Source organism: Arthrobacter sp. K410C (assembly GCF_059090105.1).
On record NZ_JBNHFJ010000001.1, the window covers coordinates 968,768 to 1,021,799 of the forward strand.

General features: G+C 66.4%; 66 protein-coding genes and 1 pseudogene (2 of these 67 cut by a window edge). 42 read left to right on the top strand and 25 right to left on the bottom strand.

Annotated elements, in window-relative coordinates:
* The 4 genes from AC5RU7_RS04565 to AC5RU7_RS04580 all read left to right on the top strand — a co-directional run.
* Positions 1-958 carry the 3' portion of a Bug family tripartite tricarboxylate transporter substrate binding protein gene (locus AC5RU7_RS04565; protein WP_494051246.1) on the top strand. The gene continues 236 nt to the left of window position 1, outside the view, so the window shows 958 of its 1,194 coding nt (coding positions 237-1,194); the start codon falls outside the window, past its left edge; its stop codon occupies positions 956-958.
* Between the two features lie 8 nt (positions 959-966).
* Positions 967-2,919, top strand: coding sequence for a tripartite tricarboxylate transporter permease (locus AC5RU7_RS04570; RefSeq protein ID WP_494051247.1), 1,953 nt, complete (start codon positions 967-969; stop codon positions 2,917-2,919).
* 36 nt (positions 2,920-2,955) lie between these two features.
* Complete coding sequence (locus AC5RU7_RS04575) at positions 2,956-3,339, top strand: universal stress protein (protein ID WP_133349179.1); 384 nt, start codon at positions 2,956-2,958, stop codon at positions 3,337-3,339.
* Positions 3,340-3,643: 304 nt separating this feature from the next.
* Positions 3,644-5,089 (top strand): SLC13 family permease, encoded by a 1,446-nt coding sequence (locus tag AC5RU7_RS04580; protein ID WP_494051248.1) that lies wholly within the window; start codon positions 3,644-3,646, stop codon positions 5,087-5,089.
* 25 nt (positions 5,090-5,114) lie between these two features.
* Here AC5RU7_RS04580 and AC5RU7_RS04585 read toward each other — a convergent pair whose 3' ends face one another.
* Positions 5,115-5,351: a hypothetical protein gene (locus tag AC5RU7_RS04585; protein ID WP_494051249.1), complete on the bottom strand. Its 237-nt coding sequence runs from the start codon at positions 5,349-5,351 to the stop codon at positions 5,115-5,117.
* A 333-nt stretch (positions 5,352-5,684) separates the two neighbouring features.
* On the opposite strand from AC5RU7_RS04585, the gene AC5RU7_RS04590 reads away from it, so the two are divergent.
* The 3 genes from AC5RU7_RS04590 to AC5RU7_RS04600 all read left to right on the top strand — a co-directional run bounded on the left by AC5RU7_RS04590 (position 5,685) and on the right by AC5RU7_RS04600 (position 8,188).
* Complete coding sequence (locus tag AC5RU7_RS04590) at positions 5,685-6,443, top strand: GAF and ANTAR domain-containing protein (RefSeq protein ID WP_494051250.1); 759 nt, start codon at positions 5,685-5,687, stop codon at positions 6,441-6,443.
* A gap of 597 nt (positions 6,444-7,040) precedes the next feature.
* Complete coding sequence (locus tag AC5RU7_RS04595; protein WP_494051251.1) at positions 7,041-7,568, top strand: hypothetical protein; 528 nt, start codon at positions 7,041-7,043, stop codon at positions 7,566-7,568.
* A gap of 353 nt (positions 7,569-7,921) precedes the next feature.
* Positions 7,922-8,188: a hypothetical protein gene (locus tag AC5RU7_RS04600; RefSeq protein ID WP_494051252.1), complete on the top strand. Its 267-nt coding sequence runs from the start codon at positions 7,922-7,924 to the stop codon at positions 8,186-8,188.
* Here AC5RU7_RS04600 and AC5RU7_RS04605 read toward each other — a convergent pair.
* Both AC5RU7_RS04605 and AC5RU7_RS04610 read right to left on the bottom strand, forming a co-directional pair.
* A complete protein-coding gene (locus AC5RU7_RS04605) occupies positions 8,185-9,120 on the bottom strand; it encodes a diacylglycerol/lipid kinase family protein (RefSeq protein WP_494051253.1) in 936 nt (311 codons plus the stop codon). The genes AC5RU7_RS04600 and AC5RU7_RS04605 overlap by 4 nt on opposite strands.
* A 515-nt stretch (positions 9,121-9,635) precedes the next feature.
* Positions 9,636-10,358 (bottom strand): TetR/AcrR family transcriptional regulator C-terminal domain-containing protein, encoded by a 723-nt coding sequence (locus AC5RU7_RS04610; RefSeq protein ID WP_494051254.1) that lies wholly within the window; start codon positions 10,356-10,358, stop codon positions 9,636-9,638.
* 202 nt (positions 10,359-10,560) lie between these two features.
* On the opposite strand from AC5RU7_RS04610, the gene AC5RU7_RS04615 reads away from it, so the two are divergent.
* Genes AC5RU7_RS04615 through AC5RU7_RS04630 form a run of 4 tightly spaced genes read left to right on the top strand, consistent with a single transcriptional unit; the run spans position 10,561 to position 12,818 of the window.
* A complete protein-coding gene (locus tag AC5RU7_RS04615) occupies positions 10,561-10,812 on the top strand; it encodes a hypothetical protein (RefSeq protein ID WP_494051255.1) in 252 nt (83 codons plus the stop codon).
* Positions 10,813-10,858: 46 nt separating this feature from the next.
* The gene (locus AC5RU7_RS04620) at positions 10,859-11,755 is read left to right on the top strand and encodes a diacylglycerol/lipid kinase family protein (RefSeq protein WP_494051256.1); all 897 of its coding nucleotides are present in this window, start codon (positions 10,859-10,861) and stop codon (positions 11,753-11,755) included.
* A 15-nt stretch (positions 11,756-11,770) separates the two neighbouring features.
* Positions 11,771-12,619 (top strand): alpha/beta fold hydrolase, encoded by an 849-nt coding sequence (locus AC5RU7_RS04625; protein WP_494051257.1) that lies wholly within the window; start codon positions 11,771-11,773, stop codon positions 12,617-12,619.
* 46 nt (positions 12,620-12,665) lie between these two features.
* Positions 12,666-12,818 (top strand): hypothetical protein, encoded by a 153-nt coding sequence (locus AC5RU7_RS04630; protein WP_494051258.1) that lies wholly within the window; start codon positions 12,666-12,668, stop codon positions 12,816-12,818.
* 96 nt (positions 12,819-12,914) lie between these two features.
* On the opposite strand, the gene AC5RU7_RS04635 is transcribed toward AC5RU7_RS04630, so the two are convergent.
* Genes AC5RU7_RS04635 through AC5RU7_RS04650 form a run of 4 tightly spaced genes read right to left on the bottom strand, consistent with a single transcriptional unit; the run spans position 12,915 to position 15,503 of the window.
* Positions 12,915-13,127, bottom strand: a complete 213-nt coding sequence (locus AC5RU7_RS04635) for a hypothetical protein (RefSeq protein ID WP_494010111.1) — start codon at positions 13,125-13,127, stop codon at positions 12,915-12,917.
* A 12-nt stretch (positions 13,128-13,139) separates the two neighbouring features.
* Positions 13,140-13,547, bottom strand: coding sequence for a four-helix bundle copper-binding protein (locus AC5RU7_RS04640; RefSeq protein ID WP_494051259.1), 408 nt, complete (start codon positions 13,545-13,547; stop codon positions 13,140-13,142).
* Between the two features lie 53 nt (positions 13,548-13,600).
* Positions 13,601-14,119, bottom strand: coding sequence for a hypothetical protein (locus AC5RU7_RS04645; RefSeq protein WP_494051260.1), 519 nt, complete (start codon positions 14,117-14,119; stop codon positions 13,601-13,603).
* 46 nt (positions 14,120-14,165) lie between these two features.
* Positions 14,166-15,503 (bottom strand): DUF2254 domain-containing protein, encoded by a 1,338-nt coding sequence (locus AC5RU7_RS04650; RefSeq protein ID WP_494051261.1) that lies wholly within the window; start codon positions 15,501-15,503, stop codon positions 14,166-14,168.
* A gap of 191 nt (positions 15,504-15,694) precedes the next feature.
* On the opposite strand from AC5RU7_RS04650, the gene AC5RU7_RS04655 reads away from it, so the two are divergent.
* Positions 15,695-16,213 (top strand): DUF421 domain-containing protein, encoded by a 519-nt coding sequence (locus AC5RU7_RS04655; protein ID WP_494051262.1) that lies wholly within the window; start codon positions 15,695-15,697, stop codon positions 16,211-16,213.
* A gap of 5 nt (positions 16,214-16,218) precedes the next feature.
* A complete protein-coding gene (locus AC5RU7_RS04660; RefSeq protein WP_494051263.1) occupies positions 16,219-16,914 on the top strand; it encodes a hypothetical protein in 696 nt (231 codons plus the stop codon).
* A 93-nt stretch (positions 16,915-17,007) separates the two neighbouring features.
* Here AC5RU7_RS04660 and AC5RU7_RS04665 read toward each other — a convergent pair whose 3' ends face one another.
* Positions 17,008-17,445, bottom strand: a complete 438-nt coding sequence (locus AC5RU7_RS04665) for a hypothetical protein (protein ID WP_494051264.1) — start codon at positions 17,443-17,445, stop codon at positions 17,008-17,010.
* A gap of 484 nt (positions 17,446-17,929) precedes the next feature.
* Here AC5RU7_RS04665 and AC5RU7_RS04670 point away from each other — a divergent pair, with 484 nt between their 5' ends.
* A complete protein-coding gene (locus tag AC5RU7_RS04670) occupies positions 17,930-18,256 on the top strand; it encodes a DUF3040 domain-containing protein (RefSeq protein ID WP_494010104.1) in 327 nt (108 codons plus the stop codon).
* A gap of 13 nt (positions 18,257-18,269) precedes the next feature.
* Here AC5RU7_RS04670 and AC5RU7_RS04675 read toward each other — a convergent pair whose 3' ends face one another.
* Both AC5RU7_RS04675 and AC5RU7_RS04680 read right to left on the bottom strand, forming a co-directional pair.
* On the bottom strand, positions 18,270-19,892 hold the full coding sequence (locus AC5RU7_RS04675) for an ABC transporter permease (RefSeq protein ID WP_494051265.1): 1,623 nt from the start codon (positions 19,890-19,892) through the stop codon (positions 18,270-18,272).
* Complete coding sequence (locus tag AC5RU7_RS04680; RefSeq protein WP_494051266.1) at positions 19,892-20,875, bottom strand: ABC transporter ATP-binding protein; 984 nt, start codon at positions 20,873-20,875, stop codon at positions 19,892-19,894. Before AC5RU7_RS04680 ends, AC5RU7_RS04675 begins: the two co-directional genes overlap by 1 nt.
* 217 nt (positions 20,876-21,092) lie before the next feature.
* Between AC5RU7_RS04680 and AC5RU7_RS04685 the strand changes: the two genes are divergently transcribed.
* The 6 genes from AC5RU7_RS04685 (at position 21,093) to AC5RU7_RS04710 (ending at position 26,224) form a co-directional block, all read left to right on the top strand.
* A complete protein-coding gene (locus AC5RU7_RS04685; protein ID WP_494051267.1) occupies positions 21,093-22,382 on the top strand; it encodes a serine/threonine-protein kinase in 1,290 nt (429 codons plus the stop codon).
* Positions 22,379-22,876, top strand: a complete 498-nt coding sequence (locus tag AC5RU7_RS04690) for a hypothetical protein (protein ID WP_494051268.1) — start codon at positions 22,379-22,381, stop codon at positions 22,874-22,876. The genes AC5RU7_RS04685 and AC5RU7_RS04690 overlap by 4 nt, the downstream gene beginning before the upstream one ends.
* Before the next feature lie 60 nt (positions 22,877-22,936).
* Positions 22,937-24,403, top strand: coding sequence for a TrkH family potassium uptake protein (locus tag AC5RU7_RS04695; protein WP_494051269.1), 1,467 nt, complete (start codon positions 22,937-22,939; stop codon positions 24,401-24,403).
* Positions 24,396-25,088: a potassium channel family protein gene (locus AC5RU7_RS04700; RefSeq protein ID WP_494051270.1), complete on the top strand. Its 693-nt coding sequence runs from the start codon at positions 24,396-24,398 to the stop codon at positions 25,086-25,088. The genes AC5RU7_RS04695 and AC5RU7_RS04700 overlap by 8 nt, the downstream gene beginning before the upstream one ends.
* Before the next feature lie 116 nt (positions 25,089-25,204).
* Complete coding sequence (locus tag AC5RU7_RS04705) at positions 25,205-25,405, top strand: DUF2795 domain-containing protein (protein ID WP_494010097.1); 201 nt, start codon at positions 25,205-25,207, stop codon at positions 25,403-25,405.
* A gap of 69 nt (positions 25,406-25,474) precedes the next feature.
* The gene (locus tag AC5RU7_RS04710) at positions 25,475-26,224 is read left to right on the top strand and encodes an ABC transporter permease (RefSeq protein ID WP_494051271.1); all 750 of its coding nucleotides are present in this window, start codon (positions 25,475-25,477) and stop codon (positions 26,222-26,224) included.
* Here the strand turns inward: AC5RU7_RS04710 and AC5RU7_RS04715 are convergent.
* From AC5RU7_RS04715 to AC5RU7_RS04740, 6 genes and pseudogenes are all read right to left on the bottom strand, one after another.
* Positions 26,221-26,343 carry a hypothetical protein gene (locus AC5RU7_RS04715; protein WP_494051272.1) on the bottom strand — a complete coding sequence of 41 codons (123 nt, stop codon included), beginning with the start codon at positions 26,341-26,343 and terminating at the stop codon, positions 26,221-26,223. The two genes, AC5RU7_RS04710 and AC5RU7_RS04715, sit on opposite strands and share 4 nt — an antisense overlap.
* A complete protein-coding gene (locus tag AC5RU7_RS04720) occupies positions 26,340-27,728 on the bottom strand; it encodes a phosphoribosyltransferase family protein (RefSeq protein WP_494051273.1) in 1,389 nt (462 codons plus the stop codon). The genes AC5RU7_RS04715 and AC5RU7_RS04720 overlap by 4 nt, the downstream gene beginning before the upstream one ends.
* A gap of 148 nt (positions 27,729-27,876) precedes the next feature.
* The gene (locus AC5RU7_RS04725; RefSeq protein ID WP_494051274.1) at positions 27,877-29,046 is read right to left on the bottom strand and encodes a carboxylate-amine ligase; all 1,170 of its coding nucleotides are present in this window, start codon (positions 29,044-29,046) and stop codon (positions 27,877-27,879) included.
* Positions 29,027-29,557, bottom strand: coding sequence for a M20/M25/M40 family metallo-hydrolase (locus AC5RU7_RS04730; RefSeq protein WP_494051275.1), 531 nt, complete (start codon positions 29,555-29,557; stop codon positions 29,027-29,029). Before AC5RU7_RS04730 ends, AC5RU7_RS04725 begins: the two co-directional genes overlap by 20 nt.
* Positions 29,482-30,579: pseudogene (locus AC5RU7_RS04735) on the bottom strand (M20/M25/M40 family metallo-hydrolase); the annotation flags it as partial. The pseudogene AC5RU7_RS04735 and the gene AC5RU7_RS04730, both read right to left, overlap by 76 nt.
* 14 nt (positions 30,580-30,593) lie before the next feature.
* The gene (locus AC5RU7_RS04740; protein ID WP_494051276.1) at positions 30,594-30,965 is read right to left on the bottom strand and encodes a DUF8129 domain-containing protein; all 372 of its coding nucleotides are present in this window, start codon (positions 30,963-30,965) and stop codon (positions 30,594-30,596) included.
* A gap of 308 nt (positions 30,966-31,273) precedes the next feature.
* Between AC5RU7_RS04740 and AC5RU7_RS04745 the strand changes: the two genes are divergently transcribed.
* The 4 genes from AC5RU7_RS04745 to AC5RU7_RS04760 all read left to right on the top strand — a co-directional run bounded on the left by AC5RU7_RS04745 (position 31,274) and on the right by AC5RU7_RS04760 (position 32,829).
* Entirely contained in the window at positions 31,274-31,558 is a 285-nt protein-coding gene (locus tag AC5RU7_RS04745) for a DUF1540 domain-containing protein (RefSeq protein ID WP_494051277.1), read from the top strand.
* Positions 31,559-31,824: 266 nt separating this feature from the next.
* Positions 31,825-32,082: a hypothetical protein gene (locus tag AC5RU7_RS04750; RefSeq protein WP_494051278.1), complete on the top strand. Its 258-nt coding sequence runs from the start codon at positions 31,825-31,827 to the stop codon at positions 32,080-32,082.
* Positions 32,082-32,519 (top strand): hypothetical protein, encoded by a 438-nt coding sequence (locus tag AC5RU7_RS04755; RefSeq protein WP_494051279.1) that lies wholly within the window; start codon positions 32,082-32,084, stop codon positions 32,517-32,519. The genes AC5RU7_RS04750 and AC5RU7_RS04755 overlap by 1 nt, the downstream gene beginning before the upstream one ends.
* Before the next feature lie 52 nt (positions 32,520-32,571).
* Positions 32,572-32,829 (top strand): hypothetical protein, encoded by a 258-nt coding sequence (locus AC5RU7_RS04760; RefSeq protein ID WP_494051280.1) that lies wholly within the window; start codon positions 32,572-32,574, stop codon positions 32,827-32,829.
* A gap of 36 nt (positions 32,830-32,865) precedes the next feature.
* Here AC5RU7_RS04760 and AC5RU7_RS04765 read toward each other — a convergent pair whose 3' ends face one another.
* Together AC5RU7_RS04765 and AC5RU7_RS04770 are read right to left on the bottom strand one after the other, a co-directional pair.
* Positions 32,866-33,612, bottom strand: a complete 747-nt coding sequence (locus tag AC5RU7_RS04765; protein WP_494051281.1) for a GAF and ANTAR domain-containing protein — start codon at positions 33,610-33,612, stop codon at positions 32,866-32,868.
* 284 nt (positions 33,613-33,896) lie between these two features.
* The gene (locus AC5RU7_RS04770) at positions 33,897-34,391 is read right to left on the bottom strand and encodes a DUF2243 domain-containing protein (protein WP_494051282.1); all 495 of its coding nucleotides are present in this window, start codon (positions 34,389-34,391) and stop codon (positions 33,897-33,899) included.
* A 220-nt stretch (positions 34,392-34,611) separates the two neighbouring features.
* On the opposite strand from AC5RU7_RS04770, the gene AC5RU7_RS04775 reads away from it, so the two are divergent.
* Together AC5RU7_RS04775 and AC5RU7_RS04780 are read left to right on the top strand one after the other, a co-directional pair.
* Positions 34,612-35,760 carry a zinc-dependent alcohol dehydrogenase gene (locus tag AC5RU7_RS04775; protein ID WP_494051283.1) on the top strand — a complete coding sequence of 383 codons (1,149 nt, stop codon included), beginning with the start codon at positions 34,612-34,614 and terminating at the stop codon, positions 35,758-35,760.
* 19 nt (positions 35,761-35,779) lie between these two features.
* Positions 35,780-36,361, top strand: coding sequence for a hypothetical protein (locus tag AC5RU7_RS04780; protein ID WP_494051284.1), 582 nt, complete (start codon positions 35,780-35,782; stop codon positions 36,359-36,361).
* 173 nt (positions 36,362-36,534) lie between these two features.
* Here AC5RU7_RS04780 and AC5RU7_RS04785 read toward each other — a convergent pair whose 3' ends face one another.
* Both AC5RU7_RS04785 and AC5RU7_RS04790 read right to left on the bottom strand, forming a co-directional pair.
* Positions 36,535-36,879, bottom strand: a complete 345-nt coding sequence (locus tag AC5RU7_RS04785; RefSeq protein WP_494051285.1) for a hypothetical protein — start codon at positions 36,877-36,879, stop codon at positions 36,535-36,537.
* A gap of 80 nt (positions 36,880-36,959) precedes the next feature.
* A complete protein-coding gene (locus AC5RU7_RS04790) occupies positions 36,960-37,709 on the bottom strand; it encodes a TetR/AcrR family transcriptional regulator C-terminal domain-containing protein (RefSeq protein ID WP_494051286.1) in 750 nt (249 codons plus the stop codon).
* A 382-nt stretch (positions 37,710-38,091) separates the two neighbouring features.
* Here AC5RU7_RS04790 and AC5RU7_RS04795 point away from each other — a divergent pair, with 382 nt between their 5' ends.
* From AC5RU7_RS04795 to AC5RU7_RS04810, 4 genes are all read left to right on the top strand, one after another.
* Positions 38,092-38,343 (top strand): hypothetical protein, encoded by a 252-nt coding sequence (locus AC5RU7_RS04795; RefSeq protein ID WP_494051287.1) that lies wholly within the window; start codon positions 38,092-38,094, stop codon positions 38,341-38,343.
* A 338-nt stretch (positions 38,344-38,681) separates the two neighbouring features.
* Positions 38,682-38,822 (top strand): hypothetical protein, encoded by a 141-nt coding sequence (locus AC5RU7_RS04800; RefSeq protein WP_494051288.1) that lies wholly within the window; start codon positions 38,682-38,684, stop codon positions 38,820-38,822.
* A gap of 30 nt (positions 38,823-38,852) precedes the next feature.
* Complete coding sequence (locus AC5RU7_RS04805; RefSeq protein WP_494051289.1) at positions 38,853-39,089, top strand: hypothetical protein; 237 nt, start codon at positions 38,853-38,855, stop codon at positions 39,087-39,089.
* 2 nt (positions 39,090-39,091) lie between these two features.
* Positions 39,092-39,424 (top strand): ANTAR domain-containing protein, encoded by a 333-nt coding sequence (locus AC5RU7_RS04810; protein WP_494051290.1) that lies wholly within the window; start codon positions 39,092-39,094, stop codon positions 39,422-39,424.
* Between the two features lie 278 nt (positions 39,425-39,702).
* On the opposite strand, the gene chrA is transcribed toward AC5RU7_RS04810, so the two are convergent.
* From chrA to AC5RU7_RS04825, 3 genes are all read right to left on the bottom strand, one after another.
* Positions 39,703-40,911 carry a chromate efflux transporter gene (gene chrA / locus AC5RU7_RS04815; RefSeq protein WP_494051291.1) on the bottom strand — a complete coding sequence of 403 codons (1,209 nt, stop codon included), beginning with the start codon at positions 40,909-40,911 and terminating at the stop codon, positions 39,703-39,705.
* The gene (locus tag AC5RU7_RS04820; protein WP_494051292.1) at positions 40,908-41,276 is read right to left on the bottom strand and encodes an ArsR/SmtB family transcription factor; all 369 of its coding nucleotides are present in this window, start codon (positions 41,274-41,276) and stop codon (positions 40,908-40,910) included. The genes chrA and AC5RU7_RS04820 overlap by 4 nt, the downstream gene beginning before the upstream one ends.
* A gap of 73 nt (positions 41,277-41,349) precedes the next feature.
* Complete coding sequence (locus AC5RU7_RS04825) at positions 41,350-42,090, bottom strand: aquaporin (RefSeq protein ID WP_494051293.1); 741 nt, start codon at positions 42,088-42,090, stop codon at positions 41,350-41,352.
* Positions 42,091-42,136: 46 nt separating this feature from the next.
* On the opposite strand from AC5RU7_RS04825, the gene AC5RU7_RS04830 reads away from it, so the two are divergent.
* From AC5RU7_RS04830 to AC5RU7_RS04870, 9 genes are all read left to right on the top strand, one after another.
* Positions 42,137-42,811, top strand: coding sequence for an arsenate reductase/protein-tyrosine-phosphatase family protein (locus tag AC5RU7_RS04830; protein ID WP_494051294.1), 675 nt, complete (start codon positions 42,137-42,139; stop codon positions 42,809-42,811).
* Positions 42,812-42,953: 142 nt separating this feature from the next.
* The gene (locus tag AC5RU7_RS04835) at positions 42,954-43,388 is read left to right on the top strand and encodes an arsenate reductase ArsC (protein WP_494051295.1); all 435 of its coding nucleotides are present in this window, start codon (positions 42,954-42,956) and stop codon (positions 43,386-43,388) included.
* Between the two features lie 15 nt (positions 43,389-43,403).
* Complete coding sequence (gene trxB, locus AC5RU7_RS04840; protein ID WP_494051296.1) at positions 43,404-44,381, top strand: thioredoxin-disulfide reductase; 978 nt, start codon at positions 43,404-43,406, stop codon at positions 44,379-44,381.
* 140 nt (positions 44,382-44,521) lie between these two features.
* Complete coding sequence (locus tag AC5RU7_RS04845; RefSeq protein WP_494051297.1) at positions 44,522-45,913, top strand: FAD-dependent oxidoreductase; 1,392 nt, start codon at positions 44,522-44,524, stop codon at positions 45,911-45,913.
* A gap of 25 nt (positions 45,914-45,938) precedes the next feature.
* Positions 45,939-46,379, top strand: a complete 441-nt coding sequence (locus AC5RU7_RS04850) for an arsenate-mycothiol transferase ArsC (protein WP_494051298.1) — start codon at positions 45,939-45,941, stop codon at positions 46,377-46,379.
* Between the two features lie 12 nt (positions 46,380-46,391).
* Positions 46,392-46,877: a universal stress protein gene (locus AC5RU7_RS04855; protein ID WP_494051299.1), complete on the top strand. Its 486-nt coding sequence runs from the start codon at positions 46,392-46,394 to the stop codon at positions 46,875-46,877.
* 143 nt (positions 46,878-47,020) lie between these two features.
* The gene (locus tag AC5RU7_RS04860) at positions 47,021-47,245 is read left to right on the top strand and encodes a hypothetical protein (RefSeq protein ID WP_494051300.1); all 225 of its coding nucleotides are present in this window, start codon (positions 47,021-47,023) and stop codon (positions 47,243-47,245) included.
* An 89-nt stretch (positions 47,246-47,334) separates the two neighbouring features.
* On the top strand, positions 47,335-47,580 hold the full coding sequence (locus AC5RU7_RS04865; RefSeq protein ID WP_494051301.1) for a hypothetical protein: 246 nt from the start codon (positions 47,335-47,337) through the stop codon (positions 47,578-47,580).
* Between the two features lie 69 nt (positions 47,581-47,649).
* Complete coding sequence (locus AC5RU7_RS04870; RefSeq protein WP_461172356.1) at positions 47,650-47,913, top strand: GlsB/YeaQ/YmgE family stress response membrane protein; 264 nt, start codon at positions 47,650-47,652, stop codon at positions 47,911-47,913.
* Positions 47,914-48,012: 99 nt separating this feature from the next.
* On the opposite strand, the gene nhaA is transcribed toward AC5RU7_RS04870, so the two are convergent.
* Together nhaA and AC5RU7_RS04880 are read right to left on the bottom strand one after the other, a co-directional pair.
* Positions 48,013-49,365, bottom strand: a complete 1,353-nt coding sequence (gene nhaA / locus AC5RU7_RS04875) for a Na+/H+ antiporter NhaA (protein WP_494051302.1) — start codon at positions 49,363-49,365, stop codon at positions 48,013-48,015.
* A gap of 148 nt (positions 49,366-49,513) precedes the next feature.
* Entirely contained in the window at positions 49,514-50,188 is a 675-nt protein-coding gene (locus AC5RU7_RS04880; protein ID WP_494051303.1) for a PAS and ANTAR domain-containing protein, read from the bottom strand.
* 290 nt (positions 50,189-50,478) lie between these two features.
* Between AC5RU7_RS04880 and AC5RU7_RS04885 the strand changes: the two genes are divergently transcribed.
* The 3 genes in view from AC5RU7_RS04885 to AC5RU7_RS04895 are tightly spaced (at most 58 nt apart) and all read left to right on the top strand, a layout consistent with a single transcriptional unit that may run on beyond the window.
* Positions 50,479-50,646, top strand: a complete 168-nt coding sequence (locus AC5RU7_RS04885; protein ID WP_494051304.1) for a hypothetical protein — start codon at positions 50,479-50,481, stop codon at positions 50,644-50,646.
* A 58-nt stretch (positions 50,647-50,704) separates the two neighbouring features.
* Positions 50,705-52,846: a heavy metal translocating P-type ATPase gene (locus tag AC5RU7_RS04890; RefSeq protein ID WP_494051305.1), complete on the top strand. Its 2,142-nt coding sequence runs from the start codon at positions 50,705-50,707 to the stop codon at positions 52,844-52,846.
* A 41-nt stretch (positions 52,847-52,887) separates the two neighbouring features.
* A protein-coding gene (locus AC5RU7_RS04895) for a hypothetical protein (protein ID WP_494051306.1) crosses the window boundary here: on the top strand, positions 52,888-53,032 show its beginning. It continues 344 nt past the right edge of the window; 145 of the gene's 489 nt are visible here — the first part of the coding sequence; its start codon is at positions 52,888-52,890; its stop codon lies off the right edge, out of view.

Here is a 53,032-nt window from a genome sequence, read left to right on the forward strand (position 1 = left end):
CGGCGGCGGCACAGACACCTGGGCCCGGTTCATCGGCACCGAGCTGACCAACTACGTGCCCGGTCGCCCCGGGTTCGCGCCCGTCAACGAACCCGGCGGCGAAGGCATCTCCGGCACCAACAAGTTCGCCCGGTCCGCGAAGACGGACGGCACCGAGGTCCTGGTGGGCACCGCGTCAACGGTGGTGCCCTGGGTCCTGGGACGCACCGCGGTGAAGTACTCCTTCGAAAACCTGCAGCCCGTCGTCGTTAATGGCACCGGCGGTGTGATCTACGCACGGACCGAAGCAGGCGTCACCGGCGTCCAGGACCTCATCAACCGGGACAAGCCTCTCGAGTTCGGCGGCATCAGCGCCACCGGCTTGGACATCACCACCCTGGTGGCCTTCGACCTTCTCGAAGCCGACGTAACGTCCACCTTCGGCTTTGAAGGCCGCGGCCCGGTGAACCTGGCGCTGCAGCGCGGCGAAATTGACCTGGACTACCAGACCACGTCAGCCTACGGCTCCGCCGTCGAAGGCATAGCCAAGGAGGGTAAGGCCACCGTGCTGATGTCCTTCGGCCAGCTGGACGGGTCCGGGGAGGTCGTCCGGGACCCCAACTTCCCGGACGTCCCCACCGTCCCCGAGGCCTACGAACAACTGCACGGCAAGAAGCCCTCCGGCGAGAAGTTCGACGCCTACAAAACCCTCTTGGGCCTGACCTACACATACCAGAAGGGCCTCTGGGTCCCGGAAAAAACCCCCGAAAAGGCCGTAACGCTGCTCCGCGAATCAAGCGAAAAGCTCGGCACCGACCAGGACTTCCAGGCCAAAGCAGCCAAGGTCCTCGGCGGATACCCCCTGGTGGCGGACGCCGACATGGCTGACCGGGTCAGGGCCGCATACACCGTCAGCAGTTCCGTCAGGACCTACGTCAAGGACCTGCTCGAGAGCACATACAACATCCACGTTGAATAAGGACCACCATGCTTGATTCCGCTATGGCAGCGCTGGCATCACTTGCTGATCCGTCCCTGCTGCTGATGCTCCTGATCGGCGTTGTTGCCGGTCTCGTCATGGGCCTCATCCCGGGACTGGGCGGCACCGGCGCCGTCGCGATCCTCCTGCCCATCACCTTCGGCATGGAACCGCCCCAGGCGCTCGCGCTCCTGATCGGCGCCCTCGCCGTCGTCCATACTTCCGACACCGTCTCGGCCGTGCTGCTCGGCGCGCCGGGCTCAGCCTCCGCGAGCGTCACCATGCTCGACGGCTACTCCATGGCCAGGAAAGGCCAGGCCGCCAGGGCATTGACACTGGCCTTCCTGTCCTCAATGGCCGGCGGCATCATCGGCGCCATCGGCCTGACCCTTGCCATTCCGCTGGCCCGGCCCCTGGTCCTCTCCTTCGCCAGCCCCGAACTGTTCATGCTGACGGTCCTCGGCGTCGCCCTCGCCGCCGTGCTGTCCCGCGGCAACATCATCAAGGGCATCTCGGCCGGCCTGCTGGGCCTGGTCCTCGGCATGGTGGGCACCTCCCCCACCACCGCGGAGGAGCGGTTCACCTTCGGCAGCCTGTTCCTGGGTGACGGACTCTCCCTCGTCGCTGTAGCGCTGGGCATTTTCGGCCTGGCCGAGATCGCCTCCCGCGCCAGCCAGCGGCGCGGCCAGAAGGAGAACATCACCCTCGGCGGCGGCTGGGGCAAGGGCATCCGCGAATGGCTGTCCCACTGGAGCCAGGTGATCCGCGGCGCCCTGATCGGCATCTGGGCGGGCGTCCTGCCGGGCGTCGGTGCCACCGCCGGCACGTGGCTGGCATACGGCCAGGCCGTCGCCACCGCCAAGGACAAGCGAAAGTTCGGCAAGGGCGACCCCCGCGGCATCGTCGGACCCGAAAGCGCCAACAACTCCGTGGAAGCCGGAGACCTTATCCCCACCCTGCTGTTCGGGATCCCCGGCGGCGTCCCCTCGGCCATGCTCCTGGGAATGCTCCTCACCTATGGCATCCAGCCGGGCCCGTCCATCATCACCGAGCATCTGGACCTGATGTACCTCATCGTGTGGTCCTTCGCCATCGCTTCCATCCTCGGCGCCCTGTTCTGCTTCCTCAGCGTCAAGCAGCTCGCCAAGCTCACCAAGGTCCCCTTCGCCGTCCTCGCCGCAGGCCTCGTTGCCGTCATGCTGCTGGGTTCCTTCCAGGAGGGCGGACAGCTCGGCGACCTGTGGGTGATGATCATCCTCGGCGTGTTCGGCTGGCTCCTGAAGTCCACCGGCTTCCCGCGTGCACCGTTCCTGATCGGCTTCGTCCTGGCCATCCCGCTGGAGCGCTACTACTTCCTCACGGACAGCCTCTACAACGGCCTTGACTGGATGGCACGCCCCGGCGTGCTGGTGTTCCTCGCCATCCTGGTGCTGCCCATCATTTGGGCCTTCATCAAGTTCATCCGTGCCCGCCGCAACACCAACCTCGACGACGGCCACCGCGACGAGCGTCCCGAAGACGACGAGAGCCCGCTGAAGAACTCCACCTGGTCCCTCGCCGCCGCCTTCGCCGCGGCGCTGATCGCCTCGCAGTCGTTCTCACCCGAGGCGCGCCTGGTGCCGCAGCTGGTGAGCATCGGCGGGCTGGTCTTCTCCGGCATCCTGCTCTTCACCGAGATCCGGACCCGGCTCCGGGCCAGGACCGCCGGGGCAGGATGGACGCTCGACGCAGGCTTCGCGATGAAGACCTTCCTGTGGATGACAGCCTTCCTCGCCCTCACCGCCGGGTTCGGCTACCTCGTGGCCGTCACGGTGTTCATCCCGGCGTTCCTGCTGATCGTTGCCAGGGCCCGGCTGAAGGTGGCCATCATCTATACGGTGGCGCTGTACGTGGTGCTGCTCGCCCTGCCCTCACTCCTCCCTATCGACCTGCCGCAGGGCTGGCTCAACACGCTCATCTAGCGGCGCCCGCCCCACCTAACGGAAAGAAGCATGACAATGACGGTTCTCGTTGCCTACGCCCCGGCCCCCGAAGGCCGGGAAGCCCTCACCCAGGGCATCGCCGAAGCAGTCCTTCGGAAGTCCGACCTCCTGATCGTCAACGTGGGCCGAGGCCACCACGGCCTCGAACCGCAGGAAATGAAGGACATCGAAAGCCAGCTGCAGGCCGCCGGACGCGAACTGACGGTTGAATCCTCGGTCCTCTCCGACCCCGGTGACGCCGTCATCCAGATCGCGCAGGACAGGGACGTGGACATGATCGTCGTGGGCCTGCGGCACCGTTCCATGGTGGGCAAGCTCATCCTGGGCAGCACGGTCCAGCGGATCCTGCTGGACGCCACCTGCCCGGTCCTCGCCGTCCGCGCGGACCGGCTGAACTAACAGTCCGGACCGTTCGACGGCGGTCCACACCGGCAGCCGGCACCCACCGGCAGGCGTACCCCCACCCCGCATTCCATCGCAACAGGAACCCCGAAGGACGGGCGCGGGGGGACGGGCACGCCGCTGAAGGAGGCAGGCGGACCCGTGGTCCTCCTGCCTCCTTCCCCATGTCCAGACATGCAGCAATAAAAGGAACGATCCCCTTGCCCACCACCCGACTCCAGCCAGGCACCCGGGCCCCCTTCCTGCACAGTGACGGCGTCACAGTATGCCGGCGTACACCCCAAGCCACGAGGAGTGAATCTTGACCAAGACAGCGGAACGCACCATAGACACCACACCCTCAACCAAGGACGAGGCCAAGGAGCACGGCACCCGGCGGCGGCGCCGTATGCTACTGGTGGCAGTGGCCGGTTTCCTGATTTTGGGCGTGGCCGCGCTCGTGCTGGGCGGCAACCTCTTCGGCCCGGCTGCAGCCACCGAATCGGAGCCGACCTTGACCGCCACACAACTCATCCCGCTCGCCATCCTCGTGGTGATGTTCGTCGTCGCCACCAAGTGGCCGCTGAACATTGGCGTCATGGGGCTGGTGGCCTCGTTCGGCGTCGGCTACTTCATGCTCGGCATGAGCGACAAGGAAATCCTGGCGGAATTCCCCGCGAGCATCGTCCTGACCATCATCGGCGTCACCTACTTCTTCAGCATGGCGCAGCGGAACGGGACCATCGACATCGTCGTACAGTCCTGCGTGCGCCTGGTCCGGGGCAAGACCATGGTGCTGCCCTGGGTGTTCTTCCTGCTCGCCGCGGCCCTGACGGCGCTGGGCACCTTCTCGCCTGCTGCCGTCGCGCTGCTCGCACCCGCGGCGATCGGCTTCGCCTACGAGTCCCGCATCCACCCTGTGGTGATGGGCGCGTTCATCATCAACGGCGCCCATGCCGGCGGTTTCTCGCCGCTGTCCGTGGCGGGCGTGCTGGTGCACAACATTGCCGAAGAGAACGGCTTCCCCATTTCGCAGGGACCGCTCTTCGCCGCCAGCTTCGCCATCAACCTGATCCTGTCCGTGCTCACCATCGTCGTCTTCGCCATGCTCCGCAGGCTCCGGGAGGGTGAAGGCCGCCACATGGACCTGGACACGTCCAAGACTGTCAGGCCCCGCGGCCAGCAGATTCTGACCCTCGTGCTGATCGCGGTCATGCTCGTCTGCACCCTGGGCTTCCACATGCCGATCGGCTTCGTGGCGCTCACCGCCGGGCTGGTGCTGGCGCTGATCAATATCAAGGAACACCAGACCTTCATCGGCGGGATTTCCTGGTCCACGGTCCTGCTGGTGGCCGGCATGATCACCTACGTCTCGCTGCTGCAGCACGTCGGTGTCATCGACACGCTCGCCGAGATGGCGTTAGCGCTGGGCGCTCCGTTGCTGATCGCCCTGGTGCTCTGTTTCGTCATCGGCATCGGGTCCGCCTTTGCGTCCTCCACCGCCCTGCTGACCGCTTTCATCCCGATGGCCGGTCCGCTGCTGGCTACCAGTTCGCTCAGCGCCTCCGGGACGGTGGCGGCCCTGGCCGTCGCCGCCACCGTCGTCGACGTCTCGCCCTTCTCCACGGACGGCGCCCTCGTGGTAGCCAACGCCCGCGAAGACGACCGCCAGCGCGTCTACCGCCAGCTGATGATCTACGCCGGCGCCGTCGTACTGGCCGGACCGGTCCTCGCCTGGGCACTGCTGGTACCCACGGGCGTCATGTAGCCGCGCCCAACCGGAAAGCGCCCCCCTACTTTTCCGCCAAGTCGTCCGCCACGCGGCGCAGATCCTGGACCCAGCCGGTTGACCGGTTAGTTCCACTCACACCGGCCTCAAAGTTCGCCAGCGCCTCCGCCATGAGTTCCAGCGCTTGCGCCACGTTTGTTTTGACCGCGGTATAACCTTCATCCGCGCGGGGGTCGGTCGATGCAGACAGCAGCAGCTCCGCCCCGGATTTGATGACCAGTGAGGCTTCGTATTCGTTCACGCTGATACCCCGCATCTTCGAAATGTTCGACGGTTTGGACAGGTGCTCCGCCAGCCCAACCATACCCCCGGGCCGGCGGACGCCGGCAGAAGCCTATCCCCTGCCCTCTCAAGCAAGCCCGGCATGGCAACCGCGAGAGGGCAGGGGTGGGCGGACCGGAAATCGAGTAGCCGCCACTGGTGCGTCCCCCCTGCCTGGCGGGTACCGTCGGAAGAGGGTTCAGCCAGCAGCCCGTGACTGGTTGTGGGCTGTCAGGGAGTTCATTTTTTGGGCACGGAACTAAGGAAACATACGGCACGCCATCCCGGAAGGCCCGCCGAGGGAGGCGGTATTGTGCTGACGCCCCGCTGGCAGCCGACACCGTACCGGAGGAGGCACGCAGCGCCCGCCGGGATCCTGTTGGATCTTCGGGCGGAAAGCCCCGCCGCATCCCTGAACCTGCTCCTTGAAGCCGCGTCAACAACCCTTCAGGAAGTGGTGGGATCCCCGTTCGACTGTGCCATGACCCTGCCACGGCGCCGCGGAAACCAGCAGGCGGTGGGATCAAACGACAGCGCACTGGGATTGGCCAGAGGAGAACAGGAACACGGGATCGGTCCAGTGTCCCAGGCACTTGCCGGAAGGGTGGCAGCCATCGCCAACGGGTACCTGCCGCATCCTGATTGGCCTGACTACTGGCGCATCCTGAAGCAGGCCGGCTACCGCTCAATGCTGTCCGTCCCTGTGCCACTGGGTTCCGGACGTTTCGCCGCGCTCACCCTTCTCTCTGCCCGGGACAACGTCTTCACCGCATCCGTCACCGCCACTGCCACGGCATTCGGCAGGAGAGCAGGCAACAGCTACGTGATCGCCGAGGAATTCAGGTCCGCCCGCTCCGGCGCCGACCAGTTGCGGTCAGCTTTGGACAGCCGCCCCATCATCGACGCCGCCTGCGGCGTGATCATGGCGCAGAACAAGTGCTCCTACGAGGCCGCTTTCGAGATCCTGGCCAAGGCCTCAAGCCACAGGAACATCAAGGTCCGGACGGTGGCGGAAGGCATTCTGCGCAACGTTTCCGGTGAGTCTTCCACCGCACACCTCGACCGGCGGTAAGTGTCTGCACCTCACCTCACGTCGATGAAGACCGGATTCGCGTAGCCGTCGCTGCCGCGGAGGCGGACGTAGCAGGATTCCTGCACATCCCTTATGACGTGCCTGGACGTGGTGGTCGCCCACGAGCCATTTCAGCAAACAACGGAGGACATCGGAGTGCAGGGACCGCCCAGCTCAAGAACCGCACAATAAATCCCAAGAATGGCGATAACCCCTTTTCTTCGGCCTCGTTGCTTTCTAGGGTGGCCTTCACAGGGACTCCTTCAGGAGGACCAGCGGGCAGGATGCCGCAACCAGTACCAAGGGGAACAGGTGATGGACAGGGTAAGCCCAAGCACTCCGCTTGCAATGAAGCAGTCAACCTCACCGGCAGCGCCCGCCACGGACCGGCCGCATGTTCCCGTGCCCCCTCAAGCACCGACCCGAAAGGCGATCAGCCGCGAGCACCAGTTGCGGCAGCTCATCAACGACCTCTCCGACCTTGCAGCCAAACACCGCCCGCCGCAGCGGCAGAACCAAGCCAGCGCGTAGGGCCGCCCCGCGGTCAGCGAGGAGGGCGCTCTAGGTAGGAGGCGCAGCAGGGCGCATAGTGGGACTATGACAAGTCCTTACACCCGGGGTGATTCCTTCAGTTGCGGGGTCTCCCGCGAACACATCGAACGAGCCCTCGTATCCTCCGGGGCGACGGACGTTATCTTCAGTCAACGCGGCACCCGGAGCGCCATCGCGTTCAGGGGCGGCGGGAGGCAGTTCCGTATCGTCATCTCATTGCCGCAACCGGATGCGGCTTTGCCGATCCGGAAGGATGCAGCGGAGGGCCCTGCCGGCGAAGCGAAAGGAAAGGTCCTCGATCGCGCTGCCCGCAGGATGTGGCACGCCACGGCCATGGGAATCGATGCCAAGCTCGGAGCGGTGGCGGCAGGGGCCGCCAGCCTTGAATCAGAGTTCCTCGCCCACGTGGTCCTCCCCGGGAACCGCACTGTCCTGGACGAGCTCGAGCCCGTCATCGACTCGGCCTACCGGTCTGGACTGCGCCCCTCGTTTGGCAATACCGCGCCGTCTTTGCCGGCTGCAGACCAGCAGTTGTCCACCGTTCTCCCGCACCGGCGCACGCCGGCGATATAGCGCCGTGGCTGCCAAATATCTTGCATAAGCCCTGCGCCCCGTAAAGGCGCTTTTAGGGCGTACACTCAGGACTACCTCGGGAGGTCGTGACTGGACATCCGGTTCCCCGAGAAAAGAGCCCGTTTCCTGCCAGCACCCGCGAATCTGGGGAGCACGTAGATCGAGTCGCCTCGATGCTGACACCGCAGCTACTGGACAACGAGGGCGGACGTGACCGGAGCGCTTCGGCGAAACGGGAACCGGCAGCCATCCCAGACAGGCGATCCAGGCCCGGGTCCCTAAGCCCCAGTCACAGCCGTTCCGCGCTTTTCCGCGGATCCGGCAGTGCATCTCAAGGAACGTTGGCAGACGACATGACCGACAGCAGCATCCGCAACCAGTGGCACAGGCTTCCCTCGCCGGTAACCCAATGGCTGGTCGACAACCCCGGCTGCGTCATCCTCCCTCGGACCCTGTCTGCGGAGATCAGTGCCGCGACCGGTGAACCCCTGAGTGTTGACCCGCACGGCGAAACCACGCTCAGCCAGGATGACGTGGACTTCATCCGGATGAAGTCCCACGAGGCACAAAGCGGGGAGCCATCCACCGATTACCAGTTCTTTGACTCGGTGCAGCCCTAGCCCGGCGTCCGCCCGTAGGCCCCTAGCGGTGTGCTGATCAGATCGTGGCCAGCGTGCTTGGCGCTTTCCACCAGGACACGGGTCCCTGCCGGGACGTGCACAACTTCGCCGTCGATCTGGCACGGAACAGCGTCCCGCGTGGTGAAGGCATAGCTGCTGACGCTGGGCTGGTTTCCCAGCCCCAGCGTGACGGCGCGCAGGGTCATCAGTGCCATCTTAAGCAGCCCGGCGTGGGGCAGGGTTACCACCTCGAACCGCCCGTCGTCGGGCTGGTTCGATTCGCTCACGGTTCCGTACTTGGCCATCCGCGAAATGTTGGCCAAAATCAGGCTGTCGAAGCGGGCGGTGGAACCGTCGTCGCGGACCAGATCGAATGGTTTCAGCGCCCTGAGCGTCCGGGCGACGGAGAGGAGCTCGAGGATTTTCCCCTTTCCGCCCTGTTCAATTCCGATTGCCATCAGCGGTGTGAGCCCGAACCCCACATAGGAGTGGGCATACCGCGCCTCATCCTTGGGGGTTCCGCCGAACGTGACGCGCAGGAGGTCGATGCGGCGGACCCTGTTCTCTCGGATGGCCTCCGCCAGGGGCTTGACCGGCAGGCTCCGGTGGTGGTCGTTGGCATTACCCGCCGGAAGCACGGTACACACTGCATTGCTGCCGGGCACGTCCATCACCCCGTTGACTACCTCGTTGTACCCGCCGTCGCCGCTGACAGAAACAATCAGCGGGGCACCCCGCCCGGCCACGGAGCGCGCCAAATCGCGGGCGTGTCCTGAAAAATTCGTCGCCAGCAGCTCTATGCCGAGATCCGGCACGCCTGCTGCAAGGTCCCGCTGCACCTCATCGATCCGATCAGACATTCCGGGCCTGTTCGGATTGAAAACCAAGGTAATCCGGTCGTAATGGGCTGCCGGCGCCCGTTCATCGGCCATTGTGGATCGCTCCCAATCCCAGTTGCTTCAATTCCAGCCTAGCCGGTCACCCTGCGCCGGTGCGCCCAGGCCGTTGCCCTGCCGCGCAACGCACAAAAATTCGGACCCATCCTTCGGGTTTGTTGCTACGAACTGCCTTGGGAGCCGGTTCCTATTGCCCCCGGCGCCGAGCGTAAACACAGTTGGCAGGGCTTTACCTAGCAGGAGGTTTACAGACATGAGCGCGAATTGCACCCGGTTTCTTTCCGAATGCATCACCCGCGACCCGGAGAAGCAGTCGGGCCTCCGCGAAGGCGAACTGTACGGGGTGTACCTGAGCTGGTGCCTGCTCAACGGCGAGAAGCCGTGCCCTGACACGTCACTGTGGGCGGCTATGAGCCAGCAGGGGCACCGGGAGTCACAGAGTGCGGCAGGGCAGAGGGTGTGGCCAGGGCTGTCGATGACAGGGCCGGCGGCGGTGGACTACATTCTGGCGAGCCAACCCAGTTTGCTTTGATTCCTGAGAGCCGCGTGAACTAGCCGCTGGAGTGGTCTCCGCGTTTGGCGGCAGGTCCCGCCAGCTGTGCGGCGAGGCCGGAGAGCAGGATGCTCAACCCCTGGTCCAGCTCGGCGTCGCCGTCGTACTCGGCGAGGACCGGACCCAACGCACGCAGATGTGGAAAGTCCTTGCTCGGGAGGCGGTGCAGGCCCAGGCGCAGGATGGCTTCATTCTCGTCCGGATCCACGATGTATTCCTGCAGTTCGTTGAGGATGTGTCCGTAGAGGAAGCCGTAATAGGCGCGGTAGACGTGCAGGGCGTGGGCCGGGGAGAACCCGGCCTCTATCAGCAGGGAAAGAATCTGCTCCAGCGGGCGCAGCGTACCCAGCGGACGCAAGCCCAATGGAGTGGACAGGGGCCTGGTGACCAGCAGCGGCACGACGTTGGGATGACGCAGCGCCAGGAGCCGCAAATCGTGTCCGATCCTGCGAAGCTGGGCCTGCCAGTCCGGGTCGTCAGGAAAAATGGCCAGTTCATCGAGCACCACTTCGGTCACCCCGTCCAGCAGGGCTGCGCGGTTGGCGGCATAGCGGTAGAGACTCATGGGGTCGCGTCCCAGCTCCTGGCCCAGGCGACGCATGGTGAGGGCCTCAAGGCCTTCGGCGTCCACCAGCGCCAATGCGGTGGAGAGGACGAGTTCCCTGTTCAAGCGGGCCTTGGGCGGCTTGCTATGATTCAAGGTTTTCCGCTGGGAAGCCATGAAGATCCGTTCCTGTTGAGCATGCGGGCCCTCTGGAGGATCGCAATGTTGCTTATCCCTTAGTCTACGCGTAAAGTCTACAACGTAGATAACTTCCGGCAATGTTCCGGTACTACCCTCAATGTCCTGTGCAAGGCATTTGAGTTGGAAACCGCTGTAGCCGAACGGCGAACAACTGCACCGCAGTGAAACGAGCCCTTCAATGGCACATTCACACTTCGACCAGTTCCTCAGCGAAGCCACATACTCAGATCCGGATTCCGACTCCACCCTGGACGGAGACTCCCTGTACGGCCTCTACACCAGCTGGTGCTGCCTGTCCGGGAAGACTCCCCAGGTGGAGCGCAGTTTCTGGGCTGCCATGAACGAGCGCGTCCTCACCGGGCAGCGTTTGAAAATGAAAGGCCCGGCTGCTGCGGACTATATTTTGTCCAGCTACCAGGCCGTGGTCTAGTCCCTGAATTCGACCGCATGACCATAAAAGACCCACGGAGCACACCTTGAGTACTGCACGGACTTTTCAAAGAATCGTCGTTATTTTCAACCCCAACAGCACCGGCGACGCGCCCAAGCTTGCCGCTGATCTCCGGTCCCGGCTTGCCGTGCTTCTCCCCTACCCTGCGGACGTCCAGCTTCGACCCACCGACCATGCGGGCCACGCCGTCGAACTTGCCCGCGAAGCCGCTCAGGGTGGCCAGGATGTCCTGGTCGTCTCCGTCAGCGGAGATGGCGGCTACAACGAAGTGGTCAATGGCGTCATGCAGGCAGGCAACCCCAACGCTGTCTGCGCGGTTATGGCCGCCGGCAACGCCAACGACCACCACCGCACCATAGCCACCCGGCCGCTGGAGGAAGCCATCGCCGGCGGCAGCGTGCGCCGCATCGACCTCCTTCGTATCCGCACCGGCAACAGTGGAGATGCCGCTGACTACGCGCACTCCTACATCGGATTCGGCCTGACCCCGGTCATGGCCATCGATTTGGAGAAGGGCAGCAAAGGAGCGCTGAAAGAGATGTTCTCTGTGATGCGCACCTTTTCAAAATTCAAGCCCTTTGAAATCCGGCAAGCCGACGGAAAACGCCGCAAGTTCGACAGCCTCGTCCTGGCCAACATCCCCGAAATGGCAAAATACGCCACCCTAAGCGAGGCCGACGAAATGGCGGCCGACGGGACGTTCGAAGTGGTGCTTCTCCCCCACCGGTCAAAGCTCCGCGTTCTGTTGACCGCTCTGCGGGCCACCACCCAGGGCTTGGGAGACCAGCCCAGCGTCAGCAGCTACCGGTTCACCACCCTTAAACCCATTCCGTACCAAATCGACGGAGAAGTGAAATCCGTTGCCGCCAATACGCCGGTGACGATCGAATGTGCGCCTGCCGCCCTGGCGACTCTAGGCTAAGGCAGGGCCGCCTTGATGACTGTATTGAAAGGAACACCGGTGAACGCCACGGGCGACAAAAAAGGGGAAGCCGAACCTGCATCCCGCGGGAGAGTGCTCGCGTGGTTGCGCCAGCCGCTGAGGCCAAGAGTGGTCACCGCCGCGTCCTTGACCTCCCACGTGCACTTCCTGGAAGGTCCGCCCTCGTCCTCCGGCCTTGTCTTCGTGCTGCTCCACGGCATCGGCATGTCCCACCGCTACTACCGGAAACTTCAGCTCCGCCTGGCACAGCACGGGGACGTCCACGCCATAGACCTTCCCGGCTTCGGCGGTACACCCACTCCGGACCGGCAACTTGGCGTCGCCGACTACGCACACCACATCGCGGCGGTCCTTGAAAAGGTGGGTGTTTCCCGGGCAGTGGTGGTGGGCCACTCGATGGGTACCCAGTTCGCCGCTGAGCTCGCGGTGCAACGCCCTGACCTTGTTTCCCATGTGGCGCTCCTGGGGCCGGTAGTGGATCCGGAACGCCGTACCGTCCTCCAGCAATCCCTTGCCCTGGGGCGTGATTCACTCATGGAAAGCCCCATGGGCAATGCCATGGTCTTCAGCGACTACGTCCGCTCGGGGATGCGCTGGTACCTCACCGAGCTTCCCGTCATGATGGCCTACGGCCTTCAAGCCACCGTTGCCCTGGTAAGCCAGCCGGTGCTCGTGGTCCGCGGGTCGCGGGACCCGGTAGCGCCGCGGAACTGGTGCCACAAACTCGCCGCCACCGCTCCGGACGGGCGCTTCCTGGAAATACCGGGCAAGCCCCACATCGTTCAGCACGGAGCCGCAGCCCACACTGCCGCCGCTATCATCGCCCTGACCAGCGGCAATTGATCCTGCCGCGGGCACAAGGGGCACCCCCGCGGGCTAGGATGCCAGCATGGGACTCATCATCACGCTGCTTATTATCTGGCTTGTTCTGTCGATTCTAGGCTTCATTATCGAGGGCCTAATATGGCTGGCGTTCATCGGTTTGGTGTTGTTCGCCGCCACCGTGGTGTGGGGCTGGCTGAAGCGCAGGGCCCGCACGTAGGGCCCGCGCACCACCTCCCGCCCGCAGGACCTCAGGCCCCGGCCGGCCCCCCAATCCGTACCGGCCCGGGCCTGATGCCGTCCTGGCCGGCGGGTGTCAGGCCCGCCGCTGGTCGAAGCAGAATCCGCACGCGCAGCGGTAGGTGAGCAGGACGCCGTCGTCCTTCCCGTCGGGAACCCCCGCGGCTGCCGCGTGGCCCGCGGACACCAACTGCATCTCCTCGCCGCAGTGCATGTGCGTGGCCAGCATCCGCCGCAGCTGTGGGTCTTCCGGATGCCTCGTATGAACTGCTTTCTTAAGCTGTGCCATGACCGCTTCCTTTCAGCCCAGCGAAGCGAGGAGGTCGGCGCAGGCCTGCTCACAGCGTCGGCACGCTTCAGCGCACACCTCGCAGTGCCGGTGCATGGAGGCATGCTGCCCGCACTCCTCCGCGCAGGCCCTGCACGCAGCCCGGCATGCCTCGAGCACTGCGCGGGTCATCTCCGGGTCTGGGCCAGTCTGCCGGGTGAGGATCTTTCCGGTGGCCACGCAGATGTCCACGCAGTCGAGGTTGGTGCGGATGCACTTAGTCAGCTCGGCAACCATCTCTTCGCTGAGGCAGGCGTCCGCGCACGCAGTACAGGTCTGGGCGCACTCAAAGCACGCCTGGATGCATTCGGTGAGTTTGGCGTTGTCGATGTTTCGGGAACCCTGGGGGTGGGCGTCAAGCATGGATTGAACATGTGTCATTGGTCTGTCTTTCCAGGTTTGCCAGCGTTGGTGGATTGAAACAGCGGGCGTTTTTATGTCCGGCTGACCGAAAGCTGGATGACCGTGAGCGCGGGAAGGTCCGGCTCGGACGGCATACCGGGGGAAAGAACCTCGCCACCTGTCTCCTGCAAGAGCATGGAGGGCTCATTCACATCGCCCGTCCTGAGCGGAACCGGTTCGCCGCGGGGTGCCTGCCGGCGTTCGCAGCAGCCCCGCTCCATGGACTGGGGGTCCAGCATCGGGCCGGCATGGTGGGTCACGGGGACAACCGAAGAGTCCGACGACGGCGGGGCACCCTGGCCCAGGGAGGTTGAGCCCAGCGCGGGTGCTTCGGTCAGCGGCCCGGCAGGGTCAACGGACTGGGCGGGCGCCGTCAGGAAGGGTCCGTGCCCCACAAGGGCATAGCGGCTGCCATGCGTGTAGGAGGCCGCTCCCGCCACGAGGAGGGCCAGGAGAATGCACACGAAGATGCTTCGCAGCGATACAAGGCGGCGAAGAATTTCCTGCGGAGTGCAGTAGACCGTGGCCATCGACCACTTCCTGGTGGACACCTGATAAGCCTAGCTTCGTATCCGTGCCGGACAGGTCACACCTGCATTACTTTTGCATCCCGGCCTGCACAGCGGCAGCCTGGGACTCGGCTTTTTCCAGGAGCCTCTGCCGTTCCGGGACCGAGTAGCCAGCGGCGCTGATGGCGCTGCGCATGCGGTTCAGGTGGTCCAGGATCGCCGCCCGGTGCCTTCCTCCCCGGTCGCAGCATGCGAGTTCGCGCAGGAGTTCCAGCAGGCGGTCTGCCACCACCGGATCCGCGGCGCCGTAGTGCCTTGTCTGGTTCATAGCCATGCCCAGCAAGTCCTGGAGCGCCGGAAGTGCCAGCACCACCCGGACGCGCCCGTCATCGTCGGTGATGTGCTCCGGGCCGGTTTCCCTGTCCACCAGCCGGCAGAGCAGGGCCGAGAGGTGCCCGATAACGTGTACCGCCGTGGTTGGGTCGTTGATGCCCGGGGAAAGCGCCCTGGTGGCGACGTCCACAAGCTGCCGGAAGCCGAACCCCACATCCTGAACACTGGTGCGTTCGAACCCGGTGGCCACGGCCGCGTTAACGGCGTCGCCCAGCATCATCCTGTCTTCCGGCCGCGTGCGCGCTGCCGGCTCCAGCGGCCATGCGGTCGCGAACGGGACGCCCTTCACCAGTGAGCTGCCCGGCTCCTTGTCCAGCCGCACCACAGCGCCTGACTCAACCGCCGCGTGCAAGAGCGCGTCCTTGTCGAACGAGGTGAGGAAGCCTGAGGACGCGGCTGTGATAGGGAAGCTGGCAACTCCCGGAAGCGGATCCGGCCCTTGGACCGGGCGGTCCTCCGGAAAGACCCGGTCAATGGTTTCCTGGGTTTCCATGTTGACTTTGCGCATCATGGTTTCCACCCGGATCTCCCGCGTAAGGTGCGCGAGAAAGAGCACCAGCCCCATCACACTGGCGATGGCAAGGGCGAACGCCACGGTAACCGAGATTTCCGGCACGAAGGGCGAATTTCCGCTGCCTTCGTCGCGGACGCTGCGGAGGACGGTCAGGGCGAACGCGAAGGCGGCCAGGAAGAGCGCCAGGGTGCCGTGCACGAACCGGTCAGCAGTGAAGGTCCGCAACAGCCGGGGCGAGAACTGGCTGCTGGCCAACTGCAATGACACCACGGTCAGGGAGAAGGTCAGGGACGTCACAGTGATCAGGGACCCCGCGATGGCCTGCAGGACAGACCGCCCCGCCTCCGGACCTCCACTAAAAAGAAAAACGCTTACGCTTTCGGGCAGTTGCCCGTCAACTTCCGAATCAAGGGCCGGCAGCGCTATACCGAGCGACACTGCCAGCGCGACCGCCAACGCAGGCAATGGCCACAGCTGGGTCCGGAGCGCATCCATCCAATGCGCCGCCCGCCCGTTCATGTGTCGTCCACCTGCTTTGAGGCTGCCTCAGCCATGGGCTCGCACTCTCCTTCGAGGGCCGGTGACGGGCTGGCACGTCACCAACCCCGTGTTGGCCTGCCGACGCCGGAACCAGCGATACTAAGCGTACTGTCCATAGCCGTCAGATGTCCGCGTTCCCTGCCACCTGCCTACCGAAGGAGCTTGACATTATGTGGTTTGATTCCTGGCCGGAGATTCTGCGCGTACTGGTTGTGGGTTCGGCTTCCTACGCTGCCGTAGTGGTCCTGCTACGGGTCTCGGGCAAAAGGACCTTGGGACAACTGAACGCTTTTGATTTCATTGTGACGGTCGCTTTCGGGTCCACTCTTGCCACCATCCTGCTCAGCCCGGATGTGGCCTTCTTTGAGGGGATGGCCGCGCTGGTGATGCTTGCAGGCCTTCAGTTCGTCATCGCGTGGGCGTCGGCCCACGTCACGGGCGCACGGTCCGCGGTAACGTCACGGCCTGTGGCGCTGGTGTTGTCCGGGGAACTCCAGCACGCCCAGTTGCGGAGGAACCGGCTGAGTGACTCCGAAATCCTGCAGGCGGTGCGCGCCACGGGCTCCGGGGACCTTGCGGACATCGCGGTGGTGGTGCTTGAAACCAACGGGACCATGAGTGTCATCCCCAAGAACAAACTTGGCAGCGGGTCGGCCCTCAGTGGCGTTCTCGGGACTCCGGGTTCCTGATCCCCGTGGCAAGCCAGGACATCCCTGACGATTCCCCGGTTCCGCAGGCAAGCGACGCCAGGCTGGGCAAGGCGGAGGCCCTCGCCGGTCGGCTCGACAAGCCGATGGGGATATTGGGTGTCATCTTCCTCTTCGTAGTGCTGGGCCAGCTGGTGGCGAAAGACCCCGCACTGGCGAGCGCCTTCACGGTGATCGGTTGGCTCTTCTGGGCGGTGTTCGTCCTCGAATTCCTGCTCCGCGCCTACATCGCCGCATTCGGCAGGGATTTCTGGCGCAAGAACTGGTGGCAGGTGATTTTCCTGCTGGTACCGTTCCTGCGGTTCTTCCGGGCCCTTCACGCATTCAGACTGGTCCGCTTCGCCAGGCTGGCCCGCTACGGATCAATCCTCTCCGCGGGTGTCCGCGGTTCGCGTTCTGCAGGCAAGCTCCTGACCAGCAGGATCGGCTGGCTCGCCGCCGTGACCGCCGTCGTCATCCTGGCAACCAGCCAGTTCCTCTACGCCACCGGCGAGCACAGCTCCTACGCGGATTCCCTCTATGAATCAGCCATGGCTGCGATCACCGGCAGCGGGATCACCGGCACCAGCTTCTCCGCCCGCCTCATCCAGGTGCTGATGGCCATCTACTCCGTTGTGGTGTTCGCGACGCTCGCGGGTACCTTGGGCGCCTACTTTCTGCGTCAGAAAGATTCGGATAATTGACACAGGCCGGGACGCCTCGAGCTAATGCGACCACCACCTCGTGGGCCCGGCGCTGGGTGCACGGACGTGCCTTTGACGTGATGCTGCCCGGCCCTATTCAGGCACATAGGGTGCGTGTTGCTCCAAAGTGCCGTCGACAACAGCCACATCAAAGCTCGCCGTCTCACCCTCTGCCTGGATTGTCAGGTCCGTCCGCGCACCGGGCCTGGCCTCTGTGCTGGTGAGGACAAACCGCGAAGTGTCGAATTCCACCTTCCCGCCAGCCGGAATGGTCACAGGCAACTCGTCGTCATTGTCCCCGATGACCAGATCAACGTCCTCGCCCGTGGTGTTGAAGATCGTTCCAAGAATCCGGCCGGGTTCATTCTCGGCTGCAGTAACAATAAAGACGCTCCGCAATTCAAGGCCGGCAAAATCCTTGTTCGACCCCACAGCGACCGCGTAGTGATCCTCGTCAGCGGGGGGTGTGCACCCCACCAGTAGCAGCAGCAGCGCCAGCACTGCTGTGAGAATATTCGCTGACTTCTCCATCAAGAGTGTCCTCCAATCTCAGCCGGCTGCCGATCAGGCAGAGTTCGCGGCGTGCTCAGCGGCGCGGGAATGGATGCGTCGGATAGGCGTACCCTGGGGCCCCGTGACGTATGAGATCGCGTCCACCGGGATAAATGGCTTCTCAGCGGACGCGTTCTTCTTCGGGATCGATGAGAAGGTCATCGACTGTTCCAATGTCTGCTCCGTCGCGGTCCTCAATGTGAGGAGGCCCACGGCACCATGCCACATCCTTTCTGGGGGTCCTTGCCGCCTGGGCGGTCCCACGACGTGTCAACGCTGTATCGGGGACGCCGGGTGATGATGCTCCCTTTAACCGTAGGTCCGTCCCGGGCCACGGGCCGTTACAAGGGCGTCAAGAATGCTGCAGTGCCATCACGACTGAGTAACACCCCTTTGTCCGGACGAACCGGGTGCCTAGCCTGAATAGTGAAGGCATTTCCAGGGCCAAAGAAGGCGAAGTCCAATGCCACTGTCCGACGAAGAGCGCAGGCGCCTTGAGGAGCTTGAGAACCTTCTGAGCGCCCAGGATCCCTCCCTGGCCCGGAACCTGGAAGCAGGCAAACCGGCCGGATCGGTCCCGCGCCGGATGATACTCGCCATCCTCGCGGTCCTGGCGGGCCTGGTACTCGTCGTCGTGGGCGTCGCAACGCAGATACTGCTGATCGGTATTGCCGGCTTTGTGCTCGAGTGCGCTGCTGCCTACTGGCTTCTGGATGGGCTGGGAATTTCGTCCTGGAAAGTCGAACCTCCTGCCCGCTCGCGTGCCGGAAAGGGAAAGGACTTCCGGTAACCCCTGCGGCCCCTTAGTACCCGGCCAGGTCGCGCTCGCGCACAAGGCGGCCGGCCGCCGCGGCCAGGGCGACGGCGACGGCGGCGAGCAGCACGGCGCCGGCCGGGTCGAATGCCTCGGCGGGCATCGCGGACGAATGCCGGAACGGGCTCAGGTCCTGCAGCCACACCGGCAGCCCCAGCAGGTCCCCGAACTGGCCCAGTACCAGCCCCACGGCCAGGAATCCCCAGCCCACCGCACTGGTCCACCGCGACGCCAGCGCGAACACCAGCACCGTCACCGCGGGAAAGACCAGCGCCGCCGGAACATGGGCCAGTGCCGCCGCAAAGACGGTGGCGGCGCTGCTGCCCCCGGCTTGGGAGACGGTGAGCACAGCGGCCGCCGCGGCTCCCGCGGCGGCCGCGACCGCCGTCGTGGTGATGACGGCGACGGCGAGTGTCCCGGCCAGCCAACGGAGGCGCGACGCCGGAACGGCCAGGAGCAGCTCGGCCCGCCCCTCGGCTTCTTCCGCCCTCAGCCGCAGCACCGCCTGGATTCCCGCGGCAGCCGCCAGTACTCCGACAATGCCGAGCATGGCCGTGGTGAACAGGTCCACCATGGCCGACTCCCCCGGAACCAGGCGGCCCATCAGTTCCATCAGCGCGCGGTTGCCAGCCAGCGCATCCTGGACCACCGGGCCCAGTCCGCCGGCCACTGACCCCATCACGGCCGCGGTGAAGCACCAGCTGGCCACACTTCCGCGCTGCAGCCTCCATGCGAGCCCGGGCATCGACACTAAGTCCGGGCGGGCGTGCTCCGGGCCCGACTCGTTGGCCGCGATATAGCTGGCACCCAGGTCCCGCTCCCGGCGGAGCACCACGGCCGCCGCCCCCAGAATCAAGGCGGCACTGGCCAGGACCAGCAGCGGCAGCGGATCGGCCTCCGTGAACGGCCGGATGCGCTGGCCCCAGCCGATGGGCGAGAACAAAGAGGGCCAGGTGGGGGTGACCTGCAGGGTTGAGAGATCGGCGGTTCCGAGGGCGTCTCCGGCGCCCCGGACCATGTAGGCGGCACCCACCAGCGCTGCACCAGTTCCGTTGGCAGTGCGGGCGGACGGCATCACCTGGGCCACCAGCGCCGCGGCGCCCACGAAGAACAGTCCCACGGCACCCACAGCCGCCCCCGCCAGGAAGGAACCCTCAACAGGCAGGCCAGCCCCTGCGAAACCACCGGCCACAGCCAGGGCGAGGACCACGTTGGCGCAGGTTCCAAGCAGCAGGGTGGCTTGCAGCGGCGCAGCCCGGGTCACGCCCGTGGAGCCGAGGAGTTCGAGGCGGCCCTGGTCCTCATCCGCGCGAGTGTGCCTGACCACCAGGAACGTGCCCATCAGCCCCGCCAGAACCGCGGTGAAGGAATAGCCCTGGAAGAACGTGACCGCGCCGGAGCTGATGCCGTCCGGGAGGCCGCGCAGGAACAGGAAAGCCGGACTGGCGGCGGCCACGGCAACCAGGGCGGCCCGCTCATTGTCCGCCGCGAACTGGATGGTGATGGCTGTGGCTGCGGCATACCCCAGCCCGGCAATGCCCACGATCCACGCGGCCAGGATTGCCCAGTCACGCCGTGCCTGGAGCAGTGCCAGGCGCAGGACGGCGCCCATCAGAGCACCTGGCCCTGCTGGGCCTGGTTCTGCTCGGCGTTGTTCTGCTGGGCCTGGATCTGCGGGGCCTGGATCTGCGGGGCGGGCGGCTGGTCGCTGTAATGCCGCAGGAACAGCTCTTCCAACGACGGCGGCGCGGCCGTGATGCCGGTGACGCCCGCCGACGCGAGCGCGTCCAGCACGGCACCGAGGTGGGTGGCGTCGGCGTCGAACTCGATGACGTCCCCGTCGGTCCGCACGTCGTGGAAGCCCTGCAGGGCCGCCAGCACATCCGGCTCCACGGCAGCGGTCACCCGGAAGCGGGTTCGCGTCAGGTGCCGTAGTTCGGCCAGGGTCCCCGACTCCACCGCGGTCCCGGACCGGATGATGGTCACCCGGTCACACAGCTGTTCCACTTCCGCCAGGATGTGGCTGGACAGCAGCACCGTGGCCCCCTCGCCGGTGACCCGCCGGACATGCCGGCGGAAGACGGCGTCCATCACCGGGTCCAGGCCCGAACTGGGCTCATCCAGCAGGTACAGCCTGGCGCGGCGGGAAAACGCGGCGATCAGTGCTGCCTTTTGCCTGTTCCCTTTGGAATAGGTGCGGGCCTTCCGCCGCGGATCGAAGTCGAATTCCTCGATCAGCTGCCGGCGCAGGGCTTCGTCGGCCCCGCCGCGGAGCCCGGCCAGCAAGTCTATGACCTCGCCGCCGGACAAGTTGGGCCAGAGCGTCACGTCTCCGGGAACGTAGGCGACGTCCTGGTGCGCCCGGACCGGTTCGGCCCAGGGGTCGATCCCGAAAACCCTGGCGGTTCCGGAGCTGGGCTTGATCAGCCCCAGGAGGATTCGGAGGGTGGTGGACTTTCCGGCGCCGTTGGGCCCGAGGAAGCCGTGGACCTCGCCGGGCAGGACAGTCAGGTCCAGGCCTGTCAGCGCGGTGGTCCGCCCGAAGTTCTTCACAAGTCCAGAGGTGTGGACAACGGGGGTTGAATCTGTGTGCATGGCGGTTCCGTTCGTGGTCTCGCAGCTCACGCCCCAGGCGGCTGCCAGGTACGTGCCGCAGGCGTGCAGGTCTGCGGGCCGACCAGGCTTCCCGGCTCTCCGGTCCACATCATACAAGCGGCAGATGTGCCGCGGTAGAGGCCTTCGCAGCTGCCTCGAGACCCCCTGCTGCAGGGGGCGATGCGCCTAGAGTGGATGCAGACGGAAGGCGGCAACCATGACCGAACACACGGCAACCGGCCTGGCCGGGACCGTCCTGGGCGGGCGCTACAGGGTGGACGAAGTGCTGGGCCACGGCGGGATGGGGAGCGTATACCGGGGGACCGACCAGGTTCTGGACCGGCCGGTGGCGCTGAAGATTTTCCGCGACGACATCACCGACGCCAACGAGCTCGCGAGGCAGCAGTCGGAGGCCCGGATGCTGGCGCAGCTGAACCACCATGGCCTCGTCACGCTCTTCGACACCGGCACGCTGGTCCGCGGGCAGCGCGAAGTGCCGTTCCTGGTCATGGAACTGGTGCAGGGAACAGACCTCCACCGGCAGCTGGCGGACGGGCCGTTGGCCGGTAATGACGCCGCGCGGCTGGGAGCCGAACTGGCCGAGGCACTGCACTACATCCACCAGCGCGGCGTGGTGCACCGGGACGTGAAGCCTGCCAACATCCTCCTCACCCGCTACGCGGCCGACGCCCCGCTCCGCCCCAAGCTTGCCGATTTCGGCATCGCGCGGATGCTCGACGGCGTCCGGGTCACCGCAACCAACATGGTCCCCGGAACGGCTGCCTACCTGAGTCCGGAGCAGGCAAGGGGCGACGCGGTGGGGCCGCCGGCTGATATCTATTCGCTGGGCCTTGTCCTGCTGGAAGCACTCACTGGGAGCGTGGCATTTCCCGGGCCGCCCATGGAAGCCGCCGTCGCCCGGCTCTCCCGCGGCCCGCGCATCCCCGACGGTCTGGGGCCGCAGTGGACGTCGCTGCTCACGGCCATGACGTCGAGGAACCCGCAGGACCGGCCCGCTGCGGCGGATGTGGCGGCAACGATGGGCGCCGCAGCCGGTTGGGCGCTTCCCGCCGAAGGGGCGAAGGGTTCGCCAGCCGCGGAGACATCGTTTCCGGCAACCCGTGTCCTGGACGCGGGCGCTGCCCTGCCGCAGCCGGCCAGCCCGGCAGCGGCTGCCCGGCTTCCCCTTCTGCCGGAACACCAGGCAACCAATGCCACCTCCTGGCAGCCTGCCCCGCAGATGCCGTCCCACGCGCCGGCCTCCGCCGGGGAAAAGCCGGCCCGCCAGGCGGGGCCCTCGCGGCGCCAGTGGCGGAAGCCTGCTGTCTTGCGCGGCAGCCGGTTGTGGATCCTGGCCGCGGCGGCCGCCGTCGTCGTGGTCCTCGCCGTGGTGTTGCTGACGTCAATCCGGCAGCCGGGGCCAGGCCCGGCGGAAACTCCGGGCCCCACGATTCCGGGGCAGCTGGGCGAACACTTCAAGGAACTGGAAGAGAGCGTCACGCCATGAGGCACACCCCGGTCCGAAGATTCACGGCCCTGATCCTGGCCGCCTGCCTTGGCCTTTGGCTCCTGGCCGGATGTTCCGCCGGACCCGACCTGGACGGCGGGGTGGCCGAACAGCTGCAGCAGCGGGTAGCCGTGGCCAAGCAGCACGCGGCCCAGCAGGACTTTCCCGCGGCCCGGGCCGAGCTTCAGCAGCTGAGCCAGGACGTGGCGACGGCAGCCGGACAGGGCCGGATGTCCGAGCAGCGGAAGAGCCGGATCGAGGCCGCGATCAGTAGCATCCGCAATGATCTGGCGGCAGCCGCGGCTCCTGCCCCGCAGCCTTCCGCCCCGGCGACCCTGACCGAGGAGCAGCTGGAACAGGCGGAGGAGGCCAGGAAGGAAGCCGAGGAACAGCGGGAGAAGGCCCAGGAGGAAGCCGAGGAACTGCGCAAGGAAGCGGAAAAGAAGCTGGAAGAGGCGCAGAAGGAAGCCGAGAAAAAACGCGGCAACGGCTGATACCTGCGTTGGCCCCTGCCCTTCCAGCAACGTACTGCCCCAGGTGGTACGGTGACGCCTATGCATTTGAAGGCCTACCAGCGCGGCCCCACGCCACCGCACCGGAGGCGAAAACCAAGCCTAATTCTTGCTGGCTACAGCCGCTCTGTCGCAGCCTTCCAGAACCAGCAGCTCTCCACCCTGCAAAAGCTCGTGCGGCGCCTGCTGCCTCGGCACCCTGCCCAGCTCATCGTCCTCGGGTTTGCGCTAGTTATCGCCGTTGGAACCGGGCTGTTGATGCTGCCGATCGCGAGGAACGGCGGCGGCGGCGCATCCTTCCTGGAGGCCCTGTTCACCGCGACGTCGGCCGTTTGCGTGACGGGACTGGTGACCGTGGACACCCCGGTGTTCTGGAGCGGCTTCGGGCAAGTGGTGATCCTGGCCCTGATCCAGGTGGGTGGTTTCGGCGTGATGTCCTTCGGCACCCTGCTGGGCGTCCTGACCGCCCGGCGGCTGGGCCTGCGCTCCAAAATGCTGGCCGCCGCGGAAACCAAGAGCGCCGGCTTCGGCGACGTCCGCCGGGTCCTGCTGGGTGTCTTCATCATCACCCTGCTCGTTGAGGTCACGCTGGCCCTGGTGCTGATGCTGCGGTTCCTGCTCAGCTACGGCTACTCCCCCGGCGAGGCACTGTGGCACGGGGTGTTCCACTCGATCTCCGCCTTCAACAATGCCGGGTTTGCGCTGTACTCGGACAATCTCATGGGGTTCGTGAGCGATCCCTGGGTATGCCTGCCCATTGCCGCGGCCGTGATCATCGGCGGCCTTGGGTTCCCCGTCCTGTTCGAACTGCGCCGCCAGTTCCGCCAGCCCGTCTTCTGGAGCATGCACACCAAGCTGGTATTGCTGGGCAGCGCTGTCCTCCTGGTTGGCGGCACGGTGTTCCTGACGGCCGCGGAGTGGACAAATTCCGCCACGCTGGGTGCGCTGCCTCCCGGTGAGCGGGTCCTGGGCGGGTTCTTCCAGTCCACAATCACCCGCACCGCGGGATTCAACAGCATTGACATCAGCCAGATGCACCCGGTGTCCTGGCTGGGCATGGACATCCTGATGTTCATTGGCGGCGGCCCGGCCGGGACGGCGGGCGGCCTCAAGATCACCACGTTCGCCGTCCTGTTCTTCATCATGGCCACCGAACTGCGCGGCGGCACGGCGGTGAACATCTTCGGCAAACGCCTCTCCCGGGCCGTCCACCGCCAGGCCATTACCGTGGTCCTGCTGGCCATCGCCCTCATCACGGCGTCCACGATGTTCCTGATGCTCATCACCGACTTCGGCCAGGAACGGATCCTCTTCGAGGTGGTCTCCGCCTTCGCCACGGTGGGGCTCTCCACCGGCATCACGGCGGGAATGCCCCCGGCAGGCCAGGTGGTGCTGATCTTGCTCATGTTCATCGGCCGCCTGGGTCCCGTCACGCTCGGCACCGCCCTGGCTCTCCGCAGCCGCCCCATCATGTACGAATACCCGAAGGAAAGGCCCCTCATTGGCTAAGGACATGTTTTCCCGGCGAGCAGGACGCGCCGCCCAGGCCGACTCCGTGGCAGTGATCGGGCTGGGCCGGTTCGGCGGGTCACTGGCGCTGGAGCTGGAAGCGCAGGGCACGGAGGTGCTGGGCATCGACAGCAACGAGGAGATCGTGCAGTCCTACAACGGCGTCCTCACGCACGTGGTCCGCGCCGACTCCACCAAGGAGGCTGTGCTGCGGCAGCTGTCAGTCCACGAGTTCGACAGGGTAGTGGTGGGCATCGGCACGGACCTTGAGGCCAGCATCCTGACCACCTCCCGGCTGCTCACCTTCAAGCATCCGCAGATCTGGGCCAAGGCCATCAGCGAACCGCACGCCGAAATCCTGGCCCAGCTCGGCGTCGAGAACGTGATCCGGCCCGAGCACGACATGGGGAAGCGGGTGGCGCACCTGGTCCGCGGCTCAATCCTGGACTACGTGGAATTCGAGGACGACTTCGTGATGATCCGCACCCAGCCGCCTCTGGTTGCCCGGGACCGGCCGCTCGGTGTCCTCGGCCTCCGCGACCAGTACGGGATCACCATCGTGGCCGTGAAGCGGCCCGGCGGGACCTGGACGCACACCACCGCCCAGACCGTCCTGTACGACGACGACCAGATCATTGTGCAGGGTCCCAAAAACCTGGCGGAGGGGTTCAGCCAGCAGGCCTAGGATCCACCCGCACCCGTTCCCACCGGGAGCAGTCGCGGCTACGATGAAGCCGTCCGCGCCCGCCTCCTGCCGGGGGCGGTGCGCGGATTCAGAGCCGGCACGAGAAAGGAAACCCGATGGCCGACACCCCAAACCCGATCCAGATCCAGAAGTTCCTCGGCGGCGTGGACTATCCCGCCAAGCGTGACGCCCTGCTGTCCAGGGCGAAGGACTCGGGCGCCGACAGCAACGTGATCCAGGCACTCGAAGCTATTCCGGACAAGGAATACGACAGCCCCACGGCCGTCAGCTCCGCAATCTCCGACAGCAACTCCTAAAGCGTCACCGGGCGGGGACAGGGCCTGTCGTACAGCGCCTGTCCCTGCCGGCCCGCCTAAGCTGGCAGCATGCCTGACCTTGCCGCCCTGGTGCCCACACTCGTGGCCCTCGCCCTCCTGGTGGCACTCACGGTGGGCGTCCTGTGGGGCTCGCGGACGCCGTCGTACGCTGCTCCCGCTGCCGCCATCCTCCGCGGGGCGGCCCAACTGGCGCTCATCAGCCTGGTCCTGGGCGGCATCATCACCGATCCCTTCTGGGTGGGGGCGGCGCTGCTGGTCATGTTCACCGTGGCCGCGGTGACGGCCACCCGCCGGCTGGCGTGGTCCTGGCACCGGTTCGTGGTGGTGTCCGCCACCATGGCGACCGGCGTCCTGGTGACCCTCGGCGTGGTGTTCGGCACCGGTGCCATCGAATTCGCGCCGCGGTACGTCCTGGCCGTCGGCGGCATCGTGATCGGCAACTGCATGACCATCGCCGTCCTGGCCGGGCGCAGGTTCTATGAGGCGGTGCGGGAGCAGTGGGACGAGGTGGAGGGCTGGCTGGCGCTCGGCGCAACGCCCGGCCGGGCTACGCTCAGGCAGGCCCGCGATTCCGTGCACGCAGCGCTGATCCCGTCGACTGACCAGACCAAAACCACCGGCCTGGTGACCCTGCCCGGCGCCTTTGTGGGCGCCATCTTCGGCGGCGCCTCACCCCTTGAGGCCGGCCGCTTCCAGGTGGTGGTGCTGGCGTCCATCCTGGCAGCCGGGTCGCTGACCGCCGTCGCTCTGATGCGATCCCTGCGCTCCCTGAAGGTGCGCCCGGAAGCGCTCGCCTAAGAACTCCTGCAGGGCCCGACCAGCCCGCCGAGGTCGGCGGCGGTGTCCAGGGGACGGGCCAGGATCTCGTCCAGCTCCCGTCCCCGGCCGGCGTCCTCATCGCCGCTCCCACCGGTCATTGCTGGACCTCCCGCCTGGAGCTTCCGTCCGATGAAGCGAGCAGGTACTGGCTGAACCATCCCGCGGCCAGTTCGGCAGCCCTGGCCAGGGTTCCGGGCTCCTCGAATAGATGGCTGGCTCCCGGCACGATTTCCAGCCGCGTGGTGGCCCGCATCAGGGACTGGGCCTCCCGGTTGAGGGCAAGCACCTGGGGATCGGAGCCGCCCACGATCAGCAGCGTGGGGGCACGCACGGCGGCGAGCCGCGTCCCGGCAAGGTCCGGCCGGCCGCCCCTGGACACCACGGCTGCTATCTCGGCGTCCGGTTCGGCGGCTGCCCACAGCGCGGCGCCGGCCCCCGTGCTCGCCCCGAAGTAGCCGATCCGGCCATGCCAGCCGTCCTGCCGCGATTCCACCCACCGGGTGGCAGAGCGGAGCCGCCGGGCCAGCAGGGCGATATCAAACACGTTGCTCCGGTCCACTTCCTCCGCCGGCGTGAGAAGGTCAAGCAGCAGCGTGCCCAGTCCGGCATCATGGAGGACTGACGCCACATACCGGTTGCGCGGACTGTGCCGGCTGCTTCCGCTGCCGTGGGCGAAAATGACCATGCCTTCACACCCGGGAGGCCGGTGGAGGCTGCCACTCAGCCGGACTGCGTTGGCCGGGATCTCGACTTCTTCCTCGGCCCCTTCACCCCGCACGAAGCCCTCCTGCCCTGATTCACCCTGCACCCTGCCCTCCTGCCCTGTATTTCCGCGGACCCTGCGAAGCCGGCGTTCGGCGTCGTCCAGCAACCGGACCACCTCTTCGTCCCCGGTGGCCGAGAAGTCGTCGTAGTAGTGGCCCACGGCCCGGAAGTTCCGCGGGGTAGCCAGGCAGACGACGTCGTCCGCTTCCGTCAGCAAGGGAATGGCACGGGCCGGGGCCACCGGCACAGCCAGGACCACCCGCGCCGCGCCAAGCTGACGGGCGATCTGGCAGGCGACCCGCGCCGTGGAACCGGTGGCGATTCCGTCGTCCACCACAACGGCCGTGCGACCGTGGAGGTCGGTGCGCGGCCGGCCCTGCCGGTACCGCGCAGTCCGGTCCTCCAACAGTCCGCGTTCCCCGCTTTCGACGCCGGCCAGGTCCTCGTCCGTGACGCGGGCCAGGGAGAGGACGCGCTCATCCAGGACCCGGGCGCCGCCCTCCCCGATGGCGCCCATGGCCACTTCCGGCTGGAACGGAACCCCCAGTTTCCGGACCATGACCACATCCAGCGGCGCGTCGAGGGCTTTTGCCACCTCGAACGCCACCGGAACTCCGCCGCGGGGCAATCCCAGCACCACCACGTCCCGGCCCCGCAGTCCGGCCAGGCGCTGCCCAAGCCGCCGGCCGGCGTCGGCCCTGTCAAGGAACTCGACCATTGCCGCGTCCTCCCGGGAAAAGCCTCCCTGCTAGTTAACCTCCCGCGGGCGGTCCGCCCGCAATTCCAGTCAACGCCCGGGCAGCACCGCCTTCTAGGGCAGAAAGACCCAAGTCTGCTGACGCCGCACCCGTTCCGCTCCAGAATTCCTAGGCGCCGCCCGCTGCGACCCCCACCGTGCAGTTGGCGGCGTCGTCCACCACGTCCTCGAGGTCGCCGGTGCGGTGCAGCACCTCGAGTTGCCGGACGGCGCCGGTGCCCACATGCAGCAGGTTGTCCGTCAGCTCCTCCACCCGCTGCAGGTCCCCAATGTCCTCCAGTGCAGGGCGGATATGGTTCAGCAGGGAATTGACGACGGCGAGCGCCGGCGCAGGCCTGCTGGTCACCGGATCCAGGAGTTCCCCGCGCAGTCCCCAGCGACTGGCCTTCCAGCCGGCCAGCCGCAGCAGCGCCGTGGGCACGGCCACCGGTTCGACGCCGGCCCGCCACTCCCGCGCGGCCGTTTCCACCAGTCCCCGGGAGATCCCGGCGAGCAGCACCGTGTTCTCCGGCCGCAGGCAGACATCGGCGAGCCGGACCTCCACCGTGGGGTAGTGCCGGGAGAGCCGGGCGTCGAAGTAGATCATGCCCTCGTCCAACGCGACGCCGGTGTCCACCATGTCATGCACCAGCTGGTAGTAGGCGTCCGGTGTCCGCAGGATTTCCAGCGGCCCGGCGGACGGCCAGCGGTTCCACACCTGCGACCGGTAGCTGGCGTAGCCGGTGTCCTGCCCGTGCCAGAAGGGCGAGTTTGCGCTGAGCGCGGTCAGCACCGGCAGCCAGTTCCGGATCCTGTCCAGCACCCCCACGCCCTCCTCCGGTGATTCGATCGAGACGTGGATGTGGCAGCCGCAGGTGAGCTGTTCCCGTGCGGTCAGCCCGTACTCCTCCGCCATGGCTGCGAAGCGCCGCAGCTTCACCGGGTGCGGGTCGCAGGGCAGCGGCGAGGTGCCCAGTGCGGCCACCCGCACCCCCACGTCCTCCCCCGCCTGGTGCGCGATGGCCCGGCCGGCCACGATGTCGGCCTCCAGGGCAGCCATGGTGGAATGCGGCGGGGTGACCACCTCGATCATTTCCTGCTGGAATTCGGCTGTCAGGACGGGACCGGCACTGGACTCGAGCGGCCGGACATACAGATCCAGGAGCGCCCCCGCCATCGGCACGGCGTCCCCGCTGCCCGGGTCCACCAGGAGCAGTTCCTCCTCCACACCGAAGGTCCTGACGTTCCCGCCGCTGCCCGTGCCCGGACCGCCGGTGCCGTTATTCGGAAAGGTGTCCATCGCCGTCGTCCTTTACTCGTTGCATCCTTGCAAGTTCGTCCCAGAAACAGGCCAGCGTCACGGCGCCGTTCTCCAGGACGTCCAGGCTGACGCTCTCGTCGCTGTCATGCCAGTGGTCCTCCACAAGCCCGGTTCCGAAAAACAGCACCGGCGCATGGAGCACGCGGGACAGAAGCTCGGCTGGCCCTCCGCCCGCGTTGCCCATCCTGCCTACGCTGCCGGACCCGAAGCCCCGCGCCATGGCCCGCTCCAGCGCGTGAACTGCGGGGTGGTCCGGGGTCCGGTACGGCTCCTGCGCCGTTTCAAGGTCCGGGGTCAGCCGGTGGTGGAAGGCGCCGCTGATGGTGGCGTCCACCCATTGCCGCAGCAGTCGGCCACCTTCTCCACCCGCTGGCCGGGCACGGTGCGGAAGCTGAGGTCCGCGGCGGCGACGGCCGGCACGGCAGCGCGGGAGACTTCCCCGGGATCGCCGGCAACCAGGGAGGTGACCTCGACGGCGGGCCGCAGCCACAGCCGTTCCAGCACCGTGTAGCCCTCCTCCCCTGTAATGGCGCCGCTCTCGGAATGCGCGAGCCAGTCCTCGTCGCTGTACGGAAGGTCCGCAACAGCCTGCCGCAGGTCTGCTGGCAGCGGCTCCACGTCGTCGTAAAACCCCGGGATGGCGATCCGGCCGTCCTCGTCGTGCAGCTGCGCCAGCAGCCGGCTCAGTTCGAACACCGGATTCGGGGCGTTGCCTGAGACGGCTCCGCTGTGGACGTCGCGCTCGGGGCCGAACACCTCCAGCTGCGCGCTGAGCATTCCGCGCAGGCCCACGCACAGGGCGGGGTGGTCTTCGCGCCAGAGCAGGGTGTCGGAGAAAAGCACGACGTCGGCCTGGAACGTTTCCGTCTGTTCCTCCAGGAGCTTGGCCAGGTTCGGGGAGCCGCCTTCCTCCTCGCCCTCGACGAGGAATTTCAGGTTGACGGCGGGCACGGGACCTGCCTGTTGGGGGAAAGTGGGGTGAGCGTGCGTTTCGGTTTTTGCCGCCACAAGTGAGCGGGCGTTGGGGTTTTGGGCGCCGGAAGTGAGAGAGCGTTGGTGGAGGTGGGCGCGGACTCCCTCGAGGTGGGCCAGGACCTGGCCCTTGGCATCCGAGCTTCCCCGGCCGTACAGCCTGCCCTCGCGCACCGCCGGCTGGAACGGTGCCGTCTGGTTCCAGTTGTCCGGCTTCACGGCACGGACGTCGTGGTGGCTGTAGACCAGGACGGTCGGAGCGCCGGGGGCCGCACACCACTCCGCGTACACCGCGTGCGAGTCCCCCGTGGGTTGCACCTCGACAACAGGGAAGCCGATGTCCCGGAACGCGGCGGCCAGCCAGTTGGCCGAGCGGAGCAGGTCCTTGGTGTGCCCGGGTTCCCCCAATATTCCCGGGACTTGCACCCACTCGGCCAACTGACGCTTCAGGTCTGCCCGCCGGGAGTGGACATAGGCGTGCGGGTCCGCGCCGCCGTCGTCCGTTGAGGCAGCGGCGGCGGGGCTGTCCTGCCTGTCCATGCCCGCTCCTCAGGTCATGACCGCGGCTGCGCCGGGTTCGTGGGGTCACCGTGGGAGGGCGGGTTGACCGGCGGACCGGGCACCGATGTGGGCTGCTGCGCGGGCGCGGCACCTGGTGTCACTTCCGGGGTACTAGGCGCCTGTGGCCCGCTCGGCTCCGCACCCGCCTGCAGGTCCTGCAGCCTCTTCTCCAGGACTTGCAGGACAGGCAGCCGGTTCCCGTGCTCCTTCTCGTAGCCGATCAGCTGCGCCACGTCGGCTTCCGCCAAACCCGTGATGCGCGTGGGAAGCGTCCCCAAAGGCAGATGGTCGTAGTCCGGCAGGGCCAGGTCCTTGTGTTCAGGGACGCTTTGCCCGGGGACATTGTGCTCAGGAATGTCATTCATCTTGGCTTTTCTTCCAATCTCTTCGCTACCCGTATGCTGGCCAGTCCGCCGGCTGCAGCGGCGGACGGAAGTGATGACGGACTCTGCTTACCGCCGAAGAGAACAACATAATAAGCACCCTTATCAATCCGCGGAAAGGGTCAGCGCCTCCCGTTTTTCCGGGACGGGAAGGCCTCTGCGTGGCTTCCACAGGCCGGAAGGCTGGAAATTAGCGAACATTATTGGGTCTTTTTGATTGGTTCCGGCGGGCTTACGGTAGACGCACGAGGGCCGCCTATCCCGGGCGGCCGGCCAAGGAGGACTTTCCAATGACAACGCACGTCGCGGACTGCAGCGTAACGAACTGTTCCTTTAACGACCACACCAACTGCAACGCAGCCGCCATCACCGTGGGCGGCGCCGAAAACCACGCGCACTGCGCCACGTTCATTGAAACCGGAGTTCACGGCGGCCTTCCCAAGGTCCTGGCCGACGTCGGAGCCTGCCAGCGCAGCGAATGCATCCACAACGACCACCTGATGTGCAAGGCGCCTGAGGTGCACGTCGGCCCCGGCCGGGACAACGCCGACTGCCTGACGTACTCGCACGCGTAGCCAGCACACCTGAAGGATCCGGAGCACCCGGGACGGCAACGCCCCCGGGTGCTCCGTCGTGTCCGGGCGGGGATTTTCCCTCCCACGGGCACCCCCTGCCGTCCCGCCGTCGTACGCCAAGCCCTGTACTTCCCTCCCGATCACCGGTACATTCGGAACTGTGACGGGCGTCATGGCCCGCCCTCCCCGGCCCATCTGCACAGGCCCCGGGAGTAGCTGCTGCAGTCCAACGGCGGCGTATGATGCAGGAGCGGAAGGGCCCCATCGTGGCAGCCTCGCATTTCGAACAGTTCCTTGAAGAAGCAACCATCTTTGATCCTTCCAGCGATACGATGCTGGGCCCTGACTGCCTGTACGGCCTGTACATCAGCTGGGCAAACCTGCACGGATTCACTCCTAAATCGGATCAGGCCTTCCGGGCCGGGATGCACCGGTGCGGAGTGGACATCCACGATTCCCGGCTGCACATGACCGGCCCCGCCGCAGCGGACTACATCCTTTACAGCTACCCGGCCGTGGCTTGATGCCCACCCCTGCGAACGGCTACCGGGACGCACCGCAGTTCCGGCCCGGCCCGCTGGCATGCCGGCGGTGCGGCCATGACCACTACCTGGAGATCACCTCGATTGATGCGCTTCCCGCGGATTCTGCATCCCGTGCCGCCCTGGTAGAGGTGTCCTTCCGGTGCACCGGCTGCGGTATGCCTTTCACCCAGGCGGCTGACGTCACGGAGGTGGCACGGATCCTGAACCGGGCCGGCAGCACTCCCAACGTACTGGCGTTCGGGGGACATTACATCCACTGCGGACAGCCCATGCGGGCCGCCGGAGCGGAGGTCCGCAGCATCCACAGCACCTACAACGAGCGGCGGCTGCCTGAGACGCTGGGCGTGTACCTGGCCACCCGGGTGCTGCGCTGCGTGTGCGGTTTCCAGATGGAGATCCCGGACCAGAGCCTTTGAAGCCAGTGAAAGGCTGATCCATAAGGCGACGCCGGAACAGTGAGGGGAAATTGTGGGCTTCGACATGCATGAGCCGGAACAGCGCAGCCGGCTCATGGAGGTTCTGCAGGCAGCCGACATCACCATCAGTGAACTGTGGCTGCAGTATTTTGGCATGACCGGTTCGGCCGGCGAGTACGAGGTCCAGGCCTACGTGGAAGGCATGCTGTCCCTGCCCGCCACCGAACGCGACCTGCTGGCGATGGCGGCAAACGAGATGGTGGCCGGGACCCCGTCACTGCACGCCCCCTACGCGGACGAGGTGTCTTGAGTTACCCCGCTGACAGCCCGGGGCCCGCCGGTGCCCTCAGGCATCAAAGTGAGTGTAGACCATCTCATTGCTGATGGATGCAAGTACGGCCGCAGCCACATCCCTCAGCTTGATGTTGCGGCTGCTCGACGCCTTCTTGAGGATGTCCATTGCAACCTCCTGGCTGCACCTGTTCTCGGCCATGATGACGCCGGCGGCGAGATCGATGGTGGTCCGGGATTTCATGGCCTCGGTGAGGTCGTTGCTGTTGTCAGTGAGTTGCGCGATCCGCAGTGCCAGGCGCAGGGACGTACTGGCATGCAGGGCGAAGTCCTCGGCCCGGCGGATGGCCTCGTCCGAGAACGCATGGCTTCCCTCGGCATAGAGGTTCAGCGCTGCCTTGGCCCCGCCCTCGGCGAGGAAAGGTACGGCGAGGACGGAGTTGATTTTGTCGTCGCCTATCGCCGCGACATAGTCCGGCCAGCGCCCGTCATTCACAAGGTCCGGGACGTGCACGGTGACGCCCTCCCGGATGGACGTCAAGCAGGGCCCGTCCTTGGATTGGTACTGCACCTCGTCCATTGCCCTTGCCCGGTCGTCGCTGCTGGCGACTGTGGTGGGCTTCTTGTGGCGCACGAGGGTAATTCCGCAGCTGACAACGGAGTCCGGGGCTGACAGGTCGTTGGCCGCGAAGACGGCAAGATCGTGCAGGAAGTCCTCCACCTGGGAACTGGCAAGCACAAACTCGCCCAGGCGGCCGTGTCCCGCATCCCACATCAGTTCTTCGGCCACGGCGGGCCCCATTCCTGGTAGTTCCTTGCACTCGCACCCTGCCCTGGCACAAGGCGCGAACCATGCTGCCCAAGAGAGGGAAAGAGAGAGCCTTTCCCCCAAGACTACGCCCGAAATCCACCCCCTCACCCCCCGAGTTTTTGTCCAGATATGGCGACTTCCGGACCACTGAAGTCGCCATATCTGGACAAAAACTCTTCTCGCTCCGCTTCACGCCCGCCTCCCGGGGCGGCACCCAGGCCGGCCCGCCGCCGTCGTAATTTCTGCGACCCACGGATTGAGATGCGCGTGGCCAGCTAGTCTTGGCGCTGCCTGCCGTTCCGGTACAAAAACCAGCCGACGGCGGCCAGCACCACGCTCAGGCCCAGGAACCCCAGGTCCCACGCAAGGGGCCCGCCCAGATCGTCACGGACATGGTGGATGCCGAGCAGCTGGTGGTTGACCAGGCCCTCCACCACGTTGAACACGCCCCAGCCGGCGAGGGCCAGCCCGGTGTGGAACCTCCAGCTCGGGGACAGGCGCCCCTGCCGCCGAGCCCGGATGGCCAACACGGCGGCGGCCACCACCAGCACCCACATGGCGCTGTGGAAGAACCCGTCCGCCAGCGTGTTCAGCTCCAGCCCGGCCACGGTTTTGGTGTTGCCGGGCTCGGTGTGGCTGAGCATGTGGTGCCACTGCAGCAGCTGGTGCAGCACGATTCCGTCCACGAAGCCGCCCACGCCCATCCCGAACACGAACGCGGGTGCCGCAGCCGCTGATGCGGTGCGCTGGACGGTGGTCTCTCGTGACATATCCCTGTTCCCCCTCGGTAAGGTGCCCTGTCCACCTAGTCCCTACCCCCCGTCGTACGCGCTAACCGGCGCGGACCTCCCAAAGTCCACCGCTGAAAGGACCTTGACCACCTGCACCGGAGATGGAAGCCTGTGAAGCACTGCGGTGGGACCTCGAGCCAAGGGGCGGCTCCTGCATGACGGGACCTTCCCACTGCCAGCCAACATTGAGGCGGCACCCTTGCGAGCAATGGTTTACCGCGGCCCATACAAAATCCGGGTCGAGGAAAAAGACATCCCCAAAGTCGAGCACCCCAACGATGCGATCGTGCGGGTCAGCATCGGCGCCATCTGCGGCTCCGACCTGCACCTCTATCACGGCATGATGCCGGACACGCGGGTGGGCATGACGTTCGGGCATGAGTTCGTGGGCGTGGTGCACGAAGTGGGTTCCTCGGTGCAGAACCTGACGGTGGGCGATCGCGTGATGGTCCCGTTCAACGTGTACTGCGGGTCCTGCTACTTCTGCTCCCGCGGGCTGTATTCAAACTGCCATAACGTGAACCCGAACGCGACGGCGGTGGGCGGCATCTACGGCTACTCCCACACCTGCGGCGGCTACGACGGCGGCCAGGCCGAGTTCGTGCGGGTCCCCTTTGCGGACGTGGGGCCCTCGAAGATTCCCGACTGGATGGACGAAGAGGACGCGGTCCTGCTCACCGACGCCCTGCCCACCGGCTACTTCGGCGCCCAACTGGGCGACATCGTCGAAGGCGACACGGTGGCGGTGTTCGGCGCCGGGCCCGTGGGTCTGTTCGCCGCCAAGTCCGCCTGGCTTATGGGCGCCGGCCGGGTGATCGTCATCGACCACCTGGAATACCGGCTGGAGAAGGCCCGGACCTTCGCGCACGCCGAGACGTACAACTTCGCGGAGTACGACGACATTGTGGTGCACCTGAAGAAAGCCACCGACTACCTGGGCGCCGACGTCGTGATTGATGCGGTGGGGGCCGAGGCGGACGGCAACTTCCTCCAGCACGTGACCGGCACCAAGCTGAAGCTGCAGGGCGGATCCCCCATTGCACTCAACTGGGCCATCGATTCCGTCCGCAAGGGCGGCACCGTGTCCGTGGTGGGCGCGTACGGGCCGATTTTCAGTGCTGTGAAATTCGGTGACGCCGTAAACAAGGGGCTGACCCTGCGGATGAACCAGTGCCCGGTGAAACGGCAGTGGCCGCGTTTGTTCGAGCACATCCGGAACGGGTACCTGAAGCCCAGCGACATCGTCACCCACCGCATCCCGCTGGAACACATCGCCGAGGGGTACCACATGTTCTCCGCCAAGCTCGATGACTGCATCAAGCCCCTCATCGTCGCCACCGCGTCCTGAATGCTGAAGGGAAGAGTCCATGTCTGAGACAGCAACGCCATATATTGCCGGAAACTCCGGCGCCAGGGAAACCGCGGACGCTTTGCGGGCACGCATTCCGGGCTGGGGAGCGGACCTAAACCCGGCGGACCGGCCGTCCTACCCCCGCGAACAGCCCGGCATCCAAACCGGGGCGCACTGGGACTTTCCGGAACGGCAGCCGGAGTCCTGGCCCCGGGAGCGGTCCATTGAGCATGCCATGCTCACGCCCGTGTTCGGGACTTCCACTCCTCCCAAGGGCGTCTCGGGTGCCATCCGGAAGTTTGCCTACCGGAAGTACAGCGAGGGCCGGGCCGCGCACTGGCTGCTGCTGATCGCCGCGGACCGGGTGGACGCCTGGGAGCACCACCTGAAGTCCCTGGCTTCCGCCCGGCCGGACAACCCCGTGACGGAAACGGGGGTGCTCAGCGAGTTCTCCCGGGACGGCCTGGGCTCCCGGTTGGGGAAGAAGCGGGCGGACGTGAACCACCAGTGGATCGATCCGCTATTGGTAGGCGGGCCCTGGGTGCTGGCCGGGCTGGGGGCCGCGGCCGCGGTGCGCGCGCTGACCCGCCGCCGCTAACCTCGCCGGCGCTTCTATGCTCGGCTGCCCACCTGAGGATGGCACGTCGGTTCATCCAAGGAGTGACGCTGTCGACGCCCGGACAGGAACGACGGCAACCCCTCCCGGCGGTCTTCCTTGCCGGCGGGGGGATTCTCGCATCCGGAACCTCGCGGCTGCGGGGCGGACCCGGCCTAGGTTTTTATCAGCCAACGCCGGATGATGAGTAGTTCGACGGCGGCGTCCAGCAGGTATATCTTGCTGATCCGACCTTTGGCCACGTAGATCAAGTCAATGGCTGCCAGTGTGGCAGCTGTCCCAACGCCAAGGCGCTTGGCTGTGATCACACCTTCTGCATGGGAGCTTGCACGGACTTGCTCCAGGCCAACGGTGATGAGCAGGCCTGAAACCGTTCGAACCAGCCACTTATCGGTTTTGGGTCCGCTAACCGCCTCGAAGCTGCGCATGTGCACCAGCGGCCACAGCCCGTTGATGACATTGAAGCTTCCTTGGAATCTAGCGATATCTGAAGAGCCCACTTCGATATTCCCTTCTGCTTGAATGAGGCTTTACTGCTGGAACGCGGCGCCGGAGACGGGCAGGTCGCCGCCTATGGGTCCTACCGGCCCGGAGTGCCCCGGGGTCCGCCTTCTGACACCCTGTCGGAACCGGGGGGTTGATGCACGGAAAGTTGCGAGGTGAGTCCGTTGAGCAGGATGTTGAGGCCTTGGTCCAGTTCGGCGTCGCCGTCGTAGTCGGCCAGGACCGGGCCCAGCGCCCGGAGGTGTGGGAACTGTTTTGGCGGCAGGCGATGCAGGCCCAAGCGCAGGAGCGCTTCGTTTTCTTCCGGGTCAACCACGAATTCCTGGAGTTCATTGAGGATGTGGCCGTAGAGAAAGCCGTAGTAGGCGCGGTACACGTGAAGGGCATCTGCGGGGGCGAAGCCCGCCCTTATGAGCAGCCCCAGGATTTGTTCGAGCGGGCGGATTGTCCCGAACGGGCGCAGGCCTAAAGGAGTGGAGAGTGGACGGGTAACCAACAGGGGCACGACGTTAGGATGTCGCAGGGCCAAGAGCCTCAGGTCGTGGGCGATCCGGCGCAACTGTTTCTGCCAGTCCGGGTCGTCGGGAAAGATCGCCAGTTCGTCCAACACGATTTCGGTGACCCCGTCCAGCAGGGCTGCCCGGTTGGCTGCGTGCCGGTAAAGACTCATCGGGTCGCACCCGAGTTCCTGGCCCAGCCGCCGCATGCTCAACGCGTCCAGGCCTTCGGAGTCCACCAGTTCTAGGGCTGTTCTGAGCACGATTTCCCTGCTTAGCCGCGCCTTCCGCGGCGCTGACCTTGTGGCGGGGTTCTTGGGGGAAGGCATGAAGGATCCGTCCTGCTGGTTGCGTCAGGCAAGCTTGCTTATGAGCTCGTCTACGCCTACAGTCTACAGTGTAGAGAAGTTGTTGACGTGGTTCCGATGGATCTGGGTTTGCAAGGCCACTTGGCCGCTCTCTCCACATTGGGAGACCTATGAACGCGAACATCCAGACCTGACAGCATCTTTCCGGCGTCCGCGCCCGGACCTCGAAGCGGCACCGATGCGAACGGTCGCTGCACCTCGACAAAGACTCCTTCCTTTTGTTTCACCCTGCCGGAGACCTCACGATGATCCGGCAGTTCCGCTCACTGTCCCTGTGCAAGGCGTTGAGTGAGACCGCTGTAGCCGAACGGTGGACAACTGCACCTTGTTGAAAAGAGCCGTCATGGCACATTCACAATTCGACCAGTTCCTCCAGGAAGCCACCTACTGTGACCAGGAGTCCGAGACGACTCTTGACGGGGACTCCCTTTACGGCCTGTACACCAGCTGGTGCCTGATGGCCCGCCAAACACCGCGTCCGGAAGAGACCTTTTGGGCGGCAATGCGACAGCGTGCAGGTTCTACTCAGCATCTTCGGATGAAGGGCCCTGCAGCGGCGGACTACATCCTCTCCAGCTACCAGGCCGTGGTGTAACCGGCTGTGGCCATAACCCCGAGCAGTTACGTGCCCCGCAATGAGAATCAGCCGCGGGCGATACGCCCTTGGTGCAACAGTGCAAAAGGCCCCGCTCACCGGGACAACGGATAGTTTCACTGCGGCGAGCCGACGGCATCGCCGGCGCCCCAGACAGAAACCACGGTTTAGACATTCGCCATCCATAACCCCTCCGACCCGAGGGACTCCCCCGCCGCCTGTCTCGCCACCACGGTCCTGGGCTGCCAGTGCGGCTTCCAGATGGAACTGCCCCATTGCACTCGTTAGTGCAGAACCAACATCATTCATCACCTGCCAGAAGTGAAGGTATATCGGTCATGACGGACATCAGCGACACCACTGCCCAGACAACAACTCACAATGAGGTCGAGGATCTCGATCTCACCCCCGAGGGCCTCTCCGACGCCCCCGCGCACCAGCAGGACCCTGAAAGCATCGTCCATACAGGAAACAGCTAGAACACTCACCCCAGAACGAGAAATGATCCCATGATCGCCCACGAATCAGATCATCTGCAGCCAGAACTGCTCATCGACCACCTCCAGGACCTCGTCCTAAATACCCAAGACGTGAAGGTGATGCTGGACGAACTGGCCGATTTCACCGCTCTCACACTGTCTGACCCTGCCATTGCCTTCTGCAGCATCACACTCATGCGGCAAAAGAAGCCACTGACAGTTGCCAGCAACCGTTGGTCCTGGCAGGCGAAGCGGAAGCGGGCCTGAACATGTACTCCACCCGCTCCCACGGATTTAGCGGGGAGGACATCGAAAACGTCCAGTCCTACGCCTATCACGCATCCAAAGCTCTCCTGCTGGCCGTGCGCATCAGTCAACTAACCGAATCCAAAAACCATCTGGCTGCAGCACTGGAATCACGGACCGTGATCGACCTGGCAGCCGGGGCAGTCATGGCCCAAAACCGCTGCAGCCAGGACGCGGCAATGAGAATCCTGAAGATAGCTTCCAGTACCCGCAACACCAAACTCCGTGACGTTGCAGCGTCAGTGATTGCATCCCTGGCCCAGGACCCGAAGATCCAGACGCACTTCGACGCTTAACCTGAATGCCGACAGCCCTGCTCCCAGACACGCGCGGGACCGCTTCATTCAAGACCAGCTGAAGCTCCTCGATCAACGCCGGCCGCTCCACCCAGCGCGGACGAGTCGTGGGAATGCACCCTCGAGGAGCAATTGTTTTTTCGAGTCACTCGCCAAGCAGAACGACCGGCATCACCACTGCCAGCTAGTCCCAGCCCAGCCGCTGTAGGACTCACAGGAGTCTTTGTCCAGATATGGCGACTTTCGGGCCTCTAAAGTCGCCATATCTGCCCAAAAACTCAAAGGGGGGAGATGGCCAGCAGCACTCCCCCGGCAGCCCCCACCAGCACCACCACCCACGGCGGCGCCTTCCATGCGATGAGCAGGACGAAGCAGACCAGGGCCAGGCAAAACGGCCCGGGCCCGGTGATGGCCGTGGTAAATACCGGGTTGTAGAGGGCCGCGGCCAGGATCCCCACCACCGCCGCGTTCGCGCCGCGCATCAGAGCCTGCACCTGTGACCGGGAGCGGAACCTGTTCCAGAACGGCAGCACGCCAACCAGGAGGAGGAAGCCGGGCAGGAAGATTCCGGCGAGCGCGACGGCGGCGCCCGCCACACCGCCCGGGCCTGCGGTTGAGAGCGTGCCCAGGTAGGCCGCGAAGGTGAAGAGCGGGCCGGGAACCGCCTGCGCTGCACCGTAGCCGGCCAGGAACTGCTCGGGGGTAACCCAGCCGGGGTTGACCACGCCGGCCTGGAGCAGCGGCAGGACCACATGCCCGCCGCCAAAGACCAGGGCGCCGGCGCGGTAGAACGCGTCGAAGAGTGCCAGGCCGGCGGAAGCGGTGGCCGCCGCCAGCACGGGCAGCCCCACCAGGAGCACTCCGAACAGAACCAGGCAAACCGCCCCGGTACTCCGGCTGACCGGGAACCGCAGCGTGCCCGTCACGTCGCCGATCCCAGCCCGGCAAAAAAACATGCCCGCCAGTGCACCAGCGGCGATCGCAAGCACCTGCCCCAGCGGGCCCGCCAGCAGGACCACGGTCAATGCCGCCACCACGGCAATCGACGCGCGTTCCCGGTCAGGCGTCAGGGCCTTCGCCATCCCCCAGACGGCCTGCGCCACGATGGCCACGGCCACGATTTTCAGCCCGTCAAGGATTCCTGAACCGAGCGCACCCTGAAACAGGGAGGCGCCGGCGGCGAACGCCACCAGCAGCGCGGCGGACGGCAACGTGAAAGCCAGGAACGCAGCCAAGCCGCCGACCGGGCCGGCGCGGTGCAGGCCCAAACCGAACCCCACCTGGCTGGAGGCGGGCCCCGGAAGGAACTGGCAGAGCGCCACGAGGTCCGCGTATTCCTTGTCATCCACCCACTTGCGGCGCTCCACCAGTTCGTCGCGGAAGTAGCCCAGGTGCGCGATGGGCCCGCCGAAGGACGTCACCCCCAGCTTCAGGAAAACCCGGAAGACCTCCGCCGCCGAACCACGTGAAGTAACCGTGGCCGTCACAGATCTGCCACGAGGCCGGCAACCCGGTCCAGCGCGCCGGGAACCACCGAATAATAGGCCCAGGTGCCCCGCTTTTCACGGTGCAGCAGGCCCGCATCCACCAGGATCTTCAGGTGGTGCGAGACGGTTGGCTGGCCCAGGCTGAGCGGTTCGGTCAGGTCGCAAACGCAGCGCTCGCCCGCCTCCCCCGCCTTCACCAGCGAGAGCAGCCGCACGCGGTTGGGATCCGCGAGTGCCTTGAAAACCAGCGCGGCCTGCTTGGCCTCCTCCACCCCGAGGGCTGGACCGGCCGGCGGCGGGCAGCAGGAAGGGTCCGTCCCCGTGACGGACCGGGTCAAAGGCAGGGCAGCGGTCATGGACACCATTATGCCGCCATATCGACATTCATCAATATGGCGGCATAACGGGTCTTGGGGATGGAACCGGCTACGTGGGGGGTTACGTATCTGCCGGTTCCTCGCGGTGGGGGATCACCACGTTGTCGGCCGCCTGGCCGGCGGCAGGAAAGAGGGCCAGGAGGAGTCCGAGTCCGACGGCGGCGCCCGCCAACTGCGCCAGGACGAACCCGGGCACGGAGCCAGGCGTGATTCCCGAGAAGGTGTCGCTGAACATCCGGCCCACCGTCACGGCGGGGTTGGCGAAGGAAGTGGAGGAGGTAAACCAGTAGGCCGCGCCAATGTAGGCACCTACGGCCGGGGCGGCCAGCATTCCTTGCGAGGTCCGGGCCAGGGCGAAGATCAACAGGATGAGCCCGGCGGTGGCCACCACTTCGCCCAGGACATGCCCGCCGGTGAGGCGCTCCTTCGTGGAGATGGAGGTCCCGACGTCGAACATTGCGTTGGCCAGCACGCTCCCCCCGATGGCCCCGGCCACCTGGGCCGCAGCGTAGGCACCGACCTCCGGCAGCGTCAGGCCCTTGCCGCTGCGCCGGCCGAGGGCCCAGTCGGCCAGGGAGACGACCGGATTGAAGTGCGCGCCGCTGACCGGCCCCAACATCAGGATGAGCACTGTCAGGCCCAGGACCGTGGCGGTGCTGTTCTGGAGCAGCTGCAACCCGACGTCGCTGGGGGAAAGCTGCTGGGCCGCGATCCCCGAGCCGACAACGACGGCCACCAAAAGACCGGTGCCGAGCAGCTCGGCCAGGGCGCGGCGCCAGAGGGGAGGCTGGGGTGTGTGCATGCAACCAGCTTGACCCACGGAAATTACCTCAGTCAAACTTGAGTCAATGGAAACTGAACTAAGTGCAGGATTCCGCCAGCGGCTTGCCAGGCATGCAGCCCTGGCCGACGCGGGCCGGCTGCGCATCGTGGACCTGCTGACGCTGGGCGACCGCTCGCCGTCGGAACTGCAGGCGGAGCTGGGAATGACATCCAACCTGCTCGCCCACCACCTCCGCATCCTCCAGGACGCGGGGCTGGCGGCGAGGCACCGCTCCGAGGCGGACCGGCGGCGGAGCTACATCCGCCTGGTGGCCGGGTCGCTGGAGGACCTGGTTCCCGGCAGCGAACACACGGCACACCGTGTCCTTTTCGTGTGCACCCGCAACAGTGCACGCTCCCAGCTCGCGGCGGCCCTCTGGCGCCAGGCCAGCCGCATTCCCGTCGCATCGGCGGGAACGCATCCCGCGGACCGGATTTCCCGCGGCGCCCTGGAGGTGGCCGCACGCCATGGGCTGGACCTGGCCGACGCCGCACCGCAGCAACTGGACCAGGTCCTGGGTGATGGCGATTTCGTGGTAACCGTCTGCGACAACGCCCACGAGGAGGTTCCCGGCCTGCAGGGGGTCCACTGGTCCATCCCGGACCCCGTCAGGCGGGGCACGGCCGAGGCTTTTGAGGAGGCGTTCGGGCAGATTTCATACCGCATCAGCGACCTGGCTCCCCGCCTCGCCGCGGCCTGAGGAATACATTGACAATCATCAATATGTAGCGCAATACTCCCTATATCGATCATCATCAATCTTTCGGGACTGATGGGATCGGGCGGGAGCACAACCATCCACAACGGCACCTCCCGCCGTACGTCATCATTAGGAGAACAGCGTGACCACCGAGACAGCCAAGAAGCCCTCCGTCCTTTTCGTCTGCGTCCACAACGCAGGCCGTTCGCAGATGGCGGCAGCCTTCCTGACGTCCCTGTCCAAGGGTTCCGTGGAGGTCCGCTCCGCCGGGTCCCAGCCCGCCGAGAAGATTAACCCCGCCGCGGTCGAGGCCATGGCGGAGGTGGGCATCGACATGTCCGCGGAAGTTCCCAAGGTCCTCACCACAGAGGCCGTCAAGGACTCCGACGTGGTGATCACCATGGGCTGCGGCGACGAGTGCCCGTACTTCCCCGGCAAGCGCTACGAGGACTGGGTGCTGGAGGATCCGGCAGGCAAGGGCGTAGAATCCGTCCGCCCCATCCGGGACGAAATCAGGACCCGCATCGAAGCCCTCATCACCGAACTGGTGCCCGCGCAGCACCCGGACGCCCAGTAACTCCAGGAGATCTCCATGACGAACGAACAGCTGATCATCATCGGCTCCGGCCCCGCGGGCTACACCGCAGCCATCTACGCCGCACGAGCAGGCCTGGCACCGCTGGTGCTGGCCGGCTCGGTCACCGCGGGCGGCGCGCTGATGAACACCACCGAGGTGGAGAACTTCCCCGGTTTCCCCAGCGGTATCCAAGGCCCGGAGCTGATGGACGGCCTGCAGGAACAGGCCGAGAAGTTCGGCGCCAAAGTGGTGTTCGACGACGCCACCTCGGTTGACCTCAAAGGCCACCTGAAGACCGTGGTCACCGGCGGCGGCGAAACCCACCAGGCCCCGGCCGTCATCCTGGCCACCGGCTCGGCCTACAAGGAACTCGGCCTGCCGGAGGAGAAGAAGCTCAGCGGCCACGGCGTCTCCTGGTGCGCCACCTGCGACGGCTTCTTCTTCCGTGACCAGGACATCATCGTGGTAGGCGGCGGCGACTCCGCCATGGAGGAAGCCACGTTCCTCACCCGGTTCGGGAAGTCGGTGACCGTCGTCGTACGCCGTGAGGAACTGCGGGCCTCCCGGATTATGGCGCAGCGGGCCAAGGACAACCCGAAGATCAATTTCGCCTGGAACTCCGCCGTCACCGCCATCCACGGCAACGGCAAGGTCACCGGCGTGACCCTCACGGACACCCGCTCCGGCGAAACCCGGCACCAGGCGGCCACCGGAATCTTCGTGGCCATCGGCCATGTCCCCCGGACCGAACTGGTGGCCGGCCAGGTGGACCTGGACGCGGACGGCTACATCAAGGTGGAATCCCCCACCACGGTGACCAACCTGTCCGGCGTCTTCGCCTGTGGCGACGCCGTGGACCACCGCTACCGCCAGGCCATCACCGCCGCCGGGACCGGCTGCGCCGCCGCCCTGGACGCCGAACGCTACCTGGCAGCCCTGGACGACGCAGACAGCATCGCCACAGCTCTGGTCGAAGAACCTACCCACAGCTGACAACCCGGGCAGGAAGGGGGTGGGCTGAATGAACACGGAATGCTGCGGCGACAACGGTTGCTGCGACGACGACGATCAGGACTGCTGCTAGCCCCTGATTCCCCACCCGGCCACGAACCGACGAACGAACAGGAACCGCCATGGAGCACACCCCCACCCTCCCCGTTGCAGTGATCGGCGCTGGGCCGGTGGGACTTGCCGCCGCAGCGCACCTGTTGGAGCGCGGCCTGGAGCCGCTGGTTTTCGAGGCAGGTCCGACGGCGGGGGCGGCCATTGAGGAATGGCGCCACATCCGCCTGTTCTCGCCATGGCGGTTCAACATCGACGCCGCAGCCGTGCGGCTGCTTGGGGCATCCGGCTGGGAAGCGCCCCGGCCCACCGCCCTGCCGTACGGCGGCGAGCTTATCGACAACTACCTCGCTCCCCTGGCGGCGCTGCCGGCGCTGGCCACGCGGCTGGAGACCGGCGCCCGGGTAGTGGCCGTGACCCGGCAGGGCATGGACAAGACCCACGTCCGCAACCGGGACACCGCCCCCTTCACTGTCCGGGTGGTTCACTCGGACGGCGATACCCGCGACCACACCGTGGCTGCGGTGATCGATGCCTCCGGCACCTGGTCCACCCGCAACCCGCTGGGCACCTCCGGACTGCCGGCAATCGGCGAGGAGGCGGCCGCGGCCCGCATCTCCTCTCCGCTGCCCGACGTGCTGGGCCGGGACCGCAAGGCCTTTGCTGGCAAGCGCGTCCTGGTGGTCGGCGCCGGACACTCCGCTGCCAACACCCTGCTCAACCTAACCGCCCTGGCCAAAGAGGCACCCGATACCAGGATCCTGTGGGCCATCCGGGGCGCCTCCCCCGCCAAGACCTACGGCGGCGGGGACGCTGACGGGCTGCCCGCCCGCGGCCAGCTCGGTGCCCGGCTCCGCCGCCTGGTGGAGGCGGGGACGATCGAACTGCACACCGCCTTCGGCATCAGCTCCTTCAAATTCCTGGACTCCGGCGTCACCGTCGGCGCCGTGGACGGCCGCACCCTGGAGGCCGACGTCGTGGTGCCCTGCACCGGGTTCCGGCCGGACCTGGACATCCTGCGCGAACTCCGGCTCAACCTGGACCCCGCCGTCGAGGCACCGCTGGAACTTGGCCCGCTGATCGACCCGGAATTCCACTCCTGCGGCACGGTGCCGCCGCACGGCGCCAGCCTCCTGGCCCACCCGGACAAGGACTTCTACATTGTGGGCATGAAGTCTTATGGCAGGGCCCCCACCTTCCTGCTGGCCACCGGCTACGAGCAGGTCCGTTCCGTTGCCGCTGCCCTGGCCGGGGACCGTAAGGCCGCCGACACCGTCCAGCTCGAACTTCCGGAAACCGGCGTCTGCTCCACCGATGCCGGAACCAGCCGTGATGTTCCCGCTGCCCCGCCCGCAGCCGGCGCTGTGGAGGCCGGCGGGGAGTCCGGCTGCTGCGCCGCTCCCGAACCGGTCCTGGTGGGCTTTCCCACCGGCCTCGCCCACGGCCGCTCCGCAGAAAACTGAAAACCCAAGCCCGCAAAGGAAGCCCATGACTAACGCAGTTCCCGCCACCGCCAGGGAAAAGAAGCCCGCTGTCCTGTTCGTCTGCAGCAAGAACGGCGGCAAGTCGCAGCTGGCAGCCGGGCTGATGCACCAGCTCGCCGGCAGCAGCGTGGACGTTTTTTCGGCCGGCACGAAGCCGGGAAAAGACCTCAACCCGCTCGCTGTCGAATCACTGGCCGAGCTCGGCATCACCGTGGAGGGCGAGTACCCCAAGCCCGTCAGCGAGGAGGCGCTTGAGGCTGCGGACGTGGTGGTGGTCCTGGGCACCGAGGCAAAGCTGGAGCCGCACGAGGGCACCCGCTTCGAGCTCTGGGAAACTGACGAGCCCTCGGAACGCGGCATTGAAGGCATGGAACGCATGCGCCTGGTGCGGGCCGACATCCGGGCGCGGGTCCAGAAGCTGCACCAGGACCTCACCGCTTCCTGACGGACCGGCGCGATGGACAACCAGGACCGGTCCGGCGGGTCCACCGGGCCCGCCATCCTGGGCGTGCCCTGGGAATGCCCGGAGCACCTGGTGCTGACGGCTGCCGAATTCGCCGGCGCCATGGACCTCCACCTCGTCTGTGCCTTCGTTGACCCGGCAAGCTATCTGGTGGAATGGGCGCCCCAGCTGCCGGGGGCCTCGCTGGACCCTGCCGTCAACGATGAGGCGGCCTTTCCCTCACGGGAAGTCTATGGGCGCCTGCAGAAAATCCTGGCCGGGACCGACGATGTGGAGTGGTCCTTCCGGGTCCTAAACGGCGCCGTTGCCCCGGCGCTGATGCGGCTGGCAGACAGCCTTGGCGCTTCCCTGTTCATTGTGGGCGGCCGCCGCCCGGGCATCCTGTCCCGGTTCGAGCGGGTCCTGGAAGGCTCAGTCGCGGAGGCCCTGCAGCACTCCCAGCGGCGTCCCGTTGTGGTGGTTCCGGCGGTTGGCCACTAACCAAAACAAGCGTGCGCCGCCCTACAAAAAATGCTTGGTGGGCAATGCCCCTGTCAGTACACTTAGCTTATTCATCCGGCGGGCTGGGGACCAGCAGCGACGCTCCTCCGGAGGGAGCCTGTTAAGGCGCGAAGGCGGCACCCATGCACGGAAACCGGAAGCTCCCCCGCAGCATTTGCGGGGAAGTTGCCCATCTGGAGCTACAACTGCAGGTCCTTGAAATTATTGACGAAATCCTCAGCGGAACCGCCGCCTGCGAGGCCGATGCCCGCAGCTCGCTCCGATGGTTCGTCAGCGCCAATCCCGGCCAGCCGCAGCGCGCCCTGTTGATGCACATGCTGAGCATCCAGCGCTCAGATCACACCTGACACAGAAAAAACACCCTGCTGAAACACTGCGGCAACCTCCTCACGGCAAGCTGTGCGTACGGGGATACAACAGCAGGAGGCAGCCCATCATGGAGGCACAAGGAGTACGCACGGACCAACTCCGCATTGGAGACCACATCGAGGCCTGGCACCGGGGCAGGCTTTTCCACCGCGGCCGGGTGACCGGCGTGGTGCCTGCCCTGGAACTGTTCTGGATCCTTGACGCGAGGACCGGCACCCGCAAGCTGCTGGACCCCGAGGCCTTGGAGATCCGGCACGTGGAAGAGCCCGTGGAGCAACCGGCCCAGCCGGCCACCAGGCTCGAACCTGCATAACGTCCGGCGGCAGGGGTAGGGTCAGTCCTGGAATGCTGCTGCGGCAGAAACACGACGAAGGAGCACACCGTGATTGGATTCATCGTTGCCGGGCTGATCATCGGGGCGCTTGCCCGCCTCATCAAGCCAGGCAAGCAGAACCTGGGCCTGCTCGCCACCCTGCTGCTGGGCCTGGTCGGCTCAGTGATCGGCGGAGTGGTGGCATCGCTGCTGGGGACCGGGGACATCTTCGAACTGAATTTCCTGGGCTTCATTGTGGCGGTCATCGCCTCGGTGCTCCTGGTGGGCACCGCCGAGGCAGTGGCCGGCCGGCGGCGGTCCGTCCGCCGCTGACCTAGGGGCAGGAACCCTGACGGCCTAAGGCAGGAACCCCCGACGGCGGCGCCTGACCCACGCCCGCAGGGCGATGGCGGGTGCCGCCGCCGGGGTGTCCTAGGTCCGGTCCTGGTAGACGTCCGGGATGCCGTCCTGGTCCGCGTCCACCTTCTCCAGTTCCTCGGCCTGCCGGTACTGCCGGTTCCTGGTCCGCAACACCAGGGTGGCCAGCACGGCGGCGAGCAGTGAGGCGCCGAGGATTCCCACCTTTGCGTGGTCGTCGTGGAGGCTGCCGTGGCCGAAGCTGAGCTCGGCCACCAGCAGGGACACGGTAAAGCCGATGCCGGCCAGCAGCGCCACGCCGAAAATGTCGATCCATTTGAACGAGCTGTCCAGGGTTGCCCTGGTGGCTTTGGTCAGGATCCAGGTGGTGCCAAGGATGCCGATCGGCTTGCCGAGCACCAGGCCCAGGATGATGCCGAGCGCCACCGGGTCGGCCAGTGCCGAGACCAGCCCGTCCCAGCCGCCCACGGCGACGCCGGCCGAGAAGAACGCGAATATGGGGACGGCGATACCAGCGGAAATGGGCCGGAAGCGGTGCTCGAAGATCTCCGCCAGCCCGGGCCCGGCCTCCGGACCGCCACCGGCCTGCGACCGGATGACCGGTACTGCGAAGCCCAGCAGGACACCTGCCACGGTGGCGTGGATGCCCGAGGCATGGACGAGCGCCCAGGTCACAACGCCCAGCGGCAGCAGGATCAGCCAGGCGGCCGGAGCCTTCATGCCGAAGAAGTAGCGGAACCGGTGCGCCAGGAATGCGTAGACCGCCAGCGGAATAAGGGCCAGCAGCAACGGTGCGACATGGAGGTCGCTGGTGTAGAAGAACGCGATGATGCTGATGGCGATCAGGTCATCCACCACGGCCAGGGTCAGCAGGAAGATCCGCAGCGCGCTGGGCAGGTGGGAGCCGATAATGGCGAGCACGGCGACGGCGAATGCAATGTCCGTGGCGGTGGGGATCGCCCAGCCGCGCAGGGTCTCCGGGCTGGCGAGGTTGACGACGGCGTAGATCACCGCCGGGACCACCACGCCGCCGACTGCGGCCGCCACCGGGACGATCGACTTGCTGATCTGCCGCAGGTCGCCGGCCACGAATTCGCGCTTGAGTTCCAGGCCCACCAGGAAGAAGAAAATGGCGAGCAGGCCGTCCGCAGCCCAGGCACCGAGGCTCAGCTCCAGGTGCCAGGGCTCGTAACCGATCCTGAAGTCACGCAGCGCGAAGTAGCTGTCCGAAGCCGGCGAGTTGGCCCAAACCAGGGCGATGATTGCCGCTGCCACCAGCAGGGCGCCACCCACCGTTTCCTTGCGGAGGATTTCCCCGATCCGCAGGGCCTCGGAGTAGGAGCCGCGGGCAAAGACCGTGCCCCGGGGCGCGGCGGGCGGCGGTGTTGATGGCGGGGTGGAGTTCATGAAGGAGTCCTAACGTTTGGGCTCGACAAAATTACTGCCGACCAGACTTCCCGGCGCACCTTCGATCCATTCTAGGGGCGGCGCTGCGGGCACCAAAATGCAGCAGCCCGCTGATGCGGGTCCCCCAGCCCCGCCCGGCGCCCCGCGGTCACCCCGCCCGGCGCCGTGAACCGGACTGCCGGCCTTCGGCGGCGATGGCCCTGACGGCGTGGTCAAGGTAGTCCCGGGCTTCCCCCGAGTTGGCCAGCTTCACGAGCTCCGCGGCCACCACCACCAACTTGACGTTCCGGTGGCTGCTGGTGCTCACCAGCATCTTGAAAGCATCATCAGCGCCCATCTTCAGCTGGCCCATCAGGATGCCCCGGGCCTGGTCCACCACGCTGCGGGTGGAGGTGGCACCGGCCACCGCATCCCGTGCGGTTTGCTCCGTTTCCCGCTGCAGGGTGGTGGTGAGGTCCACCATCACCCCCTCCATGGCGGCGACTTTGCCTGCCCCGTCCAGGATGCCCTCACCCGACGTGAGCACCCGCCGGGTCCGTCCCTTGGCGTCAATGATCCGGTGGTACATGGCGAAATAGCCTCCGGTTTGTGCAACCTGGGCAACGATTGCCTCGCACCTCGGCCGGTCCTCGGGATGCTTGTGCGAGTACAGCAGCTCCAGCGTGGGCACCACGTCTCCCCGCCGGTATCCATGCAGCTGGTACATGCCGTCCGACCAGGAGACCTTCCACCCGGTCACGTCCACATGGAAGGTTCCGGCGGTACATTCGTTGTCGCCCAGGGCGCTCGAGTACGTATATGGGCCGGTCGGGTCCGTTGTCACAGGGGCCACCTCCATGTAGCATCCAGCACCCGCGGCGGAACAGATCAGTCCGGGGGCGCTACTACCAGTATGGCCGGGGCGGACTCCTACGGGTAGGGCATGGACCACCTGCGGGAACCAGGGGGGTTTTCCACCTGGCTGGACGCCTTGACGCAAATACCCCCTAGGGGTATTCTCGAGGTGTTGTCAGTGAAGTGGTATGTCCCGGCGGTACCACCGCCTCCACAGCCGTTCAACCCCAGCACCCTGCTTACCAAGGACTCATCCTTCGTCAAGGAAATGGAACTGACATGAACCTCGAACACCGCACAGCGCTCCCCCTGGCATCCTCCAAGGGCTGCAGCTGCTGCTCCCCCGCAGGCCACGCACCCAAGACCACGGCCGCCGTCGCGCATTCCCCTGAAGCGCCCGGCCGCACCGCCGTCACCACTGCCGGGTATTTCCTGGCCGCATCCTGACCTCTCGCGCCTCCAAGGGCAATGCCCGGCGCAGCACCAGTCCTCCAAGGAGGAAACCATGCAGGACCACACGCACCACCCAACGCACCATCACGACGACGGCAGGCAGGCGGGCGGCACGCTCACCCGCCACACCGCCGCCCCCGAGGGGCACCAGCACCACCAGACGGCACACCAGCACCACGGCGACGACGACCACACCGTCCATACGTCCGGCCAGCACGCCGGGCACAGCACCGCCATGTTCAAGAACCGGTTCTGGCTCACCCTGGCGCTGTCCGTCCCCGTGGTCTACTTCAGCCCGATGGTGGGCCACATCCTGGGCTACATGGCGCCTATGTTTCCCGGCTCGGCCTGGATCCCGCCGGTCCTCGGCAGCGTCATTTTCCTGTACGGCGGGCAGCCGTTCCTCAAAGGCGGCCTCCAGGAACTGAAGGACCGGCGGCCGGGGATGATGCTGCTCATCGCCATGGCCATCACCGTGGCCTTCGCGGCCTCCTGGATCACCAGCCTGGGGCTGGGCGGCTTCGACCTGGACTTCTGGTGGGAGCTCGCGCTGCTGGTGGCCATCATGCTCCTGGGCCACTGGATCGAGATGCGCGCCCTGGGTTCCGCGCAGGGCGCCCTGGACGCCCTCGCCGCGCTGCTGCCCGACGAGGCCGAGCGCGTCACGGACGGCGGCACCGAAACGGTCCCGGTCTCCGAACTCCGCCCGGACGACCTGGTCCTGGTCCGGCCCGGCGCCCGGATGCCCGCCGACGGAACAGTGGTGGAAGGGCAGGCCGAGTTCGATGAATCCATGATCACCGGCGAGTCCAAGACCGTTCTCCGGGGCCCCGGCGCTCCGGTGGTGGCCGGAACCATCGCCACGGACAGCAGCGTCCGCGTCCGGGTCACGGCCGTGGGCGACGACACCGCACTCGCCGGAATCCAGCGGCTCGTGGCCGAAGCCCAGGCCTCGTCCTCGCGTGCCCAGGCGCTGGCTGACCGCGCGGCAGCGTTCCTCTTCTACTTCGCCGCCGCCGCGGGCGTGCTGACCTTTATCGCCTGGACGCTGCTTGGCAGTGTTCCGGACGCGGTCACCCGGACCGTGACCGTGCTGGTGATCGCCTGCCCGCATGCCCTGGGCCTGGCCATTCCGCTGGTCATCGCCATCTCCACCGAGCAGGCCGCCCGGGCCGGCGTGCTGATCAAGAACCGGATGGCTCTGGAACGCATGCGGACCGTTGACGTTGTCCTCTTCGACAAGACCGGCACCCTCACCACCGGTGAACCCGAGCTGAAGGACGTGGCGGTGGCCGAGGGCGTGGATGCCGGCCAGTTGCTGGCCCTCGCCGCGGCCGTCGAGTCGGACAGCGAGCATCCCGTGGCGCGGGCCATCGTCCGCGCGGCCCGGGAACGGAACCTGGCGCTGCCGGCCGCCGGCTCGTTCACCGCGTTGACCGGGCGCGGCGTGCGGGCCAGCGTGGACGGACGGACGCTGCACGTGGGCGGACCCGCACTCCTGCGCGAGCTTGCCGCCGTCGAACCCCCTGCCCTGGCCGCGGTGACCCGTGGCTGGAGGGACCGCGGCGCGGCAGTCCTGCACGTGCTCGACGGCGGCCGCGTCCTGGGGGCCGTCAGCCTGGAGGACGCGGTGCGTCCGGAGTCCCGGCAGGCCGTGGCGGCGCTGCAGAACCGGGGCGTCAAGGTGGCCATGGTCACCGGCGACGCGCGGCAGGTGGCCCAGGCCGTGGCGGCGGACCTGCGGATCGACGAGGTGTTCGCCGAGGTCCTGCCGGCGGACAAGGACAAGAAGGTGGCCGAACTCCAGGCCCGCGGGCTGAAAGTGGCCATGGTGGGCGACGGCGTCAACGATTCGCCGGCCCTGGCCCGCGCGGAGGTGGGCATCGCGATCGGCGCCGGCACCGACGTGGCCATGGAGTCCGCCGGCGTTGTCCTGGCCGGAAACGATCCCCGGGCGGTGCTGTCCATGGTGGACCTGTCCCGGGCGAGCTACCGGAAGATGTGGCAGAACCTGGTGTGGGCAACGGGCTACAACATCCTGTCCGTGCCCCTGGCGGCAGGCGTCCTGGCGTTCGCGGGCGTTGTCCTATCGCCCGCGGCGGGTGCCGTGCTGATGTCCGCGTCCACTATTGTGGTGGCGCTGAACGCCCAGCTGCTGCGGCGCCTGAAACTGAACCCTTCCGGGGTACGTTGAAAGGTGTGGCCTACCGGGTCCGCGGGAAAGGAGGGAACAGCATGAAGACAGGCATCCGCGCCGCCGTCGTGGCTGCCCTCCGCCCGGCCGCGCTGGCCGCTGCAGTCCTGGCCCTGCTGGCCGGGATCCTGGGGATGCACGTGCTGACCGCAGGCCATTCAGCCCACGCAACGGCGGCCTCCACAG

Excerpts from the sequence above, each read along its gene's own strand:
- AC5RU7_RS04570 (WP_494051247.1), top strand. The coding sequence starts at position 967 with ATGCTTGATTCCGCTATGGCAGCGCTGGCATCACTTGCTGATCCGTCC.
- AC5RU7_RS04575 (WP_133349179.1), top strand. The coding sequence starts at position 2,956 with ATGACGGTTCTCGTTGCCTACGCCCCGGCCCCCGAAGGCCGGGAAGCC.
- AC5RU7_RS04595 (WP_494051251.1), top strand. The coding sequence starts at position 7,041 with ATGACAAGTCCTTACACCCGGGGTGATTCCTTCAGTTGCGGGGTCTCC.
- AC5RU7_RS04600 (WP_494051252.1), top strand. The coding sequence starts at position 7,922 with ATGACCGACAGCAGCATCCGCAACCAGTGGCACAGGCTTCCCTCGCCG.
- AC5RU7_RS04605 (WP_494051253.1), bottom strand. The coding sequence starts at position 9,120 with ATGGCCGATGAACGGGCGCCGGCAGCCCATTACGACCGGATTACCTTG.
- AC5RU7_RS04610 (WP_494051254.1), bottom strand. The coding sequence starts at position 10,358 with ATGGCTTCCCAGCGGAAAACCTTGAATCATAGCAAGCCGCCCAAGGCC.
- AC5RU7_RS04615 (WP_494051255.1), top strand. The coding sequence starts at position 10,561 with ATGGCACATTCACACTTCGACCAGTTCCTCAGCGAAGCCACATACTCA.
- AC5RU7_RS04625 (WP_494051257.1), top strand. The coding sequence starts at position 11,771 with ATGACTGTATTGAAAGGAACACCGGTGAACGCCACGGGCGACAAAAAA.
- AC5RU7_RS04630 (WP_494051258.1), top strand. The coding sequence starts at position 12,666 with ATGGGACTCATCATCACGCTGCTTATTATCTGGCTTGTTCTGTCGATT.
- AC5RU7_RS04635 (WP_494010111.1), bottom strand. The coding sequence starts at position 13,127 with ATGGCACAGCTTAAGAAAGCAGTTCATACGAGGCATCCGGAAGACCCA.
- AC5RU7_RS04640 (WP_494051259.1), bottom strand. The coding sequence starts at position 13,547 with ATGACACATGTTCAATCCATGCTTGACGCCCACCCCCAGGGTTCCCGA.
- AC5RU7_RS04650 (WP_494051261.1), bottom strand. The coding sequence starts at position 15,503 with ATGAACGGGCGGGCGGCGCATTGGATGGATGCGCTCCGGACCCAGCTG.
- AC5RU7_RS04655 (WP_494051262.1), top strand. The coding sequence starts at position 15,695 with ATGTGGTTTGATTCCTGGCCGGAGATTCTGCGCGTACTGGTTGTGGGT.
- AC5RU7_RS04665 (WP_494051264.1), bottom strand. The coding sequence starts at position 17,445 with ATGGAGAAGTCAGCGAATATTCTCACAGCAGTGCTGGCGCTGCTGCTG.
- AC5RU7_RS04670 (WP_494010104.1), top strand. The coding sequence starts at position 17,930 with ATGCCACTGTCCGACGAAGAGCGCAGGCGCCTTGAGGAGCTTGAGAAC.
- AC5RU7_RS04675 (WP_494051265.1), bottom strand. The coding sequence starts at position 19,892 with ATGGGCGCCGTCCTGCGCCTGGCACTGCTCCAGGCACGGCGTGACTGG.
- AC5RU7_RS04680 (WP_494051266.1), bottom strand. The coding sequence starts at position 20,875 with ATGCACACAGATTCAACCCCCGTTGTCCACACCTCTGGACTTGTGAAG.
- AC5RU7_RS04685 (WP_494051267.1), top strand. The coding sequence starts at position 21,093 with ATGACCGAACACACGGCAACCGGCCTGGCCGGGACCGTCCTGGGCGGG.
- AC5RU7_RS04690 (WP_494051268.1), top strand. The coding sequence starts at position 22,379 with ATGAGGCACACCCCGGTCCGAAGATTCACGGCCCTGATCCTGGCCGCC.
- AC5RU7_RS04695 (WP_494051269.1), top strand. The coding sequence starts at position 22,937 with ATGCATTTGAAGGCCTACCAGCGCGGCCCCACGCCACCGCACCGGAGG.
- AC5RU7_RS04705 (WP_494010097.1), top strand. The coding sequence starts at position 25,205 with ATGGCCGACACCCCAAACCCGATCCAGATCCAGAAGTTCCTCGGCGGC.
- AC5RU7_RS04710 (WP_494051271.1), top strand. The coding sequence starts at position 25,475 with ATGCCTGACCTTGCCGCCCTGGTGCCCACACTCGTGGCCCTCGCCCTC.
- AC5RU7_RS04715 (WP_494051272.1), bottom strand. The coding sequence starts at position 26,343 with ATGACCGGTGGGAGCGGCGATGAGGACGCCGGCCGGGGACGGGAGCTG.
- AC5RU7_RS04720 (WP_494051273.1), bottom strand. The coding sequence starts at position 27,728 with ATGGTCGAGTTCCTTGACAGGGCCGACGCCGGCCGGCGGCTTGGGCAG.
- AC5RU7_RS04725 (WP_494051274.1), bottom strand. The coding sequence starts at position 29,046 with ATGGACACCTTTCCGAATAACGGCACCGGCGGTCCGGGCACGGGCAGC.
- AC5RU7_RS04740 (WP_494051276.1), bottom strand. The coding sequence starts at position 30,965 with ATGAATGACATTCCTGAGCACAATGTCCCCGGGCAAAGCGTCCCTGAA.
- AC5RU7_RS04745 (WP_494051277.1), top strand. The coding sequence starts at position 31,274 with ATGACAACGCACGTCGCGGACTGCAGCGTAACGAACTGTTCCTTTAAC.
- AC5RU7_RS04755 (WP_494051279.1), top strand. The coding sequence starts at position 32,082 with ATGCCCACCCCTGCGAACGGCTACCGGGACGCACCGCAGTTCCGGCCC.
- AC5RU7_RS04765 (WP_494051281.1), bottom strand. The coding sequence starts at position 33,612 with ATGGGGCCCGCCGTGGCCGAAGAACTGATGTGGGATGCGGGACACGGC.
- AC5RU7_RS04770 (WP_494051282.1), bottom strand. The coding sequence starts at position 34,391 with ATGTCACGAGAGACCACCGTCCAGCGCACCGCATCAGCGGCTGCGGCA.
- AC5RU7_RS04780 (WP_494051284.1), top strand. The coding sequence starts at position 35,780 with ATGTCTGAGACAGCAACGCCATATATTGCCGGAAACTCCGGCGCCAGG.
- AC5RU7_RS04790 (WP_494051286.1), bottom strand. The coding sequence starts at position 37,709 with ATGCCTTCCCCCAAGAACCCCGCCACAAGGTCAGCGCCGCGGAAGGCG.
- AC5RU7_RS04795 (WP_494051287.1), top strand. The coding sequence starts at position 38,092 with ATGGCACATTCACAATTCGACCAGTTCCTCCAGGAAGCCACCTACTGT.
- AC5RU7_RS04800 (WP_494051288.1), top strand. The coding sequence starts at position 38,682 with ATGACGGACATCAGCGACACCACTGCCCAGACAACAACTCACAATGAG.
- AC5RU7_RS04805 (WP_494051289.1), top strand. The coding sequence starts at position 38,853 with ATGATCGCCCACGAATCAGATCATCTGCAGCCAGAACTGCTCATCGAC.
- AC5RU7_RS04810 (WP_494051290.1), top strand. The coding sequence starts at position 39,092 with ATGTACTCCACCCGCTCCCACGGATTTAGCGGGGAGGACATCGAAAAC.
- AC5RU7_RS04820 (WP_494051292.1), bottom strand. The coding sequence starts at position 41,276 with ATGGTGTCCATGACCGCTGCCCTGCCTTTGACCCGGTCCGTCACGGGG.
- AC5RU7_RS04825 (WP_494051293.1), bottom strand. The coding sequence starts at position 42,090 with ATGCACACACCCCAGCCTCCCCTCTGGCGCCGCGCCCTGGCCGAGCTG.
- AC5RU7_RS04830 (WP_494051294.1), top strand. The coding sequence starts at position 42,137 with ATGGAAACTGAACTAAGTGCAGGATTCCGCCAGCGGCTTGCCAGGCAT.
- trxB (WP_494051296.1), top strand. The coding sequence starts at position 43,404 with ATGACGAACGAACAGCTGATCATCATCGGCTCCGGCCCCGCGGGCTAC.
- AC5RU7_RS04845 (WP_494051297.1), top strand. The coding sequence starts at position 44,522 with ATGGAGCACACCCCCACCCTCCCCGTTGCAGTGATCGGCGCTGGGCCG.
- AC5RU7_RS04850 (WP_494051298.1), top strand. The coding sequence starts at position 45,939 with ATGACTAACGCAGTTCCCGCCACCGCCAGGGAAAAGAAGCCCGCTGTC.
- AC5RU7_RS04855 (WP_494051299.1), top strand. The coding sequence starts at position 46,392 with ATGGACAACCAGGACCGGTCCGGCGGGTCCACCGGGCCCGCCATCCTG.
- AC5RU7_RS04860 (WP_494051300.1), top strand. The coding sequence starts at position 47,021 with ATGCACGGAAACCGGAAGCTCCCCCGCAGCATTTGCGGGGAAGTTGCC.
- AC5RU7_RS04865 (WP_494051301.1), top strand. The coding sequence starts at position 47,335 with ATGGAGGCACAAGGAGTACGCACGGACCAACTCCGCATTGGAGACCAC.
- nhaA (WP_494051302.1), bottom strand. The coding sequence starts at position 49,365 with ATGAACTCCACCCCGCCATCAACACCGCCGCCCGCCGCGCCCCGGGGC.
- AC5RU7_RS04885 (WP_494051304.1), top strand. The coding sequence starts at position 50,479 with ATGAACCTCGAACACCGCACAGCGCTCCCCCTGGCATCCTCCAAGGGC.
- AC5RU7_RS04890 (WP_494051305.1), top strand. The coding sequence starts at position 50,705 with ATGCAGGACCACACGCACCACCCAACGCACCATCACGACGACGGCAGG.